Here is a 54533-nt window from a genome sequence, read left to right as displayed (position 1 = left end):
ACTGGTCCCCTCCTTTTCCTCTAAGAGTATGTACAGCATTTGTACAACCTGACTCTCTAGTGATTGTTTGTGATTCATAAAAATACAAAACTATGAATGTGGAAAAATATATAATAAGGAAGAAAAACGGTTATTCGACAATATCCACCTTTTGTGGACAACCTTTTACAAAGGCTCTGTATAAACTATCCACAAGTTATCCACCAATTGTGGATAACGTATTTTGCCAACAATAGTAATTCAGAGTGAAAACACAATAATCATATCAGAATATCCTTACGGTTGCAATGACTTTTAAAGTTTATCCACAATACCCTTTTCTTGTTGAAAAAACTTTTCCACAGGGTATTTATTTGTGAAAAAGGTGTCAATATGTGCTGTGGATAGTTTATTTTCGTGTCGAAAAATATCCACAAGGGGTGTGGAGCCCGATTTTTTATAGGAAATGTACATTTTTTAAAAGAAGAATATTTTGCTGGAGATCCAGTCGGGTAAATTTTAAGTCTGCAGCCAAAATGCATGAAGAGTGACAGAGAAATTTAATAGGGAATTAAAAAAGAGGCAGGAAAGAAAGATGGTAAATTTATGATTTGAGTTAACTATGCTTTAATTTTTGATAAAATTAAAACGTTAGTGAGATCTAAAGGTTGATGGAAGCGGAAATCCGAAATTCACAATCATAATTTCTGGATAACTTTCTTGCCAAAATTAAAAAGAGGTGGTATTGACATTTATTGTCCCTCTCTTTATAATTGAAAAGACTGTCTTAAACCTATAATTTTATCCATTCCTTTAGGGAGGTGTCATATATGAAAAGAACGTTTCAACCAAATTCTCGTAAAAGAAGCAAAAACCACGGTTTCCGTGCACGTATGAGCTCTAAAAACGGACGTAAGGTTCTAGCTCGCCGTCGTCAAAAAGGAAGAAAAGTATTATCTGCCTAGGCCACTGAATTTATCAGTGGTCTTTTTTCAATTATTGTAGAGAAAAAAAGCTTCTATCCATTTAAGGGAGCCCCCTTGGAGACCAGCCGAAGTATAAAACTTTCTATAATAGAGAAAACAGGTAACAGGCTTACTTTTAAAATAGCAGGTGGGTAAATGCGAAAAGAACAACGAGTAAAAAAGAATACTGAGTTTCAAGAGGTTTTCAAGAAGGGGACCTCGATTGCTAACAGACAGTTTGTTGTTTACAGACTGAAAAAAGAAGACCAGCCATTCTTCCGGATAGGTCTTTCTGTCAGCAAGAAAATTGGAAACGCTGTCGTCCGTAATCAGATCAAGCGATATATAAGACAGGTTTTCCTTGAATTGAAAGATGAAGTGAAAAATGACTATGATTACGTTATTATCGCCAGGAAACCGGCGGCCGATATGGATTTCCATGAAATCAAGAAAAGTTTGATCCATGTTTTGAAGAAAAGCAAGGCTTTAAAAGTCAGTCAGCAAGCACAGCCCGACAAAAAGAGATAGGAAAATCGTAAGAACTTAGACAAGTTTCTACAGCATAGGAACAGTAAAAGATGTTACAATATCTCTGTGTTTGCACGATTTCCGGTAATTGAAATCCAGATAATCGGAATTTTAGAGGGACAAGCCAGATTGTCCAAACAAAACAGATATACAGGAGGAAGCAGAGGGTGAAAAAAAGATTATTAGCTGTGCTGGTCTTGATTGGACTTGCAGCATTCCTGTCAGGATGTACGCAATACAACCAACCGATTACGGCGGATAGCACGGGTTTTTGGAATGAGTACATTGTCTATCCTTTATCATTATTAATTACCAAAGTTTCGGAATTTTTTGGCGGGAATTATGGATTGGGAATTATCCTGGTTACATTGATCATCCGTCTGGCTATTCTGCCATTGATGATCAAGCAGACGAAAAATTCAAAAGCTATGCAGGCACTTCAGCCTGAAATGCAAAAACTTCGTGAAAAATACAGCTCAAAAGATGCACAGACACAGCAAAAGTTACAGCAGGAAACAATGGGACTTTTCCAAAAGCACGGTGTCAATCCTTTGGCTGGATGTTTTCCTTTGATCGTTCAGATGCCGATCCTAATCGGTTTTTACCATGCCATCAGCCGTACTGAGGAAATCAAGAATCATACGTTCCTTTGGTTTGACCTTGGCCAGCCGGATCCGTTTTATCTGCTGCCGTTGATCGCTGGTGCGACTACATTCATCCAGCAGAAATTGATGATGGCTGGTACAGCGAATCAAAACCCGCAGATGGCGATGATGCTTTATATCATGCCGGTCATGATCATCATCTTTGCGATCAACTTCCCAGCAGCTCTTTCTTTATACTGGGTAGTGGGTAACCTATTCATGATTGCTCAAACATACTTCATTAAAGGGCCTGATATTAAAGAACAGAAAGAACTTGCCAAAAATGGAGGAGCCAAAAAGTGAGAGAAGTAACTGCTACTGGTCCATCGGTCGAAGAAGCAGTGGAATCCGCATTAGCTCAATTGAACATCACTAGAGAAGAAGCAGAAATTGAAGTGCAGGATGAAGGCAAAAAGGGCCTGTTCGGTCTTTTTGGATCACGTCCTGCAAAAGTTCTTGTGAAGAAGATCATCAATCCATTCAACGAAGTAAGGAATTATTTGATCTCTATCAGTAAAATGATGGGAATCGACATTCAAATTGATATGAAAGTGGATGGCCGGGATGCTGAATTCCAATTGTCAGGCGAAAAAATCGCCCTGCTGATCGGAAAGAGGGGCCAAACATTGAATTCCCTGCAGCATTTGGCCGGTCTTGTAGCCAATCGATATTCAGATCAATTTCTTACAGTGGTTTTGGATGCTGAAAATTACCGAGAAAGACGTAAGCAGACGCTCTCGAACCTAGCACAAAGACTTGCTGAGAAAGTGGTGCGAACCAATCGGAAAGTGTCATTGGAACCGATGCCGTCTTACGAACGGAAAGTGATCCATTCTGCATTGGTGAAATCGAAAAAAGTTGATACTTTCTCAGAAGGCTCTGAACCGAACCGTTATATCGTAATAGCTCCAAAAAGATAAAAAGATAGAAAAATCCAGGCTGGAAATCAGCCTGGATTTTTTTATTTACAATTAATAATCTAGGATAATTTACTGGCTGAATCAATGTTAATCTAGTTCTCATTGACTTAGAAACCAAGTTTGCCACCGCAATAAATGGTCTATATCTGTTCTTAAGACAAAATTATATAAAATTTATTCTTTTTCTTCCGTGACTATTCCCTCTTACACTCTTTGATACCCATCTTTAAAACCGACTTTTTTTAACAAAGTGTTGATTGGAACGGAGGGTGAGTGACCTCCTGCGGGATTAGCGGGACAGGAGAGACCCCGCAGGCGCAGCCGAGGAGGCTCACCGCCCGCCCCGCGGAGTCACTCGCCTGGAGTGGAAATCATCCCAACGATCCTTTTAAGAAAAAAATAGGTTACAGAAGAAAGATTCGCTTTATTGTTATTCACATGTGGATAAGTTAAAATGATAGAATGAGGAAAGTGTCTTTGTGGATAAATGAGAACCCAAACTTTTGCATTGATGGGTATTATGATATTCTAACCATTTAGAGGATTTAACGCCTATAAATAAATCGTTCAATAATATAGATATTTTATTCCCGGAATGGCTACCTTATTAAAAAAGCCGTACCGGAGCATTTGTTGTGTTCGAAAAAAATTAAACTGTAAGAAAAGAGGTGATAGAGATGGAATTTGATACAGTAGCAGCCATTTCTACCCCAATGGGTGAAGGAGCGATTGCAATTGTCCGGCTGAGCGGAGATGAAGCCTTCGATATAGCTGACAGAGTCTTTAAAGGAATTAAGGGGAATTCTGTCCATGATTTCGCTTCGCATACAATTAACTACGGACATATCGTCGATCCATCTACGGGAGATATCGTAGAGGAAGTCATGATGTCAGTCATGAAAGGCCCAAAAACCTTTACTCGGGAAGATATCATTGAAATTAACTGCCACGGCGGATTGGTCTCTGTCAACAAAGTGTTGCAGCTTGTCCTGAAATATGGAGCCCGTTTGGCAGAGCCGGGTGAGTTTACGAAGAGAGCCTTCCTAAATGGAAGAGTCGATCTGTCTCAAGCAGAAGCTGTCATGGATTTGATCAGGGCGAAAACAGACCGGGCAATGAATGTCGCTCTGAACCAGATGGAGGGCCGCTTATCGAAATTGATCCGGAAGCTGCGCCAGGAAATTCTTGAAACACTTGCCCATGTGGAAGTGAACATCGACTATCCTGAATATGATGATGTCGAAGAGATGACGCATGGAGTCCTGCTTGAGAAATCTAAATATGTTCGCGATGAGATTGAAAAGCTCCTTCGTACCTCGGAACAGGGCAAAATTTTAAGAGAAGGACTTTCAACGGTTATTATCGGGAGGCCCAATGTTGGGAAGTCTTCACTTCTCAATAGTCTGGTCCATGAAAACAAGGCAATCGTCACAGATATCCCGGGTACTACGCGTGATGTCATTGAAGAGTATGTAAATGTACGTGGGGTTCCACTCAGGCTCGTCGATACAGCAGGTATCAGGGAGACGGAAGATATTGTAGAAAGAATTGGTGTCGAACGGTCCAGACAAGTTCTTAAAGAAGCCGATTTAATCCTGCTTGTCCTTAATTATTCAGATGAGTTCACTCATGAAGATGAACAGCTGTTTAAAGCAGTTGAAGGCATGGATGTCATTGTTATTGTTAATAAAACCGATCTGCCTCAAAAAATAGATATGGACAGGGTGAAAGAATTGGCATCTGAACATGCCATTGTGACAACGTCCCTACTGGAGGAACAAGGAATTGATGAGCTGGAAGAAGCTATTTCTTCATTATTCTTTGCAGGGTCGATTGAAGCGGGGGATATGACCTATGTATCCAACAGCCGCCATATTGCTTTGCTGAATCAAGCTCATGCAGCCATTGATGAAGCCATTAATGGAGTAGAAATGGGAACTCCGATTGATATTGCCCAAATTGATCTGACACGAACTTGGGAACTGCTCGGTGAAATCATAGGAGATAGTGTACACGAGAGCTTGATCGATCAACTCTTCTCTCAATTCTGTTTAGGAAAGTGATACAGTTTCGTCGAAAGTACTTATTCAAATATAAGAAACACCATTAGTAAGGAGGAAACATAAAACGATGCAATATGAAGCAGGACAATTTGATGTCATCGTTATCGGTGCAGGCCATGCTGGAGTAGAAGCAGGATTGGCAGCCGCGAGAATGGGTGCAAAAACCCTGATGGTCACCATCAATCTCGACATGGTTGCATTCATGCCGTGTAATCCTTCCGTCGGCGGACCCGCAAAAGGAATCGTCGTCAGGGAGATTGATGCACTTGGAGGAGAAATGGGCAGAAATATTGATAAGACCCATATCCAAATGCGTATGTTGAATACAGGAAAAGGCCCAGCCGTCAGGGCATTAAGAGCACAGGCAGACAAGTTTGCCTATCAGCATGAAATGAAAAAGACAATCGAGAACGAACCCAATATGACACTTTTACAGGGAATGGTGGAAAGCCTCATCATTGAAGATGACGAATGTAAAGGGGTTGTGACTCAAACAGGAGCAAGCTACCGCGCAAAAACAGTCGTCATTACGACAGGAACATTCCTTCGAGGTGAAATCATTCTTGGAGATTTGAAATACTCAAGCGGCCCGAACAATCAGCAGCCATCCATCAAGCTGTCAGAGCACTTGCAGGAGCTTGGTTTTGATATGGTCAGATTCAAAACGGGTACACCGCCAAGGGTTAACAGCAAAACCATTGATTATTCAAAAACGGAAATCCAGCCTGGTGATGAAGTTCCCCGCGCATTCAGTTATGAAACAACCAAGTATATTACCGATCAGCTGCCTTGCTGGTTAACTTATACGAATGCTGAAACACACCAGCTGATTGATGATAATTTAAGCCGTTCTCCTATGTACTCAGGAATGATCAAAGGCACCGGTCCGCGTTATTGTCCTTCTATAGAAGATAAAGTTGTTCGTTTCCATGATAAACCAAGGCATCAGATCTTCCTGGAGCCTGAAGGGAAGCACACTCAAGAGGTCTATGTACAAGGGTTATCAACGAGCCTTCCTGAAGATGTGCAGATGAGAATCCTTGCTACTATCCCGGGCCTTGAGAAAGCTCAGCTAATGAGAGCCGGATATGCCATTGAGTATGATTCCATCGTGCCGACCCAGCTGTGGCCGACATTGGAAACGAAAAAAATTAAAAATCTTTATACTGCCGGACAAATCAATGGTACTTCCGGTTATGAAGAAGCTGCCGGACAAGGATTGATGGCCGGAATCAACGCTGCCTGCCGAGCATTGGATAAAGATGAAGTCATCTTAGATCGTTCTGATGCTTACATCGGCGTCTTAATCGATGACCTGGTCACAAAGGGAACGAATGAACCTTACCGCCTTCTGACTTCACGTGCAGAATATCGTCTGCTTCTCCGCCATGATAATGCCGATCTTCGCCTTACCGACATCGGCCATGAAATCGGGCTGATCTCAGAAGACCGTTATGAGCGCTTCTTAACGAAAAAGGCATTGATTGAAGAAGAAAAAGAGCGCCTGCAGTCAATCAGGCTGAAACCGAATGAAGAGACACAAAATGTAATCAAAGAAGCGGGCGGAAGCGAACTGAAAGACGGTATACTGGCATCCGACCTCCTTCGCCGTCCGGAAATGAACTACAGCCATATCAAAATGTTAGTTCCAAGAGAAGAGCCTCTTACGGAAGACATTGAAGAACAAGTTGAAATTCAAATCAAATACGAAGGCTACATCGAAAAGTCACTGCAGCAGGTAGACAAGATGAAGAAGATGGAAAACAAGAAGATTCCTGATCTTATCGACTATGATGCCATTAACGGTTTGGCTTCAGAAGCGAGGCAGAAACTGAAAGAAGTCCGTCCTTTATCATTAGCTCAAGCATCAAGGATCTCAGGAGTGAATCCTGCTGACGTTTCAATTTTGCTAGTGTACATCGAACAAGGAAAAATCGCCAAGGTATCTGCTGAGTAAAAATAGATATATATAGGCTCAAGTGCTGTTCTTTGATTAGGGTTGGTGCTTTTATGAAAAAGTTTTATAAGAAGAGCTTAATTCATCATTTAAACCTGCTTTGTTACGCAGGTTGATTGGAGTGGAAGGATGAGCGACCTCCTGCGGGAGCAGCGGGACAGGTGAGACCCCGCAGGCGCAGCCGAGGAGGCTCACCGCCCGCCCCGCGGAGTCGTCCATCCTGTAACGGAAATCAACCAACCTTTTCAATAGCGCTTTATAGGAAGGATTGAACCAATGAACATTACCCAGTTTACAGAGATGTTGAGCGAAAAGGGCATCAATTTGACTTCACATCAATTGGCCCAGTTCGAGGAGTACTATGAGACTCTTGTTGAATGGAACAACAAAATGAACTTGACTGCCATCACAGATAAAGAAGAAGTGTACCTTAAGCACTTTTATGATTCAATCACAGCATCCTTTTACCTGGATTTCAACCGTGAAATCCGCGTATGTGATGTTGGGGCAGGTGCAGGCTTTCCAAGCATCCCTCTGAAGATCTGCTTCCCTCAAATCGAGGTGAGCATTGTTGATTCATTAAACAAGCGAATTACATTCCTAAATCATTTATCTGATAAGTTAGGATTGGATGGCACTCATTTTTATCATGACCGTGCCGAGACATTCGCCCGAAAACCCGAACATCGGGAACAATATGACCTTGTTACCGCAAGAGCTGTAGCAAGAATGTCGGTCTTAAGCGAATTATGTCTTCCATTAGTAAAGAAAAATGGTACATTTGCTGCAATGAAGGCAGCCAGTGCTTCCGATGAAATGAATATCGCAAAGAAAGCCATCACGACATTAGGAGGAGAACTGAAAGAGGTTCATTCTTTTCAACTTCCTATTGAAGAAAGTGAAAGAAACATCATTGTTATTCAAAAAGAGAAGCCGACACCTAAGAAATACCCACGAAAACCGGGAACACCGAACAAGCTTCCATTAGAGTAACAACCTGAAATCTATATTCAGCAGCCAGTTCCTGCTAATTATTTGATTAAATCATTACGAAAAGGATACTTTGAACAAGGTTCTTACCTGAATATATAATATTTTTTTCCTTAGCTCCCAGGTTGATTGGAGCGAAAGGTGGCCGACCTCCTGCGGGAAAAGCGGGACAGGTGAGACCCCGCAGGCGCAGCCGAGGAGGCTCAACGCCCGCCCCGCGGAGTCGGCCGCCTGTAGCGGAAATCACGTTATACTCAATTGTTACCTTATCGAAGTAAAAAAACCTGTCGATTAATATGTATTTAAATGTCAAAGTGATTGCAGGAACTTGTCATATGATAGAGAATAGTAAATAAGGGAGTTCCTTAAAGGTGGTGTAGGAAGATGAAGCATCCTTTCTCTCGTTTTTTTGGCTTGGGAGAAAAAGATCAGGGGAATGATCAGGAAGTCGAATCAGCTGCAAATGATGTAAGCGATAGAGATGAAGTAAAAAATATCCCCATCTCACAAATTGTCCCAAACCGTTTCCAACCAAGAACTATCTTTAACGAAGAGAAGATTGAAGAACTATCTAGAACAATTCATACTCATGGGATCATACAACCTATCGTCCTGCGTGAAAGCGGAGAGAACCAGTATGAGATCATTGCAGGGGAACGCCGTTTCCGGGCTGTGTCATTGCTTGGATGGGAAACCGTACCTGCAATCATAAAAAATATGACAGACACAGAAACAGCTTCTGTGGCATTAATAGAGAACCTGCAAAGGGAAGAGCTGTCGCCCATTGAAGAGGCGATTGCTTACGGAAAGCTGCTTGAACTTCATAATCTTACGCAAGAAGCACTTGCACAGCGCCTTGGTAAAGGCCAATCAACCGTTGCCAACAAGCTCCGGCTCTTAAAGCTTCCAGAAGAAGTACAGGAAGCCATCCTGGCCAAACAGATCACCGAAAGACACGCAAGAGCACTTATTCCATTAAAGAAGCCTGAAAAGCAAATAACGTTGCTTCAGGAAGTCATCGAGAAAAATCTTAACGTTAAACAAACAGAAGACAGAGTGGATAAAATGCTCTCTGAGGGTGAAGAAAAACCGAAGCCGAAACGGCGTGCCTTCAGTAAAGATATGCGGATAGCGGTCAATACCATCCGTCAATCCCTATCCATGGTTTCTGACAGCGGGATCAATCTGGATTCCGAAGAAGAGGAACATGAAGAATACTACCAATTCACAATTCGTATTCCCAAGAAAAAATAAATTTTAACCTGCTATTTTTATAGATTCCTATTATGCTAATAAATATATTCAGTGAGAAACGTGTTATTGGTTTCTCACTTTTTGTATGCGCATACCCAAAATAATTGGAAATAGAATTTTTTTGAAATGAAAGACAAACTATTCCTGAATTTTGATAGAATAGAAGGTAGACAATAAAATTAGTTCAATCATTCACTTAATAGAATTGGAAGTTCAAAGGGCAGGTGAAAACCTTGGGTAGAATAATTGCCATTACCAACCAAAAGGGCGGAGTAGGAAAAACAACAACCTCCGTAAATTTGGGAGCATGTTTAGCATACATAGGGAAGAAAGTGCTGCTTGTCGACATTGACCCGCAAGGAAATGCCACAAGCGGTGTGGGTATTGAGAAAGGCGATGTCCAGGAATGTATATATGATGTTTTAGTAGATGATGCCGAAGTCAAGGATCTTGTAAAACCAACTACTGTAGAACGTTTATATGCTGTTCCGGCTACCATCTCATTGGCAGGTGCAGAAATTGAGCTTGTACCGACCATTTCCAGAGAGGTACGCTTAAAAAGAGCACTTGAAAAAGTAAAAGATGATTATGATTATATCATTATTGACTGTCCTCCTTCTCTCGGATTATTGACCATTAACGCTTTGACAGCTTCTGATGCTGTGATCATCCCGGTTCAGTGCGAGTATTATGCACTCGAAGGACTCAGCCAGCTTTTGAGCACTGTCAGACTGGTCCAAAAGCATCTTAATCATGACCTGGCGATCGACGGAGTCCTGCTCACGATGCTTGATGCCCGTACCAATCTTGGAATCCAGGTAATCGAAGAAGTTAAGAAGTATTTTCAGGATAAAGTATATCGTACCATTGTTCCTCGAAACATTCGGTTAAGCGAAGCACCAAGTCATGGAGAACCTATCATCATTTATGATGCGAAATCCAGGGGTGCAGAAGTTTATCTAGATCTAGCAAAGGAAGTGGCTGCGAATGGCTAAAGGACTAGGTAAAGGAATCAATGCGTTATTTAACAATGTTGATGCAAAAGAAGAAGCGGTTCAGGAAATAAGTTTGAAAGAATTAAGGCCGAATCCATATCAGCCGCGGAAAGTTTTTGAACCTGAAGCAATTGAAGAATTAAAGGCATCGATCAAAGAACATGGAATTCTTCAGCCAATCATTGCGAGAAAAAGCATAAAAGGTTATGAGATTGTTGTAGGGGAAAGAAGGTATAGAGCTGCCAAAGCCGCTAAGCTTGATAAGGTTCCGGTTGTGGTCAGGGAATTGACAGATAAACAAATGATGGAGCTTGCTGTACTGGAAAATCTTCAGCGTGAGGACCTTTCCCCTATTGAAGAAGGCAATGCATATCAGTTATTGATGGATAAGCTTGATTTGACCCAGGAACAGCTGGCGAAGCGGCTTGGTAAAAGCAGACCGCATATCGCAAACCATATACGCCTTCTCTCTCTTCCGCCGCAAATACAACAGCTGATCATTGATGATAAAATCACGATGGGTCATGGGCGTGCCCTGCTTGGTTTAAGGAAAAAAGAAAAACTCCAGGCCGTCGTGGAAAAGATTATCAAGGATTCTCTGAATGTAAGGCAGTTGGAGAAGCTGATACACGAACTAAACGAAAATGTTTCACGTGAAACAAAGAAACTGGAAAAGAAAGACGTGTTCCTTAAGGAGCAGGAAACTCTTTTACGGGAAAGATTCGGTACCACCGTTTCAATCAAGCAGTCCAAGAAAAAAGGAAAGATCGAATTTGAATTCTTCTCTCAAGAAGATCTAAATCGTATCCTGGAATTGCTTAGCCATATGGAAGATAAATAAGCATGACCATTTGAACTGAACACACTGGGTGTGTTAGTTCTTTTTTTATTTAAAAGGATTTTCAGTCTTCTGCCTGTCCATAAAGGTGTTATAATTCTTTTCTCCTGATTGTAAAAAAATAGTAGGCAAGTCAGGTGAAAAGTGCTATTTTAGTAGAAAGTATTTCGATAAGCGAAAAAGGAGAACGTCTCATGGTGCTATTAGGAACAATTGTAAATGGAGTATGTATCATCATCGGCACTTTGCTCGGAAAGCTGCTCCACCGCATACCTGAGAACATGAAAGGAACGGTCATGTATGCGATTGGCCTGGCTGTCATGGTACTCGGGCTGCAGATGGGGATGAAAAGTGAAAACTTTCTTATCGTGATTATAAGCCTGGTTTTAGGTGCAGTAATTGGCGAGTGGATGGGACTTGACGAAAAGTTGAACTCATTAGGGAACTGGCTGGAGAAGAAGCTTGGGGCAAACAGTGAAACAAGCATTTCCCAAGGGTTTGTGACAGCCACATTGATATTTGTCATCGGGGCAATGGCTGTTATCGGTGCGCTGGACAGCGGAATCAGGGGAGCCCACGATGTTCTTTATACCAAAGCAATCATTGACGGCTTCACTTCCCTTATTTTAACGACTACACTTGGGATTGGTGTGATGTTCTCTGCTATTCCTGTCTTCCTTTATCAAGGAACCATCGCACTGTTTGCGACACAAATAGACCGCTTTGTCCCGCAGGCAGTCATGGACTCTTTCATCGTTGAAATGACTTCTGCCGGAGGGATTATGATCTTTGCAATAGGACTTAACCTGATTGGATTAACCAAAATCCGGGTTGCCAACCTTCTTCCGGGCATAGTGGTCGTGGCTGCGATTGTTTCCATCATCTATGGATATCAGGAATATATCATATAATAAAAAAACACACTAAGCCTTCAATGAGATGCCTGGTGTGTTTTTTATTTAAAGCAATTGCTGCTTTTCATCATTTATATTGATTTTGAAAAACGATTCTTTTCTTGGCTGAGTCTTGCTTGCCAGGTAAATACCTTCTGAAATGATTCTGGCCATTTTAAGAACCAGGTTCAATCTGGTGTTCTGCAGAACAAAGAACTCCATGAATCCGCTGACATTGACAATGCCTGTAATATGGATATCCCCCACATCCGGAAGTTCTTTATTCACCCCTGCACCGGGCTTTACAGGGCCGTTTCCAAGCTGGATCGCTCCCACACTTTTCAATCGTCCGAGGCATGCATCAATACCGATGATAAATGGATTAAGGTGCTTCCCCCTGATTTCAGCAAGTTTCTCTTCAAGATTGACAGCATGGATGGGTTCATCCAGCGTACCGTAAATATGAAAACCGTCCGTTACTTTCTCTTCTAAAAAGGTGCCGACGAGTGGTCCTAAGGAATCGCCTGTTGAGCGGTCTGTTCCGATACAAACGATTACTACGGGTCTCGTGGCTGCCGGAAGCATAGTGAGCAGTTCCGCAGAAATCGAGGCAGCTGCTTTTTCATCATCATGCAGCACTCGGTATGGCTCGGATTTCCGCTCAAAAAAACCCTTTTTCAGATTCATTCCTTCCACTCCTTTGCAATAGTACTAACAGTATACGGAAAATCAGGCTTATCTATACATAGTATTATGTATTTGTCACAAACTAAGACTTTTTAAACAATTTTCTAATAGTTTGCTTGGCGCTATTCAAATAAGGATAAACTTGATACAATGAAATATATTTTCAGAGAGCTTTATAGGAGTGAGATTCTTATGAGTGCAGCGAATAATGGAAATGCCAAGGCAGAGGTAGGAAAAACGGTTGAGAACACAAAGGAAGCAGCGAAGGGATTCTGGGACCGTTTAATCAGCGATGATTTATGGATCACTATAGGTATTGGTGCTGTAAAGATTCTTTTAATCATAATATTGACGGCTGTCATCCTTAAAGTAGGAAAATCAATTATCAGGAATATATTCAGGGCCCGATCGCGATCTCCCTTTAAAATAACAGAGAGACGCGAAGCCACATTAAGTAAACTTTTGGAAAATGTATTAACCTATGTTGTTTATTTCATAGCAATCACTATGATTTTAACCAACTTGGGGGTTGAAATAGGGGCTCTTATAGCCGGTGCCGGAATCGTCGGACTGGCAGTCGGTTTTGGAGCGCAGAACCTTGTTCGTGATATCATCACGGGGTTCTTCATTATATTTGAAGATCAGTTCTCTGTCGGTGATTATGTACGGGTGGGCAGTGCAGAAGGTTTTGTTGAAGAAATTGGACTGCGTACAACCAAGATTAAAAGCTGGACAGGAGAGCTGCATATCCTTCCAAATGGGAATATTGCCGAGGTAACCAACTTTTCCATTCACAATAGCATTGCAATTGTGGATGTCAGCATAGCTTATGAAGAGAACATAGAAGAAGCAGAAAAAGTATTAAGCGAATTTCTGCAGACATTGCCGCAAAAATATGAAGAATTAATAAATCCTCCTGACCTACTAGGTGTACAAACCCTCGGAGCATCTGATGTAGTAATGCGGATTATTGCTGAAACGGCACCAATGCAGCATTGGGCCATGGCACGTAAGATACGAAAAGATGTTAAACTGGTTCTGGATAAACACGGAATTGAAATCCCATTCCCGCGAATGGTCATGTATAACAGACAGGAAGAAGCAAGTATCGAGAACAGCTTAAAACAGCTTGATAGTGAGTAGGGAGGAAACAGTATGGAACCAAAAAGCTTTCAATTGAACGATGTCGTTGAAATGAAAAAGCCGCATCCATGCGGAGCCAACCGTTGGAAAATCATCCGAATGGGCATGGATATCAGGATCAAATGCCAGGGGTGTGACCACAGCATCATGCTTCCTAGAAGAGAGTTCTCCAAGAAGATGAAGAAGGTATTGGAATCAGCAGGTGAGTAGAATATAGATTTTAAAAGGGAGGTTATTCTTTAAAAATAATCTCTCTTTTCTTTTTGGTTCTACAATATTCCATTCAATGAGGCTATTTCCCGGGCAAACATGCTTTTCTGAAATAATACTCTTCTCCCACCCTCCACTTGTGTTTCTATCACTTAAAACCTATAATTAGAAAAGGTTTGAATAATTTTAGACACTTACTGCCGGTTTAGGCAGAATAAATATAGTTCCATTTAATGAGGAGTGACCAAAATGGCTTTAACAGCTGGAATCGTTGGTTTGCCGAATGTTGGGAAATCAACTCTATTTAACGCAATCACTAAGGCAGGAGCAGAGTCTGCCAACTATCCTTTCTGTACAATCGACCCTAACGTTGGAATTGTAGAGGTTCCCGATTATCGTCTTGATAAATTGACTGAATTGGTTGAACCTAAGAAAACGATACCGACTGCATTTGAATTTACCGATATCGCCGGAATCGTCAAAGGCGCGAGTAAAGGTGAAGGACTTGGGAATAAATTCTTATCCCACATCCGCCAGGTAGATGCGATCTGTCAGGTAGTGCGCTGCTTTGCTGATGAAAATATCACACACGTATCCGGAAAAGTAAATCCGCTGGATGATATCGAGGTCATCAACCTTGAGTTGATTCTTGCCGACCTGGAATCTGTCGATAAGCGAATTGCACGTGTTCAAAAGCTGGCCAAGCAGAAAGATAAAGAGGCTGCATATGAACATGAGATCCTTGTGAAGTTGAAAGAAGCTTTTGAAGAAGGCAGATCAGCCCGGACAGTTGAATTCACTGATGAGCAGATGAAAGTGGTAAAAGGCCTTCACCTTCTGACAATCAAGCCTGTCCTTTATGTGGCCAACGTAAGTGAAGATGATATCGCGGATCCTTCTGATAATGAATATGTTCAGCAGGTTCGTGAATTTGCAAAAGGCGATAATGCAGAAGTCATCGTTGTCTGTGCAAAAATTGAATCAGAGATTGCTGAACTTGATGATGAAGAAAAAGCAATGTTCCTTGAAGAACTTGGCATCGAGGAGTCCGGTTTGGACCAGTTGATCCGTGCTGCTTACGACCTTCTTGGCCTGGCGACATACTTCACAGCAGGTGTGCAGGAAGTCCGTGCCTGGACATTCCGACAGGGAATGAAAGCACCTGAGTGTGCCGGTATCATCCACTCTGACTTCGAAAAAGGATTCATCCGTGCCGAAACCGTTTCATATGATGACTTGGTAGCCAACCAAACCATGGGAGCTGCACGTGAAGCCGGAAAAGTAAGACTCGAAGGAAAAGATTACGTAGTAAAAGACGGAGATGTCATCCACTTCCGCTTCAATGTTTAATTTAATAAACTCAAAAGCTGTTCCTGACCGTCGGGAGCAGCTTTTTTTATCTTATAAAAAGTCAGTTGGTTTATCTAAGCTAACAGGATTGATGTCTCTAATTGTAAAATTCAATGATTAACAACACTCTTTTGATTGGAGCGGAAGGATGCTCGATCTCCTGCGGGAATAGCGGGACAGGTGAGACCCCGCAGGCGCAGCCGAGGAGGCGAATCCAGCTCCAGCGGCCAGTGCCTAGCGGATTTCAGACTCTCTCCTTGCGATAAGTCATCATCGTATCGCTTTGCTCTTCGTGATTCCTTTATCTCATGCGAGAGTCCTCCAATCCGTACGCACTGAACGGCCGCTTCCGCTTTTTAGTTCACCGCCCGCCCCGCGGAGTCGGGCATACTGCAGCGGAAATCAATCTACATCTCAAGTAGAATTAAGGTTTTTGGAAGCTCTATTGCATTAGCCTGTCCACTATGATATAATTCTAACTTGTGAGTAATAATATATTGCTCCTTGCTCTTCTGCCGAGAAGGGCCGCATAGACCATAGGGAGGTGACTAGAAGATGAGAAAGTACGAAGTTATGTACATCATCCGTCCAAACGTTGATGATGAAACTAAAAAATCAGTAGTTGAGCGTTTCGATAACGTTTTAACTTCTAACGGTGCTGAAATCGTCGAGTCTAAAGAGTGGGGTAAACGTCGTTTAGCTTATGAAATCAACGACTTCCGTGATGGATATTACCAATTGGTGAAAATCCAATCAAACACTGAAGCGGTTTCTGAGTTTGACCGTTTAGCTAAAATCTCTGACGATATCATCCGTCATATCGTAATCAAAGAAGAAGAATAATCCAGCCGTTTGTTGAAAACGAAAACTTCTGACTTGTTTCACGTGAAACAAAAGTTGGAAGGAAGGGGTTGATTCTGATGATGAACCGAGTTGTACTCGTGGGTCGTTTAACAAAGGATCCAGAACTGAAATACACTCCTAACGGGGTGCCCGTGGCAACATTCACACTTGCAGTGAATCGTTCTTTTACGAATCAGCAGGGTGAACGTGAAGCGGACTTTATTAATTGCGTTGTCTGGCGTCGTCCAGCCGAAAACGTGGCTAACTTTTTGAAAAAAGGAAGTCTCGCAGGAGTTGACGGTCGCATTCAAACTCGAAACTTCGAGGGACAGGATGGCAAACGTGTCTTCATGACTGAAGTCGTTGCCGAATCAGTTCAATTCCTTGAGCCTAAGAACTCCAGCCAAGGCGGCGGTTCCGGATACCAAGGTGAACGTGGCGGCAGTAATTATGGCGGCGGTCAGAGACAACAACAAGACTATTCATATGGTCAAGATCAGAATCAGCGCAATAATAACAACAACAACCAGAACTATACGCGTGTGGATAATGACCCATTCGCAAATGACGGTCAGCCGATCGACATTTCGGATGATGATCTTCCATTCTAAATTTCTTATAAATACAAAATAAATATGCAAGGAGGCGTTATCTATGGCAATGCGAAGAGGCGGACGCAGACGTCGTAAAGTGTGTTACTTCACTTCAAACGGAATTACACACATCGACTATAAAGATGTAGATCTTCTAAAAAAATTCATCTCTGAGCGCGGAAAGATCCTTCCACGTCGTGTGACAGGAACTAGCGCTAAATATCAACGCAGACTTACTCGTGCTATCAAACGCGCGCGTACAATGGCTCTACTACCTTACGTTGTAGGTGAATAATAAAAGGAAAGAACAGCAGGGAATCCTCTGCTGTTCTTTTTTATCTAGAGATACTTTTTCTTCAAGGAGAAGTTATTTCCCCAGGGCCTATCTGAGGTGGTTATAAAGTGAGGTTATTAGCTATACTGTTGAAGAGGCCGTGCATCAGCAGTTTTGGGAACAACTCTGCAAGAAGGGCTTGAACATTCATAGATCAATGTGAATGAATTGAAACTGTCTTCTATTAACTGATAAAATTAATAGTGTTTATTTTTTGATAAGAATTGTGGGGTGTCCTTTTGAAAAACGCCCGTATCCTTACGGAAGGAGCATTATTGCTCGCAATATATACTATTCTCCTGTTATTGTCCGTTTATGTTCCGTTCATCAGTTTGTTTGCAACTCTCTTTCTGGTGCTCCCTTTTATCATTTACAGCGAAAAGCACGGGCTGAAGCCGGGGCTGACAATGCTGGCGGCTGCAACGGTCATTTCATTATTGACAGGGGCTTTCTTTGTCACCATCCCATTAACCCTTTCATTCGGGATAACAGGGATTTTAATAGGGTGGATGCTCAAGAATGATAAATCCAAGATGTCGATTTACTTGGCATCAAGCTTTGTGTTTTTAATCAGTATGGTCATTCAATATGTTGTCTCTATCCTGCTGTTGAATATGAATTTAATAGAAGATGTGTTAAAGCAGTTCAGAAGCCTGATGACGGAAGCTGTGGAGACTGCGGAGCGATTGGGCCAACCCATTCCACAAGAGAACATTGATGAAATACATACTGTCATGGAACTGACTGAGGTATTGATACCGACAGTCTTCCTGACCACGGCCTTTGTGATAATGTTCGTCATCATCAGCGTCAACTTTCCTTTGCTGAAAAAACTGGGCATTCAATCAGCCAAGTTTCCTCCTTTCAGAAATTGGAAGCTTCCACAAAGCATAGTATGGTATTATTTAATTACATTAATTTTAATGATTGTCTTAAAACCTGAGATTGGTACATATCTTCACTTGGCATTATATAACCTTTTTTATGTACTTCAGCTGTTGTTGGTTGTTCAAGGCTTCTCATTTATTTATTTCTTCGCGCATTTGAAAAAATGGCCGAAGGGATTGTTGATTTTAATCACAGTATTATCATTTCCGCTTGTTAATTTGGTGAGGATTTTAGGTATAATTGACTTAGGATTTGATCTTAGACAGCGCCTTCAACGTAAGTCATAAGGTTAGTATTCTTATTTGAGGAGCTGAAAACATGCCATCTAATTATAAAAAACGATTGGTCAGATATCCGCTGTACGGACTTGCAGCTGTTTCTGTCTTGGTGCTGGGTGCCACAGCCCTGTACAATTGGTGGATCGCTGTTACCGGGTTCATCCTGCTGGCCAGCGTATTTTATATCGCATTCTATTATGAAAAGAAAACCTATCAATCAACTGAGGAATACATCTCCACTCTCTCCTATCGCTTGAAAAGGGTCGGAGAAGAAGCGTTAATGGAGATGCCGATCGGGATTATGCTCATTAATGATGATTATTATATCGAGTGGACCAATCCGTTCATGGCATCTTGTTTCAATGAAGATACCCTGGTAGGACGGTCACTATATGATGTCGCTGATTCGGTTGTTCCATTGATTAAGCAGGAAGTGGATACTGAAGTCGTTACACTGAATGACCGCAAATTCCGGGTCATCTTAAAGCTTGAGGAAAGGCTCCTCTATTTCTTTGATGTAACCGAACAGACTGAAATCGAGAAACAATATGAAGAAGAACGAACAGCCATCGCCATTATTTTTCTGGATAACTATGACGAACTTACTCAGGGAATGGATGACCAGACACGGAGCAGTTTGAACAGCATGGTAACCTCCATCCTAAATAAGTGGGCAAAAGAATCCGGTGTCCTGTTAAAGAGAATTTCCTCAGAGAGGTTTATTGCGGTTTTTAATGAAAAAATCCTGCAGCAGCTGGAAAAAGAGAAATTCTCCATCTTGGATGATGTCAGAGATACTACGTCCAAACAGAATGTTCCGCTTACCCTCAGCTTAGGTGTCGGGACAGGAGTCTCCACCCTTCCTGAACTTGGAACCCTTGCCCAATCAAGCTTAGACCTTGCTCTGGGACGAGGCGGGGATCAGGTGGCCATCAAACAGCCGAACGGAAAAGTGAAATTCTACGGCGGGAAAACCAACCCAATGGAAAAACGGACAAGGGTCCGGGCCAGGGTCATTTCCCATGCCTTGAAGGAACTGATGGTGGAGAGTGATAAAGTCATCGTGATGGGCCATAAGCATCCTGATATGGATGCCATTGGTGCGGCAATCGGGGTCCGAAAAGTGGCACAGATGAACCAAAAAGAGGGCTATGTCGTTGTTAATTTCAATGAAATTGACAATGGTGTCAAAAGATTGATGGGTGAAATTAAATCCAATCCTGATTTGCATTCGAGGTTCATCACGCCTGAAGCAGCATTGGATTTGATGACAGATGACACATTGCTTGTCGTCGTGGATACCCATAAACCTTCTCTTGTCATAGAAGAAAGGCTTCTGCAAAGGGCTGAAAGAGTGGTCATCATCGACCATCACCGCCGCGGGGAGGATTTCATTAAAAATCCATTGCTCGTCTATATGGAGCCATATGCTTCTTCTACAGCCGAACTTGTGACGGAATTACTGGAGTATCAGCCAAAGCATGAGAAAATATCAATGATGGAAGCCACGGCATTACTGGCGGGAATCATTGTCGATACGAAGAGCTTTACCTTAAGGACAGGCTCAAGAACTTTTGATGCGGCCTCTTATCTAAGAGGGCAGGGTGCGGATACAGTACTTGTCCAGAAGTTCTTAAAGGAAGATGTGGAAACCTATATCAAACGGTCAAGACTCATTGAAACCGTCGACTTTTATTACGATGGGGTGGCAATCGCCAAAGGTGAGGATAATGTCATCTATGATCCTGTACTGATTGCGCAGGCAGCCGATACTCTCCTTACTATGGATGGAGTAGTAGCCTCCTTTGTCATCTCGAAAAGAAAAGATGACCTTGTCGGCATCAGTGCCAGGTCTCTTGGGGAAGTAAATGTACAGATCATCATGGAAAACCTCCAAGGAGGAGGCCATTTAACGAATGCGGCTACACAGCTGCCGGGCATTTCCGTAGGGGAAGCCGAAGACAGCCTTAAAGTTGTATTGGATGAATACTTTGAAGGGGGAAAAGAATCATGAAAGTAATTTTTCTTAAAGACGTAAAAGGAAAAGGAAAAAAAGGTGAAGTGAAGAACGTAGCAGATGGCTATGCACATAACTTCCTTATCAAACAAGGCCTTGCTGTAGAAGCAACAAACTCCAATGTAAGCCAGTTGGAAGGCCAGAAAAATAAAGAAAAGAAGCAGGCTGCAGAGGAATTGGCTGATGCAAAAACATTAAAAGAAACGTTAGAAAACCTTACTGTTGAGATGAAAGCTAAATCAGGTGAAGGCGGCCGGCTGTTCGGCTCTATCACAAGCAAGCAGATTGCGGATGAGTTGAAGAAAAAGCATAAAATCAAAGTGGACAAGAGAAAAATTGAGATGAATGATGCTATCCGTTCATTGGGATACACAAATGTACCTGTTAAGCTTCATCAAGATGTAACGGCAACTTTAAAAGTACATGTTATCGAAGAAAACTAATATTGGAAATCGATTTTACCGAAAAACGTGTTAAAATAGAATAGACTTATATAAATGTGATCAGGTGGTTGTACCGGTCACATTTTTTCTATTGAAAAAGAATCCTTCTCTCTGGAGGTTTACACTATATGAATGAGATATTATCCAATCAAGTTCCACCGCAAAATATAGAAGCCGAGCAGGCCGTCCTTGGTGCCATATTCTTGGAGCCGAGTGCTATGACACAAGCTTCGGAATCGCTCATTCCCGAGGATTTCTATCGCAGCTCCCACCAGAAAATATTTAATGTGATGCTGAAGCTTGGGGACTCAGGCAAGGCCGTTGACCTGATCACGGTTACCGAAGAACTTTCTGCGATGAAAGAGTTAGAGGATGTTGGCGGAGTTTCCTATTTAAGTGAATTGGCCGGTTCTGTTCCGACAGCCGCCAACATTGAATACTATGCCAGGATCGTTGAAGAGAAATCCCTGCTTAGAAGGCTGATCCGCACAGCGACCACCATCGCGCAGGATGGTTATTCCCGTGAAGATGAAGTCGATGCCCTGTTAAATGAAGCCGAGAAGAATATCATGGAAGTCGCACAGCGAAAAAATGCCGGTGCTTTCCACGATATCAAGGATGTACTGGTCCGTGCTTATGACAATATTGAACTTCTTCATAACCGTACAGAAGATGTTACAGGGATCCCCACAGGGTTTGCCGACCTGGATGAAATGACAGCCGGATTCCAGCGAAATGACCTGATCATTGTCGCAGCCCGTCCTTCTGTTGGTAAGACGGCATTTGCCCTCAACATCGCCCAGAACGTCGCCACGAAAACCGATGAAAATGTGGCCATCTTCAGTCTGGAGATGGGTGCCGAGCAGCTCGTAATGCGTATGCTTTGCGCAGAAGGCAATATTAATGCCCAGAACCTCCGTACAGGTTCCCTGACCGATGAAGATTGGCGCAAGCTGACAATGGCCATGGGAAGCCTTTCAAATGCCGGTATCTATATTGATGACACACCTGGTATCAAAATCGGGGAGATCCGTTCCAAATGCCGCCGCCTTAAGCAGGAGAACGGCCTTGGAATGATCCTGATCGACTACTTGCAGCTCATCCAGGGGAACGGCCGCTCAGGCGAAAACCGTCAGCAGGAAGTATCGGAAATTTCCCGTTCCCTAAAAGGGTTGGCCCGTGAATTGGAAGTACCTGTCATTGCCCTTTCCCAGCTTTCACGTGGAGTTGAGCAAAGACAAGATAAACGCCCGATGATGTCCGATATCCGTGAATCGGGAAGTATCGAGCAGGATGCCGATATCGTTGCCTTCTTATACCGTGATGATTACTATGACAAAGAATCAGAGAATAAGAACATCATAGAAATCATTATCGCCAAGCAGCGTAACGGCCCGGTTGGAACAGTATCTCTCGCATTCGTTAAAGAGTATAATAAGTTCGTCAATCTTGAAAGACGATATGATGATGCAGGTGTTCCGCCTGGTGCATAAAGAGTCGGGGATTTTTCCCCGGCTCTTTTTTGTATTTTCTTCTGTCGTGCTGGTCAACTGGGATTCGGATTAAGAGAGGACAGACTTTTTTGAGTTTATCAGAGGATTATAGGAGACAACTTGATTCATAATAGGTGTTTCTTGGTTATTTAGGGGATTATAGGAGACGATCCAATCTATAATGGTGTGAATCCAGGCTAAACAGGGGGTTATAGAGGGAGATTCAATCTATAATGGTGTGAATCCAGGCTAAACAGGGGATTATAGAAGACGATTCATTCTATAGTGGTGTGAATCCAGGCTAAACAGGGGGTTATAGAAGGCGATTCAATCTATAATGGTGTAATTCCAGGCTAATCACGGGATTATAGAAGACGATCCATTCTGTAATTGTGTGAATCCAGGCTAAACACAGGATTATAGAGGGAGATTCAATCTATATTCCAGTGATATCAGTCAAGGCATCTTAAACCACTCTTCTTTGAAAAAGATTTGCTTAGAAAAATCCAAAAAACAGTCATAGCTTTCCTTTTCTTTTCGCAAACTAACAGTAAGAACTAGAAAAATATTTTTACGAACAAATAAAATATAATACATAAATAATGTTCGTGTTTTCATTGACTTTGCTATCTTTATGCTGATAAAATAGTGATGTTTGATAAGAGAACGATTAATTAACCCTAGCGGAGGTGCTTTTAATGTCTTCAGTAGTAGTAGTTGGAACACAGTGGGGAGACGAAGGTAAAGGAAAGATTACTGACTTCCTCTCAGAGAATGCTGAGGTAATTGCACGATATCAAGGCGGAAATAACGCAGGACATACAATCAAATTCGATGGCGAAACTTATAAATTGCATTTGATTCCATCAGGAATTTTCTACAAAGAAAAAACATCCGTGATCGGAAACGGAATGGTTGTCGATCCAAAAGCTCTTGTAAAAGAACTGAAATATCTTCATGACCGGAACATCACGACGGATAACCTGCGTATCAGCAACCGTGCGCATGTCATCCTGCCTTATCATTTGAAATTGGATGAAGTTGAAGAAGAGCGTAAAGGTGCCAATAAAATCGGTACGACCAAAAAAGGAATCGGGCCGGCTTATATGGACAAAGCTGCACGTAACGGAATCCGGATCGCCGATTTGCTTGATTATGAATCTTTCAAAGAAAAATTGACAAGAAATCTTGAAGAAAAGAACCGCTTATTAGAGCGTTTTTATGAAACAGACGGGTTCACACTCGATGAAATCCTTGATGAATATTATGAATATGGCCAACAAGTCAAACAATATGTGTGCGATACATCTGTCGTATTGAACGATGCGCTTGATGAAGGCCGCCGGGTCCTGTTTGAAGGTGCCCAAGGCGTCATGCTTGATATCGATCAAGGAACATATCCATTCGTAACATCTTCAAACCCTGTAGCGGGCGGCGTGACAATCGGTTCTGGTGTAGGACCGACAAAGATCTCTCACGTTGTGGGTGTATCTAAAGCCTATACAACTCGTGTTGGAGACGGACCATTCCCAACAGAACTTAACAATGAGATTGGAGATCAAATCCGTGAAGTCGGACGGGAATACGGTACAACAACAGGCCGTGCACGCCGTGTAGGCTGGTTTGACAGTGTAGTCGTAAGACATGCCCGCCGTGTGAGCGGAATGACAGACCTTTCCCTTAATTCCATTGATGTTCTAACAGGTATTGAAACACTTAAAATCTGTACGGCCTATAAATATAAGGGCGAAGTCATCAATGAGTTCCCGGCAAACCTGAATATCCTTGCAGAATGTGAACCTGTATATGAAGAGCTTCCAGGCTGGACAGAGGACATTACAGGCTGCAAAACATTAGGCGAACTGCCTGCCAATGCACGCCATTACCTTGAGCGTGTTTCCCAGCTGACAGGCATTCCATTGTCTATTTTCTCAGTGGGACCTGACCGTTCTCAAACGAACGTAGTCAGAAGTGTATGGAGCTGAATTTAAACCAAAAAGCTTGAGGATCGATGTCCTCAAGCTTTTTTATTTATTGAGCTGTTCTCTTATTCAACTTTTGATATACCTCGTCATCGCAAATTATGTATAGGATATCTTCTTTCTGGAGCTTCTTTTCAGCTGCATGGCTGAAATCCATGTCCTCATTGACTGTGATCAAAACAGCTCCTCCATCAAATAGAGCTTGAGAAGCATCTTTATAGGTCTTCCATTCTGATAACGGGGTGAATTCATGTATGTTCTTTCCGAATCTCTTGCTTAAAAGCTGTCTGAATAAACCAGTCGTGCCAGGCTGTAAGGTTGCTTTAGCCATCAAAAGAGAAACAGAATCATTGGATAAGATAAAATCATCCACATCGATATGATTAAACAAAGGGATATTCTTCTCTTCCATCACCTCTACAACTGAGTGGATATTCGCGTTATGTTTTTTGGATAGAGCCTCCACAGCTGAAGCAATCAACAAAGTTTTTCCATCCGCAAGCACTGGCTTTGTGATACTCATATCAGAAAATATCGCAACACGGTCAGATTCCAATACATTTGCTTTCTTAAGCACTTCTTCATCCGATGGGTCCCCGCTAATGAAGTGAACCTGATCATGTGAAAATGGTGATGAGTCCAATTGATCGATCAACACGACTTCTTTATCACTCCTATTAGCCAGAACTTCTTTTATGGCTCTCTCCGTTCTCGTGGACCAACCGATATAAACAAAGTGTCCTTTATTCTTATACACAAGCTTTCCCTCCCTTTTTAACGTGTGGTAGGTTGCCAGCACATCCATGATCTTACTGATCAGCAACCCTAAAATACCAATCCCAAAGATGAAAAGAAAAACACCCAAAATCCGGCCTTCCACCGTCATTGGAGAGTAATCACCATATCCGACAGTCGTCAATGTGGTCATGGTCCACCAAAAACCTTCAAAAAGAGTAGGAAACGTTTCCGGTTCAAGTAAATGAATGGAAAATGTCCCAATCAAGACGATTGCAATAGAAAGCAGTAAGATCACACTGAAATCCATTTTGGAGATCTTCTTCAAAAATCTCAAAAAAATGGTCACTAATCACACCTCCTTCTTTTTTCTACCATATTAACATAATGGGCAAAAAATCCCGTAAAATGGTCTGAATTAATACATCTTGATAATTGAAAACCATCCGATCACTAACCAGTTCCTCAAATACTGTCATAAAAGTAAACTTTTCGACATTATTTTTAAAAAAGTTATTGCCTAAACTATAATTCCTGTGATACTATTATCTTCGTTGCTCCAATAAGCCGGCCCCTTGGTCAAGCGGTTAAGACACCGCCCTTTCACGGCGGTAACACGGGTTCGAATCCCGTAGGGGTCACCAAGTTTTTACGAAACGAAGTGGAGTAAATAAACATCCTTAAAGTCGCGCAGCGAAGCGAAGCATTGAGCTTCTGTTGCACAGCAGACTTTATCAAGTCTTAAAAATTTCTACTCCTTACATTAAGGATAGATATTTTGACAAGTAGTATTCATTCCTTACTTTAAGGTAGGATATTTTGCTTGTCAGCAAAAATCCATGGTCCGGTAGTTCAGTTGGTTAGAATGCCTGCCTGTCACGCAGGAGGTCGCGGGTTCGAGTCCCGTCCGGACCGCCATCTACATATTATAAGGTTCACAAATGTTTTAAGTGGATACTAATCCAAACTAAGAGGGTTTCGATGAACGAGAAGGTCAAGGAAGTGACTGAGCGAATACCGGAGCGCACTGGAGGTGCGTGAGGATATGAGCGATGGAACTGACGCAGAGATTTGAAGTTCAGCGGAAGCCGAAACTCATATGGCTCAGTAGCTCAGTTGGTAGAGCAATGGACTGAAAATCCATGTGTCGGCGGTTCGATTCCGTCCTGAGCCATCACCTAAAAAGCATTGCGATGACATGACTCTCGCGATGCTTTTTTCTTTTTCCTTGTTCTTCCCAATTAGGACAAACTCCCTCATTCTTTTGACCTCCTTTCAACCATCCATAGAATCTACAGGATACCCCATTCAATAGGCAGAATTTGTAACTTATTATACAATTATGTTACATTATGAAAACGTTTCTCTCTAATTGACAGATTTATGGTAGATTAGTAAAGTACTATTTTGAAATATACATATATTTTAGGTAAAAGAGACTAGATATTCATCGTTTTTCAGTTTCTTTGTCTTTAGCTGGGAGGAAAGACCAATGGCTTTGGTAAATGCCAATCAAACATCTAAAGAAGAACGTTCAAATAAACTAATACATAAATCAGCAAAACTTTTCAAGAGAGCAGCAATGACTGCACTAGCACTATCGGCGATTACATTCGGATCAGCTTACGCAAACGATGATTCCGAATTAAAGACGGTCTATCATGTTTATATGGGGAAAGAATATTATGGTTCTGTAACAGATAAAGCTGCTGTTGAAAAGGCAATTGAAAGCAAGCTTGATGCTGAAGAAGAGAAATACGAATCCATCGAACTTGAGCTTGCTCAAAACGTATCTTTCATTCCTGAACAAGTCTTCAGGACAACTGCAGCGAATGAAGCGGTTATTGAACAATTGACCGAGTCTGTGGAAGCCAAAGCAAAGGCTGTTTCCATCTCAGTTGGCGGTAAGCCGTCAGTACTCGTCAAGAGTCAGCAGGAAGCTGAACTGACATTGAAAAAGTTGAAGCTGAAGTTTGTTTCAGAGGAAGAATTGAAAGAGTTGGAAGAAGGAACTCCTGATTCCAATGAAGATTCCAAGCTGCTTTCAGTTAAACTCTCTGAAGAAGCTAAGTTTGAAGAAACAAAAGCGGCACCGGACGAAATCCTGTCTGCAGATGAAGCAGTGGACTTCCTGTTAAAGGGCACTCTTGAAGAGAAGAAGTATAAAGTTCAAGAAGGTGATGTATTAGGAAGCATCGCCCAAAAACATAACCTTACATCAGGGAAGTTACTCGAGCTGAATCCTGGAATGAAAGAGGACAGCCTCCTTCAAATCGATCAGGAAATCAACGTAACAGTTTATAAGCCTCTTGTCCATGTAACAGTTGAAAGAGAGCAATCTGCTGTTGAGGCCATTGCCTATGAAAAAGAAGTGATTGAAGACTCTTCCATGAATAAAGGTGATATCAAGGTCAAGCAGGAAGGACAGGATGGAGAAAAGGCCATCACTTACCGTACGAAAGAAGAAAATGGTGTTCAGGTTAACCGTACTGTTACAGAAGAAAACGTAACAAAGGAGCCTGTCAAATATATTGTGATCAAAGGAACAAAAGTGACTCCTTCAAGGGGTTCAGGCAGCTTTGTATGGCCGACAAATGGTGGATATGTATCTTCCAAAGTAGGACAGCGCTGGGGCCATATGCATAAGGGAATCGATATTGCCCGTCCGAACAACCTGACAATCAAAGCCATTGACAACGGGACAGTTGTTTCCGCTGGCTGGGACTCAGGCGGTTACGGGAATAAGGTTGTCATTGACCATAACAACGGCTACCGCTCTGTATACGCCCACTTGAGCAGCATTAGTGTTTCAGCAGGACAAACGGTGTCTGCCGGATCATCCATCGGTGTTATGGGGCAGACTGGGCAATCGACTGGCGTACATCTTCATTTGGAAGTATATAAAAATGGTTCATTGGTCAATCCTTTAAGCCTCTATTAACCTCAAGAATCAATTTCAAATTAATTTCATGCCTCTGGCCCAAACGGCTCAGAGGCGTTTTCTTTATATTCCCCGGGAGATAAAGTCTATAAACCCCTTGTTAGGGAAAGATTACAATATAGAGACAAAACCATTCTAATTCCAGATAAAAGATGAATTAAACCTTAGAAAATGATAAATTAGAAACAACCCGGAAAGTTGATAATGCAGCTTCTTTACACAATAATCATTGAAATAAAAGTTCATTCGATAAAGGAGAATAGGGACTATGGATAAAAAGATACTTGTAGTTGATGATGAAAAACCGATTGCGGATATATTACAGTTCAATTTAAAGAAAGAAGGTTATGAGGTTCACTGTGCATATGATGGCGATGAAGCTGTGAAAATGGCTGAAGAAGTGAAGCCTGATCTAGTGTTACTGGATATCATGCTTCCGAATCGCGATGGAATGGAAGTGTGCCGTGAAATCAGAAAGAAATATGAAATGCCGATCATCATGCTGACTGCTAAAGATTCAGAAATTGATAAAGTACTTGGCCTGGAATTGGGTGCTGATGATTACGTAACGAAACCATTCAGCACAAGGGAACTGATTGCCCGTGTGAAAGCGAATCTTCGCAGACACCAGCACGGGGCTGCCCAGCAGGTGGATGAAGAAGGCACGAATGAGATTGCTGTAGGTTCATTGGTCATTCATCCAGATGCGTACATCGTCTCCAAAAGGGGAGAGACAATCGAACTTACTCATCGTGAATTCGAATTGCTTCATTATCTTGCCAAGCATATCGGACAAGTTATGACGCGTGAGCACTTATTGCAAACCGTTTGGGGATATGACTATTACGGAGATGTACGTACAGTGGATGTTACGGTAAGGCGTCTTCGTGAAAAGATAGAAGATAATCCGAGCCATCCAAATTGGATTGTAACCAGAAGAGGAGTCGGCTACTATCTCCGCAACCCAGAACAGGAGTAATTAGATGAAGAAAGTAGGCATCACCCGTTCAATACACTTAAAGTTTGTCTTGATTTATGTCCTGCTTATCCTTCTGGCTATGCAAATCATAGGAGTGTACTTTGTACGCGAGCTGGAGGATAAGCTCATTACGAATTTTACAAGTAATATTAAAGAGAATGTAAGCTTTTTAAAATATAATCTGAAGGAAGAAATGCTTAAAGAAAGAACAGACAAAGATATGGAACTTGAAACAGATATAGATCGGATCCTTAGAGATTTTAGAGGGTCTGATGTATCCGAGGTCAGGGTCATCGACAGCAAGTTCCGTATTCTCGGTTCATCGAGAGAAGATAACCTGGACACAGTAGGCCAGCGTGATACACATACGATGGTGAAAAGGGTACTGGCTACAGGTACACCAATTGATGAGTTATTTCTTGATGACGAGACAGGTAATCGAATTTGGGTGTATACCTCTCCAATCAATAACGGAAAGGAAGAGATTGGGGCCATTTACCTTATAGCAAAGATAGAAAATGTTTATCAGCAGCTTGAGGAAATAAATGAAATCTTTGCTACTGGAACAGCAATTGCCCTGGTTATCACCGCTATTCTCGGCGTCCTTTTAGGCCAAACAGTCACAAGGCCGATTTCGGATATGAGAAAGCAGGCCCTTGCGATGGCAAAAGGAAATTTCTCCAGGAAAGTTAAGGTTTATGGATATGATGAAATCGGCCAGCTTGCCATCACCTTTAACAATCTAACCAAAAGGCTTCAGGAAGCACAGGCTACTACAGAAGGCGAAAGAAGAAAGTTATCATCTGTCCTCTCTTATATGACTGATGGTGTTATTGCCACGGACCGTAAAGGCAGAGTCATCTTGATTAATGACCCTGCTGCTAAAATGCTGAATGTTTCACGTGAAACAGTCCTGTCTCAGCCGCTTGTTTCACTTTTAGGTTTAGATGAGGATTATACTTTTGAAGATTTATCAAATGAGCAGGATTCAATTATTCTGGACTACAGCACGAAAGAACAGCCCTATATTTTAAGGGCGAATTTCTCCGTCATTCAAAAAGAAACTGGTTTTGTAAATGGAATTATAACGGTACTTCATGATATTACCGAGCAGGAAAAGATTGATATGGAACGAAGAGATTTCGTGTCCAATGTTTCGCATGAATTAAGGACGCCACTAACGACGATGAGAAGCTATTTGGAAGCTTTAGCGGAAGGGGCGTGGCAGGATGAAGAGATTGCTCCGCGCTTTTTGGATGTTACCCAGAATGAAACGGAGCGCATGATCCGGCTTGTAAATGATTTGCTTCAGCTTTCTAAAATGGACAGCAAGGATTATCGTTTCAATAAAGAATGGATTGAATTTACCGCCTTCTTCCACCAGATCATCGACCGCTTTGAAATGTCGAAGAATCAAAATGTAACTTTCAAACGGCAGCTGCCTGAAAAAGCGCTTTTTGTAGAGATTGATAAAGATAAATTGACTCAGGTTCTTGATAATATCATTTCCAATGCGTTGAAGTATTCGCCTGAGGGCGGCTTGATCACTTTCAATGTAACCGAAGAAAAAGAAGGTATGATTGTCGTCAGTGTATCTGATCAAGGTCTTGGTATTCCACAGGATAATTTGACCAAGATTTTTGAACGTTTCTATCGAGTGGATAAAGCCCGTTCGAGACAAATGGGAGGTACCGGTTTGGGACTTGCCATTGCTAAAGAGATGATACTGGCCCATGGAGGTACAATATGGGCTGATAGTAAGGAAGGAAAAGGAACGACCATTTCATTTTCACTTCCTTATGACAGTACCTTAGAGGATGAATGGCTATGAAATACGAACAAATTAAATCAATAACCCTGACAGTGCTTGTCGTTTCCAGTATTTTTTTAACTTGGAACCTATGGACTTACCAGCCGAGCTTGGAGCCGATTGAAGAGAACAATCTAACCGAGGATATTGTCATCAAGGCTAAAAAGGAAATAGAGGAAGTCTTTCTTCCATATAAACTGCTCTATCATAGAAATGAAAAAACATACGGTACACAGAGAACCTATGAGATTGAAAAAATGATCAATCAAATGTCTGCCTGGAATATTTACGGAGTCACAGATATTACGAGAATGCTGACGGATGATGAATTTAAGCAGCTGGTCCATGGAAGAGACAGGGTTGAACTCATTTTTCCAGATTTCGTTACCTTTGATGTTTATAAGAATGTATTGAAATTCAAGGATACTGACCTGCCGGCAGAGCCTTTTGATCGTATTATCGTGAAGACTACTACGGAGTCGGCCGACTTTGGAGCTGTATATTTTGTTTCCTATTCAGATCAACGCGTTTTTGAAAGCCGGATTGATAACTCGGCGCTGCAGACGTTTAAAGACAATTTTGTCAATAAATCATTACAGCATCCCGAGTATTTTGCTTATGACCCGACAGAGGGCCGCAGAATATACCTTCCGGAAAACTCTTTGGATATGAACAGCTATTCGTATGTCACCTCTCCTGATTCAGTGGAAAAATTCGTTGACGCCTTATTTAGTGAACCCAATTTGGTCAGCCATGAGTTGACGAATATTGGAGATGAATACAATGATGATTCCAGTTTAATGAGGGTAAATACAAATAATAAGACTTTTTCTTTTGTCAATATCGAAGAAGAGGCTGAAGGAGAAGCGAGTATTACTAATTTAATTACCCAGACAAGCAGCTTCATCAATGATCACGGCGGATGGCCGAGTGATATCTCCTCCTTCCGCTATTTCAGCGTGAATAAGCCGCAGCGGCTTGTCCAATACCGGATGTTCATTCATGACCTTCCTGTATTTAATGAAAGCGGGATGTCTGAGTACTCAGTGGTCCTTGGAAAAGTGAATGTATTCAAATACTCAAGGCCTTATATTAGCTTGGAGGCCATGACTCAAGACACCAAGAGCGTCACGCTCCCATCAGGCAGAGATGTACTTGAACTTCTTTTACAGGATAATATCAATACAGAGCAGATTGAAGATATCATCCCTGGTTTCAAGCTTGCAAATACTGTACAAGGACTCGCTGAACTTGAGCCTGCCTGGTACTATAAGTATGCAGGGGCCTGGATCAGATTCCAGCCAGAAGATGAGGGGAGGGTTCCTCTTGGATTGGAGTAAGACCAAAACCATCTTTATCATTGTCTTTCTGATTTTGGATATTTTCCTTTTAACCCTCTTCATTAACAAGTATAATGAAAATCAGTACGATTTCCTTGGTGAGGCCAAGCTTGAAGACAAGCTGAAAATAGATAATATCAGTTATGAACAGCCTCTTTCTAAGGATCCCGAAAAACAGCCTTACTTGAATGCCATCACCAAAGCATTCACGGAGGAGGAAATCAAAGAGCTGAAGGATCAATCTGTTGAGATTATCGGTTCTACAACCATTTCCTCCAAGCTTGAAGACGGCAAATACGTATTAAGTGAAAAGTTCAACTCTGAAGAACTTAATGACTTTATAGACAAAAATGTCCTGCATGGTGATTCATATACTTTCTGGGAAATTGATGAAGAGCAGCAAAGGATCTTGTATTACCAGACTTATGAGGGAAAAACCTTATATAAAAATATCAACGGGGAATTGGCTATTTACTACAATGAGGATCGGCAAATTGTCTCCTACACACAGACGTTAATGACCGACTTTGAAGAAATCCCCGATAAGAAATCGGTGATTACGCCTTTACAAGCATTAGAGACTCTTTATGATAAAGAAAAGTTACCTTCAGAAAGTACAATAGGTACCCCTGAAATCGGGTATTACACGCTTGTACCGGAAGCCGAGAGACAAGTGTTAGCACCTGCGTGGCATTTTACTGTGTCAAAAGATGAAGATAAACACCACCTTTTCGTTAATGCATTTGAAGGAAATATTATAGAGTTTAACAACACAGAAAAAGAATTACTGGAGTGAGAGAAATGTCTATGCATTTTAGTGTACTTGCCAGCGGAAGTACGGGGAATGCCATTTATGTGGAAACAGACCAGAACTCATTCCTAGTGGATGCTGGCCTGAGCGGAAAGCAAATGGAAGCGTTGTTTCAAAAAATTGATCGGAATATAAAAGATTTAACGGGACTCCTTGTGACACATGAGCACAGTGATCATATAAAAGGGATCGGCATACTGGCCAGAAAATATGGTCTGCCAGTCTATGCAAATGAAAAAACGTGGAAAGCGATGGATCCTTTAATCGGAAATGTCCCATTGGACCAAAAGTTTGAATTCGGCATGGAAAAAGTCCAATCCTTTGGATCCCTGGACATTGAATCATTCGGTGTGTCCCATGATGCAGCTGAACCGATGTTCTATACTTTCCATCATGAAGGAAGAAAATTAGTTCTGGTAACCGATACAGGCTATGTCAGTGACCGTATGAAAGGGATTATTTCCAACGCCAATACGTATGTGTTCGAAAGCAACCATGATGTGGACATGCTTAGGATGTGCCGATACCCTTGGAGCATCAAGCGCCGTATCCTGAGCGATGTAGGACATGTTTCCAACGAGGATGCAGCCATTGCCATGAGCGAGGTATTCGGTGACCAGACAAAGAGCATTTATCTCGCTCACCTGAGTAAAGATAATAACATGAAAGACTTGGCCCGGATGAGCGTTTCTCAGACTTTGGAATCCAAAGGGATCAAAGTCGGGGACCAATTCGACCTGCTTGATACAGACCCAAAAATCCCAACAGACCTCGTGGCAGTATGATATGTTTAAGCCATTGGTCCAGTAGGGAAATAAAGGATGAAAGCATAAATATGCTTTCATCTTTTTTTATGTTTTTTTATTAATGAACTGTTACCGCAGCCTCCAAGTGGATAAAACAGAAAAAATCTTATAAAATGAAAGCGAATTTCCATTTTGGCTGACTATATTTTTGACTATGTAGGAAAATATAAAAGAGGTATAGGAAAGGGTGTATCAGTAGATGGGTTATTATGATCAGGATTATGAAAATACAAGATCCAAACAAAAAGGAAACCGCGGAGGGTACTTCCTTGCAAGTCTCGTTGGTATTATCTTAGGGGCCATCCTGGTGATTGTCGCATTGCCAAAACTGGATGACTGGGATGTCCTTCCCTACAATCCCGGCAGCAATCTTGCAGAAACCGATGCAGACTATCACAACGGACAAAATGGTGAAGCCAGAAACCTGTCTGTCGATGTGACAACAGATGTTACGGCTGCTGTTGAAAAAGCAGAAGATGCCGTTGTCGGAATAAGCAATATCCGCTCCCAAAGCTTCTGGGAACAGACCGGACAAGAAGCTGGATCAGGATCAGGGGTCATCTATAAAAAGGCTGGCGGAAAAGCATACATAGTCACGAACTATCATGTTATTGAAGGAGCTGACCAGCTTGAAGTGACTTTATCGGATGGGACGAAGCTTCCGGCAGAGTTACGAGGCGGCGATGTATGGACAGACCTTGCCGTTCTGGAGGTAGATGGAAGTGAGATTAAAGCAATAGCCGAATTCGGAAATTCCGATGAGCTGAAGACCGGTGAACCTGTCCTTGCCATCGGAAATCCGCTGGGACTGGCATTTTCAGGTTCTGTTACGCAAGGTATTGTTTCTGGATTGGAACGTACCATTCCCGTAGATATTAACCAGGATGGCATGGAAGACTGGCAGGCTGAAGTCATTCAGACAGATGCAGCCATTAACCCTGGTAACAGCGGAGGGGCCCTCGTCAATATAGCAGGACAGCTGGTGGGAATCAACTCTATGAAAATTGCCCAGGAAGCAGTTGAAGGTATTGGATTGGCCATACCTATCAATGCTGCCCAGCCTATCATTGAGGACTTAGAGGAATTTGGTGAAGTGAAACGTCCTGCGATGGGTGTCACTTTGGAAAACGTGAACGAAATCACGGCTTATCATCAACAGGAAACACTCAATCTTCCTGAGGATGTCAAAGACGGAGTGATGATCCGACAGGTCGTCCCTAACTCGCCAGCTGCTCAAGCGGGACTTCAGGAACTCGATGTCATTGTCGAGCTGGATGGAGAAAAAATTACAGACATCATTGCTCTCAGGAAGCATCTTTATAATCAAAAAGAAGTAGGAGATCAAATGACTGTAACGATTTACAGAAATGGTGAACTCCAAGAAGTAACAATGAAGCTGACGGATGAATCCCGGCTATAATGTGGATAACTAAGAAAGCAGGTCGTGCCCAGCACTTTCCTGCTTTCTTTTTTAATGATATGATGTCTTGTGGATAAATTAATAACAAATATATGTGGAGGAATAAATATGATTTATTGCTGTAAAGAACACGTAGAGCTTGCGATGGACATCATTGTGGATGAATATGAAGTTGCACCAAAATTAGAACAATTAACAGATAATCAGGGGTTATCCACAACCTGTGAATATTGCGAAAATCCAGCAGAATATATTGTGGCGAACTGATATTCGCCTACGACATGTGGATATAGACTGTTGATATGTGGATAACTCCTGTGGATAGTTTGTTCGTAAATTGTTTGTAAAGCGAGTGTGAATTGTGAATATCTCAATTGTGACCGTTGGTAAATTAAAAGAAAAATATTTAAAACAGGGAATCGATGAATATTTAAAACGTTTGAGTGCATATGCAAAAGTCGAAGTCATTGAAGTTTCAGATGAAAAAGCACCGGAAGAACTAAGTGATATTGAAATGAACCAGGTTAAAGCTAAAGAAGGTGAGCGGATACTGGGTAAAATTTCACCGGATGCCCATGTGATTGCCCTTGCCATTGAAGGCAAGATGAGGACTTCTGAAGATTTGGCGGAAAACTTGGATAAACTCGCTACATATGGAAAAAGCAAAGTGGCTTTCGTCATCGGAGGTTCACTTGGCTTGAGTGATGAAGTGATGAAGCGGGCAAATGAAACTCTTTCTTTTTCGAAGATGACCTTTCCTCACCAACTAATGAGGCTTATTCTGGTGGAGCAGATTTACAGGGCTTTCCGTATAAATCGAAATGAACCATATCATAAATAAGCATAAATTTAAGCAGGCAGCCTCTTTCTTCAGAGAGGATGCTTTTTTTGAAAATAAATGTCATTATTTGTCTAATATTAATAATTGCTAACATTACTATTATTCAGTAGATTATGATTGTTTTTGCATTATAATAGTAAAAAGTAGAACTTTTTACAGGATGTGGAGAAATGAGATCTTTATTAGAGGGAGCTTACAAGTCCGACCATGCACTTGAAGTTATTTTTTCTTCTTTACGATGGTTTTTTTTAGTTTTATCGATTGTCGTCTTCTTCGTCCAATATAGTGCAAATCCAATTCCTTTAAAACTAGTGTTATTTATTTCATTAGTTGTTTTTGGAGTTATCTATATGGGCGTTTCTGATTATTATCTATATAAGTCACCTGAAGGTTCCAAGGTGTATTCACTCATGACTAAAGGCGGTCCCTTATTTGATTTCATTGCATTCTCTGCACTGGTCCCGTTGACAGGGGGAACGGAAAGTCCACTGTTTCCACTGGCCTATTTAATCATTCTGCATGTTACTGTTTATTGGAGATTTACTGGAGGAATAATAGCGGCCTTTCTTTTTATTTTGGCATACTCCATTACCTTTTTCATGCAAGTTTCAGAGGTTTCCCTGGATAGTTTAATCATTTATTTCAGTCAATTCTTCTTTTTGTTGCTGGTTGGCGGTTTAGGAGGAATAATTGTTTCCAGGGAGAGAAAGCATCACTCAGAGAAAAACTTATTAGTCGAAGCGGCAAGCCGTGACTATCTTACAAACTTACTAAATCACCGCTCATTTCAGGAGAATTTACGGAATGATCTTGAAAAAGGGGTGGACTTTCACTTGGCACTAACTGATATAGACAAATTTAAATTAATCAATGATCAGTTCGGACATGTGATGGGGGATAAGGTTTTGCGTGAGATAGGTTCCATTATCGCGTCTATCATACCAGGCAGACAAGGGAAAGCATTCCGTTATGGCGGTGAAGAGTTTGCCATCATTCTTTATGATATTGACCAGGAAGCGGTTGATAAACTCCTGGTCAGTATCAAACAAGCTGTTTCCAGCCATATTTTTACCTGTGAGGGGAATGCCTTCTCTGTCACTATGAGTTTCGGCAGCTGTCGTCATAGTGGCGAGAGCCCTGGCCAGTTAGTAAAAAAAGCAGATAAACTGCTCTATGAAGCGAAGGATAAAGGGCGAAATCAAATTGTGTATGCTAGTGTGGGATAGGGTCTAGTCCCTAGTATGCAGATGAACCAAAATAGTAATGTGAAAAAAGCAGAGGTGATCCAAAAGGATCCTCTCTGCTTTTTTATTTTTAAAGATTCTATTGCCCCAGAGCTGTATTGGCATGTCTTTCCTTGACGCCATGCATGAAATAATAAAGAATGGTGGCGGCCAAAACCATGATTCCCATAATGAGATATAAGTTGCGGTAGCCAGTGGATGGAATAAGGAAACCAAGAAAATAGGGACCAAAACCAAGCCCTGCGTCAAGGAAGATGTAGTAGGTCGATGTCGCCAGTCCCATCCGGTGCGCAGGGGTTAATTTTACAGCGATGGCTTGTGTAATGGATTGCATGTTGCCAAATCCGAAGCCGATGAGAATAGCTGATAGCAAGAATGTGATACTATTGCTGCTGAAGCTTAATAGCAGCAGGCCTCCCCCAAAGAAGGCAAATGCCGGATACATAACAGAGTTGGCTCCTTTCACGTCCATAAGGCGCCCTGTGACAGGACGGGAGATGAAAATGGCTGCTGCATAGACGATGAAGAAGAAACTGGCAATGTCCACTAGATTGATATCGATGGCGTAGAAATTCAAAAACGAAAGGACGCTTGAGTATCCCAATGCCAGAATCATGGTCACAAGGGCAATTGGCACTGCTTTGGGTTCAATGAAGTTCGAAAGTTTCAAGCCTTTACTTTCCTGTGAAACGGCCTTTACCTCTGGTACTTTCATGAATAGTGCCAAGATAAGGCTGATAATTCCCAATCCAAGGCAAAAGCTGAAAATCGACTGGTAGCTGGTATGCTGGCTCATATAAAGGCCGATAAACGGCCCGATAGCCGTAGCCAGCGTTATACTCATACTGTAATAGCCAATCCCCTCTCCTTTGCGGGTCTGAGGGATGATTTGAGCTACAATCGTACCGGTCGCCGTACTGGCCACACCGAGTGCTATACCATGTATAAACCGGATGATCAGCAGGAGGGTGATCCCTGTGCTGATCAGATAAAAACCTGAAGTTAAAGTGAAAAAGGCAAGGCCGATGAACAGCATGAGCCTGTTTCCTGTCAAATTGATCATCCGTCCGATCACGAGCCTGCCAATCAACGTCCCGATAATGAAAATCCCGGTGGCGAGCCCTGCCTGACTTTCAGAAGCATCGAAAAGTTCCACTGCATAAACGGCAATCGTAACCAACAATAAATAAAAAACTAAGTATAAGAAAAAATTGACTGCTGAAACTACGATAAAATCCTTGGTCCATAGTTTGGCCTTTGTTGTCTGGTCCACATTATCTATCTCCCCATCTAAGAATATTTGTACGAATTTCACTCATTAAATCAATCATTTTTTGCTGTTCCTCTTCAGGTATCCCTTGTAATATGTCTTCTTCGAATCTATCAATGGTCCTCCTTACTTCTTTATATAGCAGGCGGCCGCTCTCTGTAAGATCTATCCGTTTTTCGCGTTTATCTTTTCCAGGTATGTGTTCAACATATCCCAACTCTTCCAAACCATTGATGGTCCTAGTGATAGTAGGTTTCTCAACTCCCTGGTACTTAGCAAGTTCAACCAATGTCGCAGAACCATAATTGGCTAAGTAATACAAGATAGTCCACTGAGCCCTGTGAAGCTGATGCTTGCTAAGTTGGATATTCAATTGGTTTTCAAATGGGCGATATAACATTAACAATTGATGAAAAAACTTTTGTGAAATCTTTATGGTGAGCACCTCCAAATATAGTGAACTAGGATAATAGTTATCAAAGGTAACTATTTGATTTTATCAGGTTACATAGGGTTTTTCCAGTATGGAATTCCTGCAATTGTAAGGTTAAAAGTACTAAAAAAATCTGTATACATTTATGTATACAAGTAAACAGAATGTTTTCTTTGTGTATTCTTTTATGTACACGTGTTTACGAACTTGTATACTTATTGATACGACGGCATGTATACAGTTTGTTAGGGATGTACACAAATTTGAATACATGTTTTCGTGTTTGAATACAACTAAGGCCTTATTGACGCTTTCCCCTGCCTGCTATATCCTTAAGTAAGAAGATGGAATTTTTGAAAAATGAAAGGATGATATTGATGACTGTATCCAGAATTGCAGCAATTGATGTAGGAAATGATTGCGTGAAGGCTTTGTTTGGGAAATTGGATCATGATTTGTACATACCGAATGTCATGGCAAGAGATACAGAAGACCGACCAGTCATTGGAATAGAAGAATTAAATGAAAAGGATCCACTTGATGGAATCCACATCAGGGTCCACTCCCCTGCTCTTAAAGAAAATAACATTATTTACAGAGTCGGAAATCTAGCGACAAAAACCGACAATGCAACCGAATTAGATCCAGGCAGCACTAAATCTGAGGAAGACCAAACCCTTGTCATGCTGTTTGCAGCCTTGGCTTTGGATGCAGTACGCGCGGAAGGTTCTGAATATTCAAATAGAAAAGGTGAGGTAATTGATGCTAATTACACACTTGGGACAGGCCTGCCGTTAAGGGAAGTAAAAGAAGGAAAAGATGTCGGCTACCGTGCACAGCTTTTGGGTTCAGTGCACCAGGTGGAATTCCTTGTAACCCCTAAGTATCAGGGCAAAAAAGTCAACATCAAATTCGATCAGGTAAAGGTATACCCGGAAGGATTTGCAGCTTATATCAATCTAGTTATGGACAATGACTTGAACATCATTAATAAGGATCTAATCGATAAGAGAATCCTTATCCAGGATATTGGCGGACTATCTACAGATATTGCTGTCATAAAAAATAGAAATGTAGATGATGATAAGGCTCAGGGCTTTAATATTGGGATTTCAGAGTATTTGGAAGCGATCCGTGAAGAAATCAGGACGAAACATGGAATTGAATTGGACAGCAGGCGTGATGTGGTAGACATCATTACTAGAAAGAATGACCGCAATCACATTATGGTGAAAGGAAGCCGGACAAGCGTCCACGACATTACAGACCGAATTCTTTTGGAACTTGCTAAGAAGCAATACCGCTTTCTTCGCAATGTTTGGCAGAAGAACTCCCAAACAGAGATCTGCTATTTTGTAGGCGGTGGTTCTGCTGTTCTGAAGGAATATATCAAGACATTAAATAACAACCTCGATGGATATAATATCGAATTCTTTGAAGATGAAAAAGAAAGTATCTGGATGATGGCAAATGCCTATTATAAGCTCATTTCTGACTTTGTTCAAAGCAATGAAAAAAAGAAGAAAGAAAGCGGCCCTAAAAAAGAAACGGTTAATAATTAAGGTGATCACATGAAAAAATCCGGAGTTACCAGGATTGAAAGAGGACAAGCCATCACTTTCCGGCTGCCGTCCGATACACCTGACCATATCATCAAGCAGCTGCAAACGATGAAAGAAAAAGAGAGAAGGAATTTCTCAAGTAAAATAGCAGAAATGGTTTTGGAAGGCGTGAATCATTCTCTTTCAAAAGAAAAAGAGATGATCACAATCCCCCTTCCAAGAACGCTGACGAAAGAACAGCGCAATTGGCTTCGCCATTCCCACTCTGAAGCCTTATTAGGCAGCATTGTTCATCATCTGTTAGTTGACCCTGTAAGGGCAGCATCCGTAATGGCCTCCCTTAACAGCAATGCTTTGGACATAGACGAGGCACTTTATTTACAAGAACAAGCTGCGGATGCGGCTCAAAAAGATGAGGATACAGAAGTTATGGAAGTTCATCCAGAAGAAGAGCCCGCCTTATATCCTATGAATGATGAATTAGAGGAAACCGAAGATGATCTCGCAAACTTCGATTGGGAAGTGATGAAGCAAGGGAGAGATTCTGAAGAGGAAGAAGCCCCTATGGAAGAAAATAAAGAATCACTGCTCGGAAGCTTCCTGGCTCACATGAATAAATAAGGGCCAGAATATCATAGAGACTGATACTTTTTTACAAATCTATCGAATCTTTTAAAACCCATACAAAAATAGTAAAGTGGCTGCGAATACATATAGCAGCCACTTTACTATTTTTGGGGATAACTAGTCAGGAGGGACTATGTTTTGTTTGATTTACCTATGGATATAGATCAATTCGCAAAGATCAAAGTCATTGGGGTTGGCGGCGGTGGAAATAATGCTGTAAACCGAATGATTGAGTCGGGGTTGGAAGGTGTAGAATTCATAGCTGTCAATACAGATGGACAAGCACTTAATCAATCAAAGGCGGGAATCACCGTTCAAATTGGAGCCGCCTTAACCCGGGGATTGGGAGCCGGCGCTAACCCGGAGGTAGGGAAAAGGGCCGTTGAAGAAAGCCGCAGAGAGATTGAAGACGTAATCAGTGGGGCTGATATGGTTTTTGTTACTGCAGGAATGGGAGGCGGGACAGGAACTGGAGCAGCACCTGAAATATCAAGGATAGCTAAACAAATGGGTGCGCTGACGGTCGGTGTTGTCACCCGTCCCTTCAGGTTTGAAGGGCGAAAAAGGTCCGTTAACGCAGAAGATGGAATCATCGCTATGAGGGAAGCCGTAGACACATTGATCATTATTCCGAATGACCGTTTGTTGGAAATTGTAGATAAAAAAACACCTATGATTGAAGCGTTCCATGAAGCAGACAACGTTCTCCGCCGGGGTGTACAGGGGATTTCAGACTTGATTGCCATTCCGGGATTAATCAACCTTGACTTTGCTGATGTTAAAACGGTCATGTCCCATAGGGGAACAGCGATCATGGGAATAGGCATCTCCAAAGGGGAGGGGCGTGCGGTGGATGCGGCATATAAGGCCGTGAACAGCCCGTTACTGGAAACCTCCATCAGCGGGGCGAGAGGTGTCATTATGAATATTACCGGGGGAACCAGTCTGAGCCTCTTTGAAGTTCAGGAGGCAGCCGATGTCATCTCTTCCAGCACACATGAAGATTTAAATATGATCTTTGGTTCCGTCATCAATGATAATCTTGATGAAGAGATCATCGTCACCGTTATTGCTACAGGATTTAATGAATAACAATAAGGTCTATATATGTTTTGGCCCAATTATAATTATTGGGCCATCTTCTTTTTGGACAGGCTGCTCTATATGACGATTTTTTCTCTTTCTCTGCCCTTTCATTCTTTTTACAAGTTGCTGAATTTAGTATATAATTATCAGATAATAGTATTTTTTTAAATTTAAAAAATTATTATAATAGAATAAGAAATAATTAATATGGATAGAGTATTGATGCGTGCCAAGGTGGCGCTTATGTTTATATGAGATCTAAGCAAGGGCGTCTTAATCATTTTTCAAATATAGGGGATGAGGAAGGTAATCATGAGCAGCGTACAGAAGAAAACAGACGTTATTTTAATCGGTGCCGGAGTCATGAGTGCAACATTAGGGTCATTACTGAAGGAAGTGGCTCCGGAATGGGATATTAAAGTGTTTGAGAAACTTGCAAGTGCAGGAGAAGAAAGCTCCAATGAATGGAATAATGCGGGGACAGGCCATGCCGCATTATGCGAGCTTAACTATACTTCCGAAAAAGCTGACGGATCGATAGATATCACAAAGGCAATTAAAATCAATGAACAGTTCCAAGTTTCAAGGCAGTTCTGGTCTCATCTTGTCAACAGCAATCTGATCCAGAATCCGCAGGACTTCATCATGCCGATCCCTCATATGAGCATGGTTCAGGGAGAAAGCAACGTCAATTTTTTAAAAAAGAGATTTAAAGCGCTTTCAGATAATCCTTTATTTGAAGGAATGGAGTTCTCTGACGATCCTGAGAAACTTAAGGAGTGGATTCCGTTAATCATGAACGGCCGTACATCGGATGAACCGATAGCGGCTACAAAAATCGACTCTGGAACAGATGTTAACTTTGGTGCATTGACTCGTATGCTGTTTGACCATTTGAGAAATCAAAATGTCGAGATCAACTACAAGCACAGTGTAGAAGACATCAAACGCACCAATGATGGTTCCTGGGAAGTGAAAGTGCATAACATTGAAAACAACCGAATGGAGTATCATACGGCTAAATTCATCTTCATCGGAGGCGGTGGCGGAAGCCTGCCGTTACTTCAAAAGACGGGCATCCCTGAGTCCAAGCGTATTGGCGGCTTCCCGGTAAGCGGACTGTTCCTGGTATGCAACAAGCCGGAAATTGCGGCCCTGCATCACGGAAAGGTGTACGGAAAAGCCAAGGTCGGGGCTCCGCCGATGTCTGTTCCCCATCTTGATACAAGATATATTGATAACAAGAAATCCTTGTTATTCGGGCCGTTTGCAGGCTTCTCGCCGAAGTTCTTAAAGACGGGTTCCAATATGGATTTGATCAGCTCTGTAAAGCCAAATAACGTCCTTACAATGCTGGCTGCCGGTGCAAAAGAAATGTCGTTAACAAAGTACTTGATTCAGCAAGTGATGCTGTCTCATGAACAGCGTATGGAAGAACTGCGTGAATTCATCCCGGATGCAAAGAGCGAAGATTGGGATATTGTTGTAGCAGGCCAGCGTGTGCAGGTCATCAAGGATACTGAAACAGGAAAAGGAACGCTTCAGTTCGGTACGGAAGTTGTGAGTGCCGCTGATGGCTCCATCGCTGCACTGCTGGGAGCATCTCCTGGTGCCTCTACGGCTGTTAATGTAATGCTGGAGTTATTCGAGAAATGTTTCCCTGACCAATTGAAAGAATGGGAACCTAAATTAAAAGAGATGATTCCTTCTTATGGTGTGTCGCTATCAGAGAATCCTGAGCTATTCCAAGAGATTCACGCTTCCACAGCGGAAACTCTTCGTCTGAATGAAAACAGAAAGTCTTTAGTAGAATCACTGGAAGAAGAGTCGATTAACGAAAAAGTCACTAGTTAATCTGCTAAATAAAGTAATAGAGCAAGCCCCGATCGAATAAATGGTCGGGGCTTTATCTTGATGTATAAAGCCAAAAAAAGCCGCTGCACGACCAAGAAGTCGCCAGCGGCTTTAAATATTGCTTATAAGGCTTAATTTCGAATCAGATAATCGAACGCACCCAAGGCTGCTGTTGCACCAGATCCCATAGAGATGATGATCTGCTTGTAAGCACTGTCGGTACAGTCTCCTGCAGCAAACACTCCAGGCATGCTTGTAGAACCGTGCTTATCAATAACAATCTCACCCATGCGATTGCGGTCCAGAGCATCGCCTAACCAGTCCGTATTAGGCACAAGACCGATCTGGACGAATACACCTTCTAAATTGATATGCTGTTCAGTTTCTGTATCACGCTCAACATATGTGAGACCATTTACCTTATCGGTACCTGTAATCTCTTTTGTTTGGGCGTTTTTGATAACCGTCACATTCGGAAGGCTGTACAGGCGGTCCTGCAGTACGGCGTCCGCTTTCAGGTCATCATTGTATTCAATAACCGTTACATGCTTAACAATCCCCGCAAGGTCAATAGCAGCTTCAACACCTGAGTTTCCGCCGCCGATAACTGCTACGTGTTTTCCTTCGAATAGAGGACCGTCACAGTGAGGGCAGTAAGCTACACCTTTATTTTTGAATTTGTCTTCACCTGGAACACCGACCTTGCGCCAGCGTGCACCAGTTGAAAGAATAAGAGACTTACTCTTTAGTACAGCACCACTTTCAAGCTCAAGCTCGATCATGTCATTCTTTTCAAGGCGGCTTGCGCGCTGAAGATTCATGACATCAATACCATAATCTTTGACATGCTCTTCAAGGCTTGATACAAGCTTTGGACCTTCTGTATGCTTGACACTGATGAAGTTCTCAATGCCAAGTGTATCCATAACCTGTCCACCGAAGCGCTCAGCGACAATTCCTGTACGGATACCTTTACGTGCTGCATAAATGGCAGCACTTGCACCCGCAGGGCCTCCGCCGACAACAAGGACGTCGTAAGGGTCTTTACCCGAAAGCTCAGATGCGTCAGGGCCTCCTCCAATTTTGCCGAGGATTTCCTCAAGTGACATGCGCCCGCTGCCGAACTCTTCTCCATTCAGGAATACAGTCGGTACAGCCATGATTTCTTTGCTTTCTACTTCATCCTTGAAAGCAGCTCCGTCGATCATGGTATGAGTGATGCCTTCATTGAAAATACTCATCAAGTTAAGGGCCTGCACTACATCGGGACAATTGTGGCAGCTTAAGCTGATATAAGATTCAAAGTGGTATTCACCTTTGATATTCTTAACTTGTTCAAGGACACTATCATCTACCTTAGGGGCTCTCCCGCTGACTTGCAGAAGGGCAAGGATCAAAGAAGTGAACTCATGTCCCAGAGGGATACCGGCAAAGGTTACACCGGTATCTTCTCCGATTCGGTTCACACTAAAGCTTGGAGTGCGCTCTAACTCAGCATGCTCCACTTTAATGTGAGATGACATGGTAGCCAGTTCATCCACCAGGATAAGCATGTCACGGGAAGTTTCATCCTCTCCCGCGCTTACTTTCAGCAGGATGTCGCCCTCCAATAATTCAAGGTATTGGGCTAGCTGTGCTTTAATATCTGCATCAAGTAACATTTAATCCAACTCCTTAGATTTTACCTACAAGGTCAAGGCTTGGCTTAAGTGTTTCAGAACCTTCTTTCCATTTTGCAGGGCAAACTTCGCCTGGGTTCTTTCTTACATATTGTGCAGCCTTCACCTTGCTTACTAGAACGTCTGCGTCACGGCCGATACCGCCAGCATTGACTTCAACTGTTTGGATAACGCCATCTGGATCGATGATGAACGTTCCGCGGTCAGCAAGACCATCTTCTTCGTTCAGTACTTCGAAATTGCGAGTGATACGTTGAGAAGGATCACCGATCATTGCATATTTGATTTTTCCGATTGTTTCTGAGCTGTCATGCCAGCCTTTATGTGTGAAATGTGTATCAGTAGAAACAGAATAAACTTCTACACCAAGTGATTTAAGTTCATCATAGTTATTCTGAAGATCTTCAAGCTCTGTAGGGCAAACGAATGTGAAATCTGCAGGATAGAAGCAGAATACGCTCCATTGACCTTTCAGGCTTTCTTCTGTTACTTCGATGAATTCTCCATCTTTGTATGCTTGTGCTTTGAATGGTTTTACTTCAGTACCGATAAGAGACATAGTAAATTTCCTCCTTGAAAATGTTTTTTATAATAATTCTAATCAAATATAAATTATTATATACACCTATCATTTTGTCAAGAATGAAACCTCGATCAATTCTTATTTTTTCTTCTTCAAGATATAGATTTAAAGCCTTCCACCCATATCTATCAGTATAAGTTGAGAAAGATTTTCATTCACAACTAAAATAACAGAAAACGGAATTTTTCTCAAAAGAGAAGCTCTCAAATGATAAAAAAAAGAGAGAAAGTTCAAAATAAAGAGAAACCGTTATGTAGACAAGCCTCTCACGGGGTTTCATGTTCATCAAGCTCTTCCTTCATCTGTTCTGCCTGATCCTCCACAGAGATTCTGTTGATTTGCTCGACCAAGAAATGATTCAGATAATCTTGTTCATGGCATGCGGGTTCCTTTTCTTTCCTCATATACAACTCCTTTATATATGACATAAAAGCAAAGTTATTTTTCCCTAGTGGTCCATGCAGTATTCAGGAAGTAAGAAGTCGGGGTGATAAAATTGTTAATCAGTCATTCTGCCCCCATTTTACATAGTTTAACAGCCGCTCTTATAAGGAATAGATACAATAGCTGAAGGAAAAGATAAGCGGAGATATAAAGGGTTGAATATATTTTCTCATTAGATATCAGTTCTTTTTTGACAATTTTAAAATTTATTTGCATGATATAAAAGTAAAGGGGAGTAGCTGTACAATAAAAGTCGTCATCACGAGGGTATCCTCCGGCTTTATTGGCAATTCACGTTGTTAGCCAGACCTTTACTGCAAATACTTTTTTTATTTAAGGAAGGAGAGGTATTTTGGAGTCGATCTGGCTGGAATATGGATGGGCATTATTAATTTTGATCGGTCTTGAGGGTTTGCTCTCTGCAGACAACGCACTTGTACTCGCGGTTATAGCCAAACACTTACCTGATGACCAAAAGAAAAAGGCAATCAACTACGGAATCCTGATGGCATTTGTCTTCAGGTTCGGGGCCCTTTTCGCTATTTCATTTATCGCAAACGTATGGCAGGTGCAGGCCATTGGTGCTGCATATTTAATTTACCTTGGAGGTAAACACTTAATCACTGCCAAGTTCGGGAAAGAAAATGAGAATATCGAAGAGGAAATAGAAGAAGAATCAAAAGGGAAAGGCTTTTGGCCTACAGTAGGAAAAATTGGGTTGGCCGACCTTGCCTTTGCCATTGATTCCATTCTTGCGGCTGTTGCCCTTGCCCTTGGCTTGCCTGCTTCAGGACTTGGTGATTTCGGCGGCATGGATGCCGGTAAGTTTATTGTGGTTGTCCTTGGAGGTATTGCGGGTCTGATCTTAATTAAGTATGCTGCCACTTGGTTCGTACAGCTGCTGTCAAAACGCCCGGCATTGGAAACGACAGCGTATGCGATCGTCGCATGGGTAGGTGTTAAGCTTGCTGTCATCACCCTTGCACATGAGGACATCGGTGTTCTTGATCACCATTTCCCACACAGTACAGGCTGGACGATTACCTTCTATGGTGTCTTGGTAGCCATCGCACTGCTTGGATGGTTTGCACCTGGGAAGAAGGCGTCTTCGCAGGAAGGGAACGAATAATAAGGAACGGACTCAGGTTGATTGAGTCCGTTTTTTTATTATTCATTTTCTGTGAGAGCGCCTGTCCAGGTTTCAAATATTGGACTTGTCAGCACTTTTCCAGTTCGTGTTTCCCCTTTTTTATATAGGATGGTAAAAGTAATGGAATTATGAGAGGAAAAACAATTCTTGGAGAGGGCATGGTAAATCTTTGGCCTCCAGGTTCCGGTGTTTAAATACAATCGAGGTATTTTTCCATTCATGTCCAGAGTATGCTGGATGGGATTATGAGTATGGCCGTATAGAATATGGGAGATCTTTTCTGACTGCTCGAGGTCCTTTTGGGCGCCTGATAAATATTGATCAAAAGACCAGAGGCCTTTAAGATTCTTTAGTTTATCATATAGATTTAGAGGAACTCTTAGTGCAGCGATATTGAAGGATGTAAGAAGTATTCCAAGCCATTTGATTTTATGGCCGTCATCAAAAGGATTCCAGAAGGTTGAGTGCTTTTCTATCCACTCTTGAACAAAAGGAATTTCTAAGAAGTCTTTTCCGGACTGTTGAAATGAATGATTGAAGACTTGCTGGACTTCATCGTCATACTGGTGAACATGATGAGATAACCAAGGAACGATTGCTGACATAGGGCGTACATCAAATAAATGGCGGAAATTATCCGTAATTTGCTGCTTGTCTTTTTTTGAAATAGTAAGGTGCTGGATGTTCTTTTCCACCTCTAAAGGCAGCTTCGTTGCAATTTCTGCTGCAATTACATCCCCGATCGGTACTGATTTATAATCTCCTTCAAAGTTAAAGGAATCCCACTCGTGTCCATGGCGGGCCAATACTCCATATGAAGCATTATCATAAACTTGGGGGAATTCCTTAGTAGGGTCCTTTTCGGAGAGTTCCAAAGCCTTGATTACTTTTTTTCTGAGGGAAGGATAGATGTTGCAAAGCCTGTCATGGTTACCGGGAATATAAAGGGTGGCCGGCCTGGCAGGAAACCCAAGTTCTTCCCACTCACTTCCTGAAAGAATGGCCAGGACCTCTTTATTTTCAGTAATGATATCGCCCAAGATCTTATTGGCTATCTGTTCCGTCTTTTTAGAAGTACATCCCCATGGACGGTCGTCCAAGTCAATTGATTCTATGATTTCTCCCTCTCTTCTCCTTACAAACCATTGTTCTGACCGGACCAATTCAAATATGTCTCCTAAAAGGACTAAATAGATTTCTTTTTCTTCTTCCCTTAAACCTTCTGTAGCCTGTCTTGCCTGTAATGCCAATTCCTTAAATATTTCCCTGAATGTTTCAGGTTCAAGTCTATGTCTTCCGGCTGTCCCATCCATAAGATGCAAATCACTTATAAAAAATAACAATAGACTCTTCCTCCTAACTAGATTGATATAAAGCTATTATCATACTATTCAGAGGAAGAGATTTTGAAATAAGTAAAACCCCAGATTAATAGAAAATGATTGAATGTTTCACGTGGAACATAACATTGAAAAAACAAATAGACTTCATGTCATTAAATGGATATAATTAGAGCAAAATAATCTGAAAAAGGCAAACTTCTCCGAAAGGGAAGGACGCAAAGCTTTGAGCCTAACCGCTTGCATGAGCGTATGGTTGTCGGGTTGCCAGGTACATCTTCTGTGTGCCTTGGCCTGCAGAAGGAGGATCTTTAATTGAAGAAGTCAGTTTTGGCATTGCTGCTTTTTATTACTGCTCTGCTGGGAGGAGCGAACATTAACGTGGATGCTTCCATTACTCAAGACCGGGCGACATGGCTGTGGAACCCTTGGATGATTGTAAATGATGAGGCGGGTACTCTCTCATTTTTGGAAAGCAAGCAATTAAACAAGGTATATGTGCAAATCGACCGGGATATCCCTATCGGTGTTTATCAACGTTTCATTGAAAAAGCGTCAGAAAAAGGAATGCAGATATATGCTTTGGATGGAGCTCCTGATTGGGTGGCTCCAAAAGGATACGTCCATCAGGATCAATTGATGATGTGGCTTGAACTCTATCAAAGGAGTTCATCCATTCAACAAAGATTTTCGGGCGTGCATCTCGATGTAGAGCCTTACTTGTACAGCGGCTGGGGTACGAAAAAAGGGGCAACCGTGAAATCCTATCAAGCACTGTTACTCAGGGCAAAGAAAAGTACCGACCAATTGAATCTTCCGCTTGAAGCTGATATGCCCTTCTGGTTTGATGAAATCTCCTACAGTAACATCTATGGGAAAGGGCTGCTGGCAGAGTGGGTAATCAAAACCACAGATGGAGTCACCATAATGGCTTACAGGGACAGTGCAGCTTTGATTACAGAGTTTGTTAAAAAAGAAGTGAACTGGGCTGGAACCTATGCCAAGTCAGTGGTCATAGGAGTAGAGACTGGACAAACTAGTGAAGGAGATACCATTTCCTTTTTTGAAGAAGGCGAAAATTATATGAACCAGCAGCTTGACGAGGTGAAAAACCACTATGAAGGTATTGCTGGGTTCGGCGGTACAGCCGTACATCATGTCGGAAGCTGGATGACGATAAAACCATAAATATTTTTGAAGGACCGGTTAATAAATGACCGGTCTTTTTTGCTGCCAGTTACAGTGAATTGTTTTGAAAATGTAAAAGTTCTAGAAATACAGCCACAATCATATGATTTTGTGATGTAACTAAATAGGTCTATAATTAATATTAAGTAACATTATGGAGGAACTATATGGAGTTTGTAGAGCCAATTAAAGATATTAGGGATATTTATGAAATGAAACAGTCTCTGTATCAACATTCAAAGAGAGACTACCTGTTTTTTGTGTTTGGCATTAACACAGGACTTCGTATCAGTGACCTGCTCCGGCTTAGAGTGAAGGATATACGGGTAGATGGTGCTGTCAAAGAATTCTACCGGCCATCCAACATGAATCATAGTTTTTACTTAAACAAGATGGTCAGATATGCGGCAGCCGACTATCTAGCGCATTGTCAGTTGTCTGAAGCTGACTACTTGTTCAAATCAAAGAAAAATGACCAGCCGATTACACGCCAGCAGGCATACCGGATCATTAACAAAGCTGCCCAGGAAGCGGGCATAAAAGGAAAGATTGGTACACATACCCTCAGGAAAACGTTCGGATACCATGCTTACAAAAAAGGTATCGCCTTATCCATTCTTCAGAAAATCTTCAACCACTCCACATCGTCAGAAACATTGAACTACATAGGAATTGATAAACATTCAGAGGGGCTTATTAAAGTTGACGTTAATTTGTAAATGAAAGATGGGTGAGAATTTGGATTACAATGGATAATCTCATGATCAGTTCAGAATATTTTATACTGCTGACAGCATTGCTATTAATCATCGGGGTGCTGACGACTAAGTTTTCAACACGCCTTGGCGTGCCTGCTCTTGTTCTATTCATCCTGGTCGGAATGATTACAGGAAGTGACGGGTTGGGCTTTATCTATTTCGACAATGCAAAATTGACACAGCTTATCGGTGTCCTGGCATTAGTGGTCATTCTCTTTGAAGGGGGACTGCAAACCAAGATATCCACTGTCAGGTCTGTGGCAAAGCCGGCCCTATCACTTGCAACTGCTGGTGTTCTCATCACAACTGGTGTTGTCGCTGTGGCAGCAAAATATATATTAGGGTTCTCCTGGCTCGAAGCCTTCCTCTTTGGCTCGATCGTAGGGTCCACTGATGCAGCTGCCGTTTTTGCAGTATTAAAGGGCCAGAATGTAAAGGGGAAATTAGGTTCCATCTTGGAAGTCGAATCAGGGACCAATGATCCGATGGCAGTCTTTTTAACGATTACCTTCATTGAATTATTGACTGTCGATGAACCGCTCTACTTCCTTTTAGCCGGTTCATTCTTCTGGCAAATGGGCATTGGTCTCCTCCTGGGCATAGTGTTCGGAAAATTGGGTTCTTTAAGCATTAATAAGATTAACCTGGACTCCAGTGGCTTATACCCTGTATTTACCATGGCCTTTGCTTTATTAGCATACAGTATAACGGACCTCGTCAACGCAAGCGGTTTGCTGGCAGTGTACGTAGCTGCCATGCTGATCGGCAACACAGAGCTGACTTACAGGCAGTCCATCTTTAGATTCAATGAAGGATTTGCGTGGATGATGCAGATTCTGATGTTTGTCATTCTCGGATTACTGGTTTTTCCAACTCAGCTCTTCACTTTGGAGGTTGTAGGAAGAGGCCTGCTGCTGTCTGCTATTTTGATATTTGCAGCAAGACCGATAGCCGTTTTCATTTCCATGTTAAAAATGGATTATCAACTCAACGAAAAGATCTTTCTTTCATGGGCGGGTTTAAGAGGGGCGGTTCCGATTGTTTTGGCCACCTTCCCCTTAATAGCAGGCCTTGAAAATTCCCAAATGATTTTCAATGTGGTTTTCTTTGTCGTATTGACTTCTGCTTTGATCCAGGGATCGACCATATCGAGGTTTGCTGAAAAACTCGGATTGACAGGCCCTGTAAAAGTAGAACCGGTGCATACCCTTGAGTTGGTATCGATAGGAAAAGCGAATGCCGAGGTGATAGAAGTCGAGGCAAACGAAGAAACCCCTATATTAGGGAAAAGCCTTGCTGACATAGAGTTCCCCAAGGATGTTTTAATCAACGCCATAATACGCGGCACGGAACTGGTTACCCCGTACGGTGAAACAATCATTGAAAAGGGAGATATTCTTTATATACTCGTATCCAGAAAAAGCAAAAGCCAATTGAAAATAATGTTAAATATACAAGATTAACATTGGGGGAGTAGAAATTGAATGAAGAAAACATAAAACAGCAAATACAAAAGGAACTGCAGCATCAGAAGCTAAGCACTAAGAAGGTTATTAAAAGGACCTTTTTTATTCTGATAGGAGCCATTCTGATGGCCATGGGGATTGAAGTGTTCCTGGTTCCCAACATGATCATGGACGGCGGAATTGTCGGGATTTCAATTATTTTATATAATCTCACTGGAATTAAGCTGGGTTTATTCATCTTCCTTTTGAACATTCCGTTCTTCTTCGTAGGATATAAACAGATAGGAAAGACATTTGCATTTTCAACTGTCTTCGGCATTGCCATTCTGTCTGTTGCGACCAATTACCTTCATACTGTCGCCGCATTCACGCAGGATGTACTGCTTGCCACCGTGTTCGGAGGCATTGTGCTGGGCGCTGGTGTGGGGCTTGTCATCCGCTATGGCGGAGCTTTGGACGGAAGCGAAATCCTGGCTATCCTTCTAAATAAGAAATTTCCTTTCTCAGTTGGCGAGTTCATTATGCTGTTCAATGTTTTCATTTTTGCCTGGGGCGGGTTTGTTCTTGGCTGGGACAGGGCTATGTATTCGGTCCTTGCCTATGTCATAGCCTTTAAAACGATAGATATTGTCATCGACGGATTTGATGAATCGAAGTCTGCCTGGATCATCAGTGATAAAGATCAGGAAATCGGCGATGCCATCCTTGCCCGTCTGGGGCGGGGTGTCACCTATCTTAAAGGAGAGGGCGGTTACTCCGGGGATGATAAAAAGGTCATTTTCTGCATCGTGACCAGACTTGAAGAAGCAAAATTAAAGTCGATCGTCGAAGAGCTGGACCCGACAGCTTTCCTCGCCGTTGCAGATATTAATGAAGTGCGCGGAGGAAGGTTTAAGAAGCGGGATATTCACTAAAAAACGAATCATCCTCTATTTACATCCAAAGAGTAAAAAATAAAAGGCGATTCAGCTGTTTCATTGAGTAAACAGCAGGATCGCCTTTTTTAGATTCCTGTCAAAAACAAAGCTGCCCCTACATATCTCCTGGCAAGTGACTGATAATAAGCCGATTGTACTGTAAGAGCAGATGCTATTAGGACATTCAAGACGATGTCCTGGTTTTCCTTACTCAAACTGCTGAAGGAAGGCATCAGCCCCCGGCACTCTTCTTTAATGAGCTTATCGATACACCCATTCATTGTTCTGTGAGCCGCTTCGTTCATAACAGGTCCTGTATGGTGATGTAATTTATCAAAGACGGATGCGTAGGCAGAATATAAATCGACGGGATTGACCATGTCATCTGTCCGGTCTTCCGGATTATTAAAGATCAATGTAAGCACTTTGCGAATCGACTCAAAGTCCAGAGCTGCTTTCAGGTCCTCGACGATAAATAGGATTGCTGCCTGGTCAACTGTATATTTTCTGCCTATTTGCGGTGAGCCGATCAATTCCTTGATATCGCGTTTCACCCAATTTTGAACAGCGCTTGAGGACAGATTGGTAAATTCAATCTGGTTTCCCAGGGACACAATTTCATTGAGGGAAAAGCCGATTTCCTCGCTGCTGGTCTTAAAAAATTTTTCCAATATAGCAGGCATTTCTGTAGAGATAAATGCTTTCACCGTTTTTCCGTTCTTCATTTCATCTTCATGGGCAGATGACCATGCATCCTGGAGCACCATCAAAGGTGTATGTTCAGTTCCGCCGTTTAAAGAAGAAAGTAAATCGGCCATATTCTTTCTGGATAGTTTGAAGGATTCCACATTCTTCACCCCTGCCCCTTCCAAATTTTCTCCAATGTTCCTTTATCGTAATTGTTCCACTTCATCCAGTCAATCCTTTCAAAATCAAACTGCAAATAATCTACAGATGTCGAA

49 protein-coding genes, 3 tRNA genes, 1 pseudogene and 1 riboswitch are annotated in these 54533 nt (G+C 42.0%); of the genes and pseudogenes, 44 read left to right on the top strand and 9 right to left on the bottom strand.

Annotation, left to right across the window (positions count from 1 at the left end; all coding sequences use genetic code 11):
• Positions 1 to 809 precede the first annotated feature (809 nt).
• From rpmH to ACOJQI_RS22745, 11 genes are all read left to right on the top strand, one after another.
• Entirely contained in the window at positions 810 to 944 is a 135-nt protein-coding gene (gene rpmH / locus ACOJQI_RS22795) for a 50S ribosomal protein L34 (RefSeq protein WP_006837292.1), read from the top strand.
• A gap of 156 nt (positions 945 to 1100) precedes the next feature.
• Positions 1101 to 1472, top strand: a complete 372-nt coding sequence (gene rnpA / locus ACOJQI_RS22790; protein WP_421382446.1) for a ribonuclease P protein component — start codon at positions 1101 to 1103, stop codon at positions 1470 to 1472.
• Positions 1473 to 1660: 188 nt separating this feature from the next.
• Positions 1661 to 2419 (top strand): YidC family membrane integrase SpoIIIJ, encoded by a 759-nt coding sequence (gene spoIIIJ / locus ACOJQI_RS22785; protein WP_421385541.1) that lies wholly within the window; start codon positions 1661 to 1663, stop codon positions 2417 to 2419.
• Positions 2416 to 3036, top strand: coding sequence for an RNA-binding cell elongation regulator Jag/EloR (jag, locus tag ACOJQI_RS22780; protein ID WP_421382444.1), 621 nt, complete (start codon positions 2416 to 2418; stop codon positions 3034 to 3036). Before spoIIIJ ends, jag begins: the two co-directional genes overlap by 4 nt.
• A gap of 677 nt (positions 3037 to 3713) precedes the next feature.
• Positions 3714 to 5099, top strand: a complete 1386-nt coding sequence (gene mnmE / locus ACOJQI_RS22775; RefSeq protein ID WP_421382442.1) for a tRNA uridine-5-carboxymethylaminomethyl(34) synthesis GTPase MnmE — start codon at positions 3714 to 3716, stop codon at positions 5097 to 5099.
• A 67-nt stretch (positions 5100 to 5166) separates the two neighbouring features.
• Positions 5167 to 7056, top strand: coding sequence for a tRNA uridine-5-carboxymethylaminomethyl(34) synthesis enzyme MnmG (gene mnmG, locus ACOJQI_RS22770; RefSeq protein ID WP_421382441.1), 1890 nt, complete (start codon positions 5167 to 5169; stop codon positions 7054 to 7056).
• Between the two features lie 276 nt (positions 7057 to 7332).
• A complete protein-coding gene (gene rsmG, locus ACOJQI_RS22765; RefSeq protein WP_421382440.1) occupies positions 7333 to 8049 on the top strand; it encodes a 16S rRNA (guanine(527)-N(7))-methyltransferase RsmG in 717 nt (238 codons plus the stop codon).
• Between the two features lie 381 nt (positions 8050 to 8430).
• The gene (noc, locus tag ACOJQI_RS22760; RefSeq protein WP_421382438.1) at positions 8431 to 9300 is read left to right on the top strand and encodes a nucleoid occlusion protein; all 870 of its coding nucleotides are present in this window, start codon (positions 8431 to 8433) and stop codon (positions 9298 to 9300) included.
• 233 nt (positions 9301 to 9533) lie between these two features.
• Positions 9534 to 10295 carry a ParA family protein gene (locus ACOJQI_RS22755; protein ID WP_421382436.1) on the top strand — a complete coding sequence of 254 codons (762 nt, stop codon included), beginning with the start codon at positions 9534 to 9536 and terminating at the stop codon, positions 10293 to 10295.
• Complete coding sequence (locus ACOJQI_RS22750) at positions 10288 to 11136, top strand: ParB/RepB/Spo0J family partition protein (RefSeq protein ID WP_421382434.1); 849 nt, start codon at positions 10288 to 10290, stop codon at positions 11134 to 11136. The genes ACOJQI_RS22755 and ACOJQI_RS22750 overlap by 8 nt, the downstream gene beginning before the upstream one ends.
• A gap of 191 nt (positions 11137 to 11327) precedes the next feature.
• Complete coding sequence (locus ACOJQI_RS22745) at positions 11328 to 12044, top strand: DUF554 domain-containing protein (protein ID WP_421382432.1); 717 nt, start codon at positions 11328 to 11330, stop codon at positions 12042 to 12044.
• A 48-nt stretch (positions 12045 to 12092) separates the two neighbouring features.
• On the opposite strand, the gene yyaC is transcribed toward ACOJQI_RS22745, so the two are convergent.
• The gene (gene yyaC, locus ACOJQI_RS22740) at positions 12093 to 12713 is read right to left on the bottom strand and encodes a spore protease YyaC (protein ID WP_421382430.1); all 621 of its coding nucleotides are present in this window, start codon (positions 12711 to 12713) and stop codon (positions 12093 to 12095) included.
• Between the two features lie 192 nt (positions 12714 to 12905).
• Here yyaC and ACOJQI_RS22735 point away from each other — a divergent pair, with 192 nt between their 5' ends.
• From ACOJQI_RS22735 to ACOJQI_RS22685, 11 genes are all read left to right on the top strand, one after another.
• A complete protein-coding gene (locus tag ACOJQI_RS22735) occupies positions 12906 to 13856 on the top strand; it encodes a mechanosensitive ion channel family protein (protein ID WP_421382428.1) in 951 nt (316 codons plus the stop codon).
• Positions 13857 to 13868: 12 nt separating this feature from the next.
• Positions 13869 to 14066: a DUF951 domain-containing protein gene (locus tag ACOJQI_RS22730; RefSeq protein WP_421382426.1), complete on the top strand. Its 198-nt coding sequence runs from the start codon at positions 13869 to 13871 to the stop codon at positions 14064 to 14066.
• Between the two features lie 249 nt (positions 14067 to 14315).
• Positions 14316 to 15416, top strand: coding sequence for a redox-regulated ATPase YchF (gene ychF, locus ACOJQI_RS22725; protein ID WP_421382424.1), 1101 nt, complete (start codon positions 14316 to 14318; stop codon positions 15414 to 15416).
• A 555-nt stretch (positions 15417 to 15971) separates the two neighbouring features.
• Positions 15972 to 16259, top strand: a complete 288-nt coding sequence (gene rpsF / locus ACOJQI_RS22720; protein ID WP_421382422.1) for a 30S ribosomal protein S6 — start codon at positions 15972 to 15974, stop codon at positions 16257 to 16259.
• Between the two features lie 77 nt (positions 16260 to 16336).
• The gene (gene ssb / locus ACOJQI_RS22715; protein WP_421382420.1) at positions 16337 to 16870 is read left to right on the top strand and encodes a single-stranded DNA-binding protein; all 534 of its coding nucleotides are present in this window, start codon (positions 16337 to 16339) and stop codon (positions 16868 to 16870) included.
• A gap of 43 nt (positions 16871 to 16913) precedes the next feature.
• Positions 16914 to 17147, top strand: coding sequence for a 30S ribosomal protein S18 (gene rpsR / locus ACOJQI_RS22710; protein WP_044022817.1), 234 nt, complete (start codon positions 16914 to 16916; stop codon positions 17145 to 17147).
• A 278-nt stretch (positions 17148 to 17425) separates the two neighbouring features.
• Positions 17426 to 18361 carry a YybS family protein gene (locus ACOJQI_RS22705; RefSeq protein WP_421382418.1) on the top strand — a complete coding sequence of 312 codons (936 nt, stop codon included), beginning with the start codon at positions 17426 to 17428 and terminating at the stop codon, positions 18359 to 18361.
• Positions 18362 to 18392: 31 nt separating this feature from the next.
• Complete coding sequence (locus ACOJQI_RS22700; RefSeq protein ID WP_421382416.1) at positions 18393 to 20366, top strand: DHH family phosphoesterase; 1974 nt, start codon at positions 18393 to 18395, stop codon at positions 20364 to 20366.
• The gene (gene rplI, locus ACOJQI_RS22695) at positions 20363 to 20812 is read left to right on the top strand and encodes a 50S ribosomal protein L9 (protein ID WP_421382414.1); all 450 of its coding nucleotides are present in this window, start codon (positions 20363 to 20365) and stop codon (positions 20810 to 20812) included. The genes ACOJQI_RS22700 and rplI overlap by 4 nt, the downstream gene beginning before the upstream one ends.
• Positions 20813 to 20940: 128 nt before the next feature.
• Complete coding sequence (gene dnaB, locus ACOJQI_RS22690) at positions 20941 to 22305, top strand: replicative DNA helicase (RefSeq protein ID WP_421382412.1); 1365 nt, start codon at positions 20941 to 20943, stop codon at positions 22303 to 22305.
• 698 nt (positions 22306 to 23003) lie between these two features.
• A complete protein-coding gene (locus ACOJQI_RS22685; RefSeq protein ID WP_421382410.1) occupies positions 23004 to 24290 on the top strand; it encodes an adenylosuccinate synthase in 1287 nt (428 codons plus the stop codon).
• 46 nt (positions 24291 to 24336) lie between these two features.
• On the opposite strand, the gene ACOJQI_RS22680 is transcribed toward ACOJQI_RS22685, so the two are convergent.
• Positions 24337 to 25371, bottom strand: coding sequence for an ion channel (locus tag ACOJQI_RS22680; RefSeq protein ID WP_421382408.1), 1035 nt, complete (start codon positions 25369 to 25371; stop codon positions 24337 to 24339).
• A gap of 220 nt (positions 25372 to 25591) precedes the next feature.
• Between ACOJQI_RS22680 and ACOJQI_RS22675 the strand changes: the two genes are divergently transcribed.
• From ACOJQI_RS22675 to ACOJQI_RS22615, 13 genes are all read left to right on the top strand, one after another.
• Positions 25592 to 25666, top strand: a tRNA-Glu gene (locus ACOJQI_RS22675).
• Positions 25667 to 25863: 197 nt separating this feature from the next.
• Positions 25864 to 25940: transfer RNA gene (locus ACOJQI_RS22670), tRNA-Asp, on the top strand.
• Between the two features lie 183 nt (positions 25941 to 26123).
• Positions 26124 to 26196, top strand: a tRNA-Phe gene (locus tag ACOJQI_RS22665).
• Between the two features lie 318 nt (positions 26197 to 26514).
• A complete protein-coding gene (locus tag ACOJQI_RS22660) occupies positions 26515 to 27963 on the top strand; it encodes a peptidoglycan DD-metalloendopeptidase family protein (protein WP_421382406.1) in 1449 nt (482 codons plus the stop codon).
• A 268-nt stretch (positions 27964 to 28231) separates the two neighbouring features.
• Entirely contained in the window at positions 28232 to 28942 is a 711-nt protein-coding gene (yycF, locus tag ACOJQI_RS22655) for a response regulator YycF (protein WP_421382404.1), read from the top strand.
• A 4-nt stretch (positions 28943 to 28946) separates the two neighbouring features.
• On the top strand, positions 28947 to 30773 hold the full coding sequence (walK, locus tag ACOJQI_RS22650) for a cell wall metabolism sensor histidine kinase WalK (protein ID WP_421382402.1): 1827 nt from the start codon (positions 28947 to 28949) through the stop codon (positions 30771 to 30773).
• Positions 30770 to 32092, top strand: a complete 1323-nt coding sequence (locus ACOJQI_RS22645) for a YycH family regulatory protein (protein WP_421382400.1) — start codon at positions 30770 to 30772, stop codon at positions 32090 to 32092. The genes walK and ACOJQI_RS22645 overlap by 4 nt, the downstream gene beginning before the upstream one ends.
• Positions 32079 to 32888, top strand: a complete 810-nt coding sequence (locus ACOJQI_RS22640) for a two-component system regulatory protein YycI (protein ID WP_421382398.1) — start codon at positions 32079 to 32081, stop codon at positions 32886 to 32888. The genes ACOJQI_RS22645 and ACOJQI_RS22640 overlap by 14 nt, the downstream gene beginning before the upstream one ends.
• Positions 32889 to 32893: 5 nt before the next feature.
• Positions 32894 to 33688 (top strand): MBL fold metallo-hydrolase, encoded by a 795-nt coding sequence (locus ACOJQI_RS22635; RefSeq protein WP_421382396.1) that lies wholly within the window; start codon positions 32894 to 32896, stop codon positions 33686 to 33688.
• Between the two features lie 220 nt (positions 33689 to 33908).
• On the top strand, positions 33909 to 35129 hold the full coding sequence (locus ACOJQI_RS22630) for a S1C family serine protease (protein WP_421382394.1): 1221 nt from the start codon (positions 33909 to 33911) through the stop codon (positions 35127 to 35129).
• Between the two features lie 108 nt (positions 35130 to 35237).
• Entirely contained in the window at positions 35238 to 35396 is a 159-nt protein-coding gene (locus ACOJQI_RS22625) for a CxxH/CxxC protein (protein ID WP_421382392.1), read from the top strand.
• 94 nt (positions 35397 to 35490) lie between these two features.
• A complete protein-coding gene (gene rlmH / locus ACOJQI_RS22620; RefSeq protein ID WP_421382390.1) occupies positions 35491 to 35970 on the top strand; it encodes a 23S rRNA (pseudouridine(1915)-N(3))-methyltransferase RlmH in 480 nt (159 codons plus the stop codon).
• Between the two features lie 170 nt (positions 35971 to 36140).
• Positions 36141 to 37196 (top strand): GGDEF domain-containing protein, encoded by a 1056-nt coding sequence (locus tag ACOJQI_RS22615; RefSeq protein WP_421382388.1) that lies wholly within the window; start codon positions 36141 to 36143, stop codon positions 37194 to 37196.
• 97 nt (positions 37197 to 37293) lie between these two features.
• On the opposite strand, the gene ACOJQI_RS22610 is transcribed toward ACOJQI_RS22615, so the two are convergent.
• On the bottom strand, positions 37294 to 38487 hold the full coding sequence (locus tag ACOJQI_RS22610) for an MFS transporter (RefSeq protein WP_421382386.1): 1194 nt from the start codon (positions 38485 to 38487) through the stop codon (positions 37294 to 37296).
• A 1-nt stretch (position 38488) separates the two neighbouring features.
• Positions 38489 to 38884 carry a MarR family winged helix-turn-helix transcriptional regulator gene (locus ACOJQI_RS22605; RefSeq protein ID WP_421385540.1) on the bottom strand — a complete coding sequence of 132 codons (396 nt, stop codon included), beginning with the start codon at positions 38882 to 38884 and terminating at the stop codon, positions 38489 to 38491.
• A 410-nt stretch (positions 38885 to 39294) separates the two neighbouring features.
• On the opposite strand from ACOJQI_RS22605, the gene ACOJQI_RS22600 reads away from it, so the two are divergent.
• From ACOJQI_RS22600 to ACOJQI_RS22585, 4 genes and pseudogenes are all read left to right on the top strand, one after another.
• Positions 39295 to 40479 carry a hypothetical protein gene (locus ACOJQI_RS22600; protein ID WP_421382384.1) on the top strand — a complete coding sequence of 395 codons (1185 nt, stop codon included), beginning with the start codon at positions 39295 to 39297 and terminating at the stop codon, positions 40477 to 40479.
• A gap of 9 nt (positions 40480 to 40488) precedes the next feature.
• Positions 40489 to 41100, top strand: a complete 612-nt coding sequence (locus tag ACOJQI_RS22595) for a hypothetical protein (RefSeq protein ID WP_421382382.1) — start codon at positions 40489 to 40491, stop codon at positions 41098 to 41100.
• Between the two features lie 159 nt (positions 41101 to 41259).
• Positions 41260 to 42195, top strand: a pseudogene (gene ftsZ / locus ACOJQI_RS22590) (cell division protein FtsZ); the annotation flags it as partial.
• Positions 42196 to 42504: 309 nt separating this feature from the next.
• Entirely contained in the window at positions 42505 to 44046 is a 1542-nt protein-coding gene (locus ACOJQI_RS22585) for a malate:quinone oxidoreductase (protein WP_421382380.1), read from the top strand.
• A gap of 131 nt (positions 44047 to 44177) precedes the next feature.
• Here ACOJQI_RS22585 and ahpF read toward each other — a convergent pair whose 3' ends face one another.
• The 3 genes from ahpF to ACOJQI_RS22570 all read right to left on the bottom strand — a co-directional run bounded on the left by ahpF (position 44178) and on the right by ACOJQI_RS22570 (position 46712).
• Complete coding sequence (ahpF, locus tag ACOJQI_RS22580) at positions 44178 to 45707, bottom strand: alkyl hydroperoxide reductase subunit F (RefSeq protein WP_421382378.1); 1530 nt, start codon at positions 45705 to 45707, stop codon at positions 44178 to 44180.
• A 13-nt stretch (positions 45708 to 45720) separates the two neighbouring features.
• Positions 45721 to 46284, bottom strand: coding sequence for an alkyl hydroperoxide reductase subunit C (ahpC, locus tag ACOJQI_RS22575; protein WP_421382376.1), 564 nt, complete (start codon positions 46282 to 46284; stop codon positions 45721 to 45723).
• Positions 46285 to 46574: 290 nt separating this feature from the next.
• Positions 46575 to 46712, bottom strand: coding sequence for a hypothetical protein (locus ACOJQI_RS22570; RefSeq protein ID WP_421382374.1), 138 nt, complete (start codon positions 46710 to 46712; stop codon positions 46575 to 46577).
• Positions 46713 to 47104: 392 nt separating this feature from the next.
• On the opposite strand from ACOJQI_RS22570, the gene ACOJQI_RS22565 reads away from it, so the two are divergent.
• Complete coding sequence (locus ACOJQI_RS22565; protein ID WP_421382372.1) at positions 47105 to 47881, top strand: TerC family protein; 777 nt, start codon at positions 47105 to 47107, stop codon at positions 47879 to 47881.
• A gap of 38 nt (positions 47882 to 47919) precedes the next feature.
• Here the strand turns inward: ACOJQI_RS22565 and ACOJQI_RS22560 are convergent, their stop codons facing one another.
• Positions 47920 to 49245, bottom strand: coding sequence for a hypothetical protein (locus tag ACOJQI_RS22560; protein ID WP_421382369.1), 1326 nt, complete (start codon positions 49243 to 49245; stop codon positions 47920 to 47922).
• Between the two features lie 179 nt (positions 49246 to 49424).
• A riboswitch (cyclic di-GMP riboswitch) is annotated at positions 49425 to 49514 on the top strand.
• Between the two features lie 43 nt (positions 49515 to 49557).
• Here ACOJQI_RS22560 and ACOJQI_RS22555 point away from each other — a divergent pair.
• The 4 genes from ACOJQI_RS22555 (at position 49558) to ACOJQI_RS22540 (ending at position 53568) form a co-directional block, all read left to right on the top strand.
• Positions 49558 to 50430 carry an amidase gene (locus tag ACOJQI_RS22555; RefSeq protein ID WP_421382367.1) on the top strand — a complete coding sequence of 291 codons (873 nt, stop codon included), beginning with the start codon at positions 49558 to 49560 and terminating at the stop codon, positions 50428 to 50430.
• A gap of 167 nt (positions 50431 to 50597) precedes the next feature.
• A complete protein-coding gene (locus ACOJQI_RS22550; protein WP_421382365.1) occupies positions 50598 to 51149 on the top strand; it encodes a tyrosine-type recombinase/integrase in 552 nt (183 codons plus the stop codon).
• Positions 51150 to 51178: 29 nt separating this feature from the next.
• The gene (locus tag ACOJQI_RS22545; RefSeq protein WP_421385539.1) at positions 51179 to 52651 is read left to right on the top strand and encodes a potassium/proton antiporter; all 1473 of its coding nucleotides are present in this window, start codon (positions 51179 to 51181) and stop codon (positions 52649 to 52651) included.
• A gap of 44 nt (positions 52652 to 52695) precedes the next feature.
• Positions 52696 to 53568 (top strand): YitT family protein, encoded by an 873-nt coding sequence (locus tag ACOJQI_RS22540; protein WP_421385538.1) that lies wholly within the window; start codon positions 52696 to 52698, stop codon positions 53566 to 53568.
• An 89-nt stretch (positions 53569 to 53657) separates the two neighbouring features.
• On the opposite strand, the gene ACOJQI_RS22535 is transcribed toward ACOJQI_RS22540, so the two are convergent.
• Positions 53658 to 54419 (bottom strand): DUF1836 domain-containing protein, encoded by a 762-nt coding sequence (locus ACOJQI_RS22535; protein WP_421382363.1) that lies wholly within the window; start codon positions 54417 to 54419, stop codon positions 53658 to 53660.
• Positions 54420 to 54533: the final 114 nt, after the last annotated feature.

The organism is Bacillus salacetis (assembly GCF_049177075.1).
In the GTDB taxonomy this organism is placed as follows: Bacteria; Bacillota; Bacilli; order Bacillales; family Bacillaceae_B; genus Rossellomorea; species Rossellomorea salacetis_A.
Note: the sequence above shows the minus strand (reverse complement) of the source record. Positions and strands in the feature narration are given on the sequence as shown.

Bases quoted from the DNA above. Each gene is read 5' to 3' on its own strand.
- rpmH (WP_006837292.1), top strand. From the start codon at position 810: ATGAAAAGAACGTTTCAACCAAATTCTCGTAAAAGAAGCAAAAACCAC.
- rnpA (WP_421382446.1), top strand. From the start codon at position 1,101: ATGCGAAAAGAACAACGAGTAAAAAAGAATACTGAGTTTCAAGAGGTT.
- mnmE (WP_421382442.1), top strand. From the start codon at position 3,714: ATGGAATTTGATACAGTAGCAGCCATTTCTACCCCAATGGGTGAAGGA.
- mnmG (WP_421382441.1), top strand. From the start codon at position 5,167: ATGCAATATGAAGCAGGACAATTTGATGTCATCGTTATCGGTGCAGGC.
- rsmG (WP_421382440.1), top strand. From the start codon at position 7,333: ATGAACATTACCCAGTTTACAGAGATGTTGAGCGAAAAGGGCATCAAT.
- noc (WP_421382438.1), top strand. From the start codon at position 8,431: ATGAAGCATCCTTTCTCTCGTTTTTTTGGCTTGGGAGAAAAAGATCAG.
- ACOJQI_RS22750 (WP_421382434.1), top strand. From the start codon at position 10,288: ATGGCTAAAGGACTAGGTAAAGGAATCAATGCGTTATTTAACAATGTT.
- ACOJQI_RS22745 (WP_421382432.1), top strand. From the start codon at position 11,328: ATGGTGCTATTAGGAACAATTGTAAATGGAGTATGTATCATCATCGGC.
- yyaC (WP_421382430.1), bottom strand. From the start codon at position 12,713: ATGAATCTGAAAAAGGGTTTTTTTGAGCGGAAATCCGAGCCATACCGA.
- ACOJQI_RS22735 (WP_421382428.1), top strand. From the start codon at position 12,906: ATGAGTGCAGCGAATAATGGAAATGCCAAGGCAGAGGTAGGAAAAACG.
- ACOJQI_RS22730 (WP_421382426.1), top strand. From the start codon at position 13,869: ATGGAACCAAAAAGCTTTCAATTGAACGATGTCGTTGAAATGAAAAAG.
- ychF (WP_421382424.1), top strand. From the start codon at position 14,316: ATGGCTTTAACAGCTGGAATCGTTGGTTTGCCGAATGTTGGGAAATCA.
- rpsF (WP_421382422.1), top strand. From the start codon at position 15,972: ATGAGAAAGTACGAAGTTATGTACATCATCCGTCCAAACGTTGATGAT.
- ssb (WP_421382420.1), top strand. From the start codon at position 16,337: ATGATGAACCGAGTTGTACTCGTGGGTCGTTTAACAAAGGATCCAGAA.
- rpsR (WP_044022817.1), top strand. From the start codon at position 16,914: ATGGCAATGCGAAGAGGCGGACGCAGACGTCGTAAAGTGTGTTACTTC.
- ACOJQI_RS22700 (WP_421382416.1), top strand. From the start codon at position 18,393: ATGCCATCTAATTATAAAAAACGATTGGTCAGATATCCGCTGTACGGA.
- rplI (WP_421382414.1), top strand. From the start codon at position 20,363: ATGAAAGTAATTTTTCTTAAAGACGTAAAAGGAAAAGGAAAAAAAGGT.
- dnaB (WP_421382412.1), top strand. From the start codon at position 20,941: ATGAATGAGATATTATCCAATCAAGTTCCACCGCAAAATATAGAAGCC.
- ACOJQI_RS22685 (WP_421382410.1), top strand. From the start codon at position 23,004: ATGTCTTCAGTAGTAGTAGTTGGAACACAGTGGGGAGACGAAGGTAAA.
- ACOJQI_RS22660 (WP_421382406.1), top strand. From the start codon at position 26,515: ATGGCTTTGGTAAATGCCAATCAAACATCTAAAGAAGAACGTTCAAAT.
- yycF (WP_421382404.1), top strand. From the start codon at position 28,232: ATGGATAAAAAGATACTTGTAGTTGATGATGAAAAACCGATTGCGGAT.
- walK (WP_421382402.1), top strand. From the start codon at position 28,947: ATGAAGAAAGTAGGCATCACCCGTTCAATACACTTAAAGTTTGTCTTG.
- ACOJQI_RS22645 (WP_421382400.1), top strand. From the start codon at position 30,770: ATGAAATACGAACAAATTAAATCAATAACCCTGACAGTGCTTGTCGTT.
- ACOJQI_RS22635 (WP_421382396.1), top strand. From the start codon at position 32,894: ATGTCTATGCATTTTAGTGTACTTGCCAGCGGAAGTACGGGGAATGCC.
- ACOJQI_RS22630 (WP_421382394.1), top strand. From the start codon at position 33,909: ATGGGTTATTATGATCAGGATTATGAAAATACAAGATCCAAACAAAAA.
- ACOJQI_RS22625 (WP_421382392.1), top strand. From the start codon at position 35,238: ATGATTTATTGCTGTAAAGAACACGTAGAGCTTGCGATGGACATCATT.
- ACOJQI_RS22615 (WP_421382388.1), top strand. From the start codon at position 36,141: ATGAGATCTTTATTAGAGGGAGCTTACAAGTCCGACCATGCACTTGAA.
- ACOJQI_RS22605 (WP_421385540.1), bottom strand. From the start codon at position 38,884: ATGTTATATCGCCCATTTGAAAACCAATTGAATATCCAACTTAGCAAG.
- ACOJQI_RS22600 (WP_421382384.1), top strand. From the start codon at position 39,295: ATGACTGTATCCAGAATTGCAGCAATTGATGTAGGAAATGATTGCGTG.
- ACOJQI_RS22595 (WP_421382382.1), top strand. From the start codon at position 40,489: ATGAAAAAATCCGGAGTTACCAGGATTGAAAGAGGACAAGCCATCACT.
- ACOJQI_RS22585 (WP_421382380.1), top strand. From the start codon at position 42,505: ATGAGCAGCGTACAGAAGAAAACAGACGTTATTTTAATCGGTGCCGGA.
- ahpF (WP_421382378.1), bottom strand. From the start codon at position 45,707: ATGTTACTTGATGCAGATATTAAAGCACAGCTAGCCCAATACCTTGAA.
- ahpC (WP_421382376.1), bottom strand. From the start codon at position 46,284: ATGTCTCTTATCGGTACTGAAGTAAAACCATTCAAAGCACAAGCATAC.
- ACOJQI_RS22570 (WP_421382374.1), bottom strand. From the start codon at position 46,712: ATGAGGAAAGAAAAGGAACCCGCATGCCATGAACAAGATTATCTGAAT.
- ACOJQI_RS22550 (WP_421382365.1), top strand. From the start codon at position 50,598: ATGGAGTTTGTAGAGCCAATTAAAGATATTAGGGATATTTATGAAATG.
- ACOJQI_RS22545 (WP_421385539.1), top strand. From the start codon at position 51,179: ATGGATAATCTCATGATCAGTTCAGAATATTTTATACTGCTGACAGCA.